This window comes from Acinetobacter sp. DSM 11652, from assembly GCF_900109815.1.
In the GTDB taxonomy this organism is placed as follows: Bacteria; Pseudomonadota; Gammaproteobacteria; order Pseudomonadales; family Moraxellaceae; genus Acinetobacter.
Genome location: NZ_FOBK01000011.1, coordinates 1 through 57671, shown reverse-complemented (window position 1 = coordinate 57671; position 57671 = coordinate 1). Strand labels below are relative to the sequence as shown.

Annotated in this window: 60 protein-coding genes, 2 tRNA genes and 1 pseudogene (1 of these 63 running past the window's edge); 41 read left to right on the top strand and 22 right to left on the bottom strand. The window is 38.4% G+C overall.

Annotation, left to right across the window (positions count from 1 at the left end; translation table 11 throughout):
* Positions 1-404, top strand: partial view of a glucose-6-phosphate isomerase gene (gene pgi, locus BMW42_RS11275; protein WP_092767932.1) — the 3' end only. Its footprint begins 1270 nt before the window's first position; the window shows 404 of its 1674 coding nt (coding positions 1271-1674); the start codon falls outside the window, past its left edge; it ends in the stop codon at positions 402-404.
* Positions 397-1416, top strand: a complete 1020-nt coding sequence (galE, locus tag BMW42_RS11270) for a UDP-glucose 4-epimerase GalE (protein WP_092767930.1) — start codon at positions 397-399, stop codon at positions 1414-1416. The genes pgi and galE overlap by 8 nt, the downstream gene beginning before the upstream one ends.
* Positions 1417-1456: 40 nt before the next feature.
* Here the strand turns inward: galE and BMW42_RS11265 are convergent, their stop codons facing one another.
* From BMW42_RS11265 to BMW42_RS11255, 3 genes are all read right to left on the bottom strand, one after another.
* Positions 1457-2827: a phosphomannomutase CpsG gene (locus tag BMW42_RS11265; RefSeq protein WP_092767928.1), complete on the bottom strand. Its 1371-nt coding sequence runs from the start codon at positions 2825-2827 to the stop codon at positions 1457-1459.
* Positions 2828-3100: 273 nt separating this feature from the next.
* Positions 3101-3176: transfer RNA gene (locus BMW42_RS11260), tRNA-Gly, on the bottom strand.
* A 47-nt stretch (positions 3177-3223) separates the two neighbouring features.
* Positions 3224-3296 (bottom strand) — tRNA-Gly (locus BMW42_RS11255).
* A 227-nt stretch (positions 3297-3523) separates the two neighbouring features.
* On the opposite strand from BMW42_RS11255, the gene BMW42_RS11250 reads away from it, so the two are divergent.
* The 5 genes from BMW42_RS11250 to BMW42_RS11230 all read left to right on the top strand — a co-directional run bounded on the left by BMW42_RS11250 (position 3524) and on the right by BMW42_RS11230 (position 6383).
* Positions 3524-3832: a BolA family protein gene (locus tag BMW42_RS11250; protein ID WP_035268950.1), complete on the top strand. Its 309-nt coding sequence runs from the start codon at positions 3524-3526 to the stop codon at positions 3830-3832.
* A gap of 26 nt (positions 3833-3858) precedes the next feature.
* Positions 3859-4251, top strand: a complete 393-nt coding sequence (locus BMW42_RS11245; RefSeq protein ID WP_092767926.1) for a SirB2 family protein — start codon at positions 3859-3861, stop codon at positions 4249-4251.
* Positions 4252-4330: 79 nt separating this feature from the next.
* Positions 4331-5167: a ParA family protein gene (locus tag BMW42_RS11240; RefSeq protein ID WP_092767924.1), complete on the top strand. Its 837-nt coding sequence runs from the start codon at positions 4331-4333 to the stop codon at positions 5165-5167.
* A gap of 35 nt (positions 5168-5202) precedes the next feature.
* Positions 5203-5592: a hypothetical protein gene (locus tag BMW42_RS11235; protein ID WP_416224328.1), complete on the top strand. Its 390-nt coding sequence runs from the start codon at positions 5203-5205 to the stop codon at positions 5590-5592.
* A 200-nt stretch (positions 5593-5792) separates the two neighbouring features.
* On the top strand, positions 5793-6383 hold the full coding sequence (locus BMW42_RS11230; RefSeq protein WP_092767920.1) for a LysE family translocator: 591 nt from the start codon (positions 5793-5795) through the stop codon (positions 6381-6383).
* A gap of 75 nt (positions 6384-6458) precedes the next feature.
* Here the strand turns inward: BMW42_RS11230 and BMW42_RS11225 are convergent, their stop codons facing one another.
* Complete coding sequence (locus BMW42_RS11225) at positions 6459-7106, bottom strand: DedA family protein (protein WP_035268957.1); 648 nt, start codon at positions 7104-7106, stop codon at positions 6459-6461.
* A gap of 197 nt (positions 7107-7303) precedes the next feature.
* Here BMW42_RS11225 and BMW42_RS11220 point away from each other — a divergent pair, with 197 nt between their 5' ends.
* Both BMW42_RS11220 and guaA read left to right on the top strand, forming a co-directional pair.
* Positions 7304-7720 (top strand): DoxX family protein, encoded by a 417-nt coding sequence (locus tag BMW42_RS11220; protein WP_092767918.1) that lies wholly within the window; start codon positions 7304-7306, stop codon positions 7718-7720.
* Between the two features lie 233 nt (positions 7721-7953).
* The gene (gene guaA / locus BMW42_RS11215; protein WP_092767916.1) at positions 7954-9522 is read left to right on the top strand and encodes a glutamine-hydrolyzing GMP synthase; all 1569 of its coding nucleotides are present in this window, start codon (positions 7954-7956) and stop codon (positions 9520-9522) included.
* A 46-nt stretch (positions 9523-9568) separates the two neighbouring features.
* Here the strand turns inward: guaA and BMW42_RS11210 are convergent, their stop codons facing one another.
* Entirely contained in the window at positions 9569-10522 is a 954-nt protein-coding gene (locus BMW42_RS11210; protein ID WP_092767914.1) for a DUF2971 domain-containing protein, read from the bottom strand.
* A 266-nt stretch (positions 10523-10788) separates the two neighbouring features.
* On the opposite strand from BMW42_RS11210, the gene BMW42_RS11205 reads away from it, so the two are divergent.
* From BMW42_RS11205 to BMW42_RS11190, 4 genes are all read left to right on the top strand, one after another.
* Complete coding sequence (locus BMW42_RS11205; RefSeq protein ID WP_092767912.1) at positions 10789-11739, top strand: pirin family protein; 951 nt, start codon at positions 10789-10791, stop codon at positions 11737-11739.
* 22 nt (positions 11740-11761) lie between these two features.
* The gene (locus BMW42_RS11200; RefSeq protein ID WP_035268969.1) at positions 11762-12160 is read left to right on the top strand and encodes an OsmC family protein; all 399 of its coding nucleotides are present in this window, start codon (positions 11762-11764) and stop codon (positions 12158-12160) included.
* Positions 12161-12295: 135 nt separating this feature from the next.
* Positions 12296-12937: a glutathione S-transferase family protein gene (locus tag BMW42_RS11195; RefSeq protein ID WP_092767910.1), complete on the top strand. Its 642-nt coding sequence runs from the start codon at positions 12296-12298 to the stop codon at positions 12935-12937.
* 1 nt (position 12938) lies between these two features.
* Positions 12939-13550 (top strand): alpha/beta fold hydrolase, encoded by a 612-nt coding sequence (locus tag BMW42_RS11190; protein WP_218947423.1) that lies wholly within the window; start codon positions 12939-12941, stop codon positions 13548-13550.
* A 46-nt stretch (positions 13551-13596) separates the two neighbouring features.
* Here BMW42_RS11190 and BMW42_RS11185 read toward each other — a convergent pair whose 3' ends face one another.
* The 3 genes from BMW42_RS11185 to BMW42_RS11175 form a co-directional block, all read right to left on the bottom strand.
* Positions 13597-14205: an SPOR domain-containing protein gene (locus BMW42_RS11185; RefSeq protein ID WP_035268975.1), complete on the bottom strand. Its 609-nt coding sequence runs from the start codon at positions 14203-14205 to the stop codon at positions 13597-13599.
* A 133-nt stretch (positions 14206-14338) separates the two neighbouring features.
* Complete coding sequence (gene argS / locus BMW42_RS11180; RefSeq protein ID WP_092767908.1) at positions 14339-16129, bottom strand: arginine--tRNA ligase; 1791 nt, start codon at positions 16127-16129, stop codon at positions 14339-14341.
* A 267-nt stretch (positions 16130-16396) separates the two neighbouring features.
* Complete coding sequence (locus tag BMW42_RS11175; protein ID WP_092767906.1) at positions 16397-16999, bottom strand: hypothetical protein; 603 nt, start codon at positions 16997-16999, stop codon at positions 16397-16399.
* Between the two features lie 297 nt (positions 17000-17296).
* Here BMW42_RS11175 and BMW42_RS11170 point away from each other — a divergent pair, with 297 nt between their 5' ends.
* The 5 genes from BMW42_RS11170 to BMW42_RS11150 all read left to right on the top strand — a co-directional run bounded on the left by BMW42_RS11170 (position 17297) and on the right by BMW42_RS11150 (position 26029).
* Positions 17297-18997, top strand: a complete 1701-nt coding sequence (locus tag BMW42_RS11170; RefSeq protein WP_092767904.1) for an NAD-dependent malic enzyme — start codon at positions 17297-17299, stop codon at positions 18995-18997.
* 157 nt (positions 18998-19154) lie between these two features.
* The gene (locus BMW42_RS11165; RefSeq protein WP_092767902.1) at positions 19155-22544 is read left to right on the top strand and encodes a type VI secretion system Vgr family protein; all 3390 of its coding nucleotides are present in this window, start codon (positions 19155-19157) and stop codon (positions 22542-22544) included.
* A gap of 9 nt (positions 22545-22553) precedes the next feature.
* Complete coding sequence (locus BMW42_RS11160; protein WP_171260719.1) at positions 22554-23066, top strand: hypothetical protein; 513 nt, start codon at positions 22554-22556, stop codon at positions 23064-23066.
* A 5-nt stretch (positions 23067-23071) separates the two neighbouring features.
* Positions 23072-25489, top strand: a complete 2418-nt coding sequence (locus tag BMW42_RS11155) for a hypothetical protein (protein WP_171260718.1) — start codon at positions 23072-23074, stop codon at positions 25487-25489.
* Between the two features lie 3 nt (positions 25490-25492).
* Complete coding sequence (locus BMW42_RS11150) at positions 25493-26029, top strand: hypothetical protein (protein ID WP_092767900.1); 537 nt, start codon at positions 25493-25495, stop codon at positions 26027-26029.
* Positions 26030-26140: 111 nt separating this feature from the next.
* Here BMW42_RS11150 and BMW42_RS11145 read toward each other — a convergent pair.
* A pseudogene (locus BMW42_RS11145) lies at positions 26141-26602 on the bottom strand (Dyp-type peroxidase); the annotation flags it as partial.
* A gap of 212 nt (positions 26603-26814) precedes the next feature.
* Here BMW42_RS11145 and BMW42_RS11140 point away from each other — a divergent pair.
* Positions 26815-27063, top strand: a complete 249-nt coding sequence (locus BMW42_RS11140; RefSeq protein ID WP_092767898.1) for a hypothetical protein — start codon at positions 26815-26817, stop codon at positions 27061-27063.
* A 178-nt stretch (positions 27064-27241) separates the two neighbouring features.
* Positions 27242-27703 carry a hypothetical protein gene (locus BMW42_RS11135; RefSeq protein WP_228143125.1) on the top strand — a complete coding sequence of 154 codons (462 nt, stop codon included), beginning with the start codon at positions 27242-27244 and terminating at the stop codon, positions 27701-27703.
* Positions 27704-27778: 75 nt separating this feature from the next.
* Here the strand turns inward: BMW42_RS11135 and BMW42_RS11130 are convergent, their stop codons facing one another.
* A complete protein-coding gene (locus BMW42_RS11130; protein WP_092767896.1) occupies positions 27779-28699 on the bottom strand; it encodes a Dyp-type peroxidase in 921 nt (306 codons plus the stop codon).
* Positions 28700-28859: 160 nt separating this feature from the next.
* Between BMW42_RS11130 and BMW42_RS11125 the strand changes: the two genes are divergently transcribed.
* Both BMW42_RS11125 and BMW42_RS11120 read left to right on the top strand, forming a co-directional pair.
* Positions 28860-29480 (top strand): LysE family transporter, encoded by a 621-nt coding sequence (locus BMW42_RS11125; RefSeq protein ID WP_092767894.1) that lies wholly within the window; start codon positions 28860-28862, stop codon positions 29478-29480.
* Positions 29481-29632: 152 nt separating this feature from the next.
* On the top strand, positions 29633-29995 hold the full coding sequence (locus BMW42_RS11120) for a hypothetical protein (RefSeq protein WP_092767892.1): 363 nt from the start codon (positions 29633-29635) through the stop codon (positions 29993-29995).
* Positions 29996-30017: 22 nt separating this feature from the next.
* Here BMW42_RS11120 and znuB read toward each other — a convergent pair whose 3' ends face one another.
* Genes znuB through BMW42_RS11105 form a run of 3 tightly spaced genes read right to left on the bottom strand, consistent with a single transcriptional unit; the run spans position 30018 to position 32074 of the window.
* The gene (gene znuB / locus BMW42_RS11115; protein ID WP_092767890.1) at positions 30018-30812 is read right to left on the bottom strand and encodes a zinc ABC transporter permease subunit ZnuB; all 795 of its coding nucleotides are present in this window, start codon (positions 30810-30812) and stop codon (positions 30018-30020) included.
* Between the two features lie 3 nt (positions 30813-30815).
* A complete protein-coding gene (gene znuC, locus BMW42_RS11110) occupies positions 30816-31604 on the bottom strand; it encodes a zinc ABC transporter ATP-binding protein ZnuC (protein ID WP_035268168.1) in 789 nt (262 codons plus the stop codon).
* Positions 31583-32074, bottom strand: coding sequence for a transcriptional repressor (locus BMW42_RS11105; protein WP_035268172.1), 492 nt, complete (start codon positions 32072-32074; stop codon positions 31583-31585). Before BMW42_RS11105 ends, znuC begins: the two co-directional genes overlap by 22 nt.
* A gap of 138 nt (positions 32075-32212) precedes the next feature.
* Here BMW42_RS11105 and BMW42_RS11100 point away from each other — a divergent pair, with 138 nt between their 5' ends.
* From BMW42_RS11100 to BMW42_RS11045, 12 genes are all read left to right on the top strand, one after another.
* The gene (locus BMW42_RS11100; RefSeq protein WP_092767888.1) at positions 32213-33055 is read left to right on the top strand and encodes a metal ABC transporter solute-binding protein, Zn/Mn family; all 843 of its coding nucleotides are present in this window, start codon (positions 32213-32215) and stop codon (positions 33053-33055) included.
* A 169-nt stretch (positions 33056-33224) separates the two neighbouring features.
* On the top strand, positions 33225-33617 hold the full coding sequence (locus tag BMW42_RS11095) for an ATP synthase subunit I (protein ID WP_035268179.1): 393 nt from the start codon (positions 33225-33227) through the stop codon (positions 33615-33617).
* Between the two features lie 111 nt (positions 33618-33728).
* Positions 33729-34604 (top strand): F0F1 ATP synthase subunit A, encoded by an 876-nt coding sequence (gene atpB, locus BMW42_RS11090; RefSeq protein WP_035268181.1) that lies wholly within the window; start codon positions 33729-33731, stop codon positions 34602-34604.
* 80 nt (positions 34605-34684) lie between these two features.
* Entirely contained in the window at positions 34685-34939 is a 255-nt protein-coding gene (atpE, locus tag BMW42_RS11085; protein ID WP_035268188.1) for a F0F1 ATP synthase subunit C, read from the top strand.
* Positions 34940-34977: 38 nt separating this feature from the next.
* Positions 34978-35448 (top strand): F0F1 ATP synthase subunit B, encoded by a 471-nt coding sequence (locus BMW42_RS11080; protein ID WP_035268191.1) that lies wholly within the window; start codon positions 34978-34980, stop codon positions 35446-35448.
* Between the two features lie 11 nt (positions 35449-35459).
* The gene (locus tag BMW42_RS11075) at positions 35460-35996 is read left to right on the top strand and encodes a F0F1 ATP synthase subunit delta (protein WP_092767886.1); all 537 of its coding nucleotides are present in this window, start codon (positions 35460-35462) and stop codon (positions 35994-35996) included.
* Positions 35997-36043: 47 nt separating this feature from the next.
* On the top strand, positions 36044-37588 hold the full coding sequence (atpA, locus tag BMW42_RS11070) for a F0F1 ATP synthase subunit alpha (protein ID WP_035268197.1): 1545 nt from the start codon (positions 36044-36046) through the stop codon (positions 37586-37588).
* A gap of 89 nt (positions 37589-37677) precedes the next feature.
* The gene (gene atpG / locus BMW42_RS11065) at positions 37678-38547 is read left to right on the top strand and encodes a F0F1 ATP synthase subunit gamma (RefSeq protein WP_035268202.1); all 870 of its coding nucleotides are present in this window, start codon (positions 37678-37680) and stop codon (positions 38545-38547) included.
* A 26-nt stretch (positions 38548-38573) separates the two neighbouring features.
* On the top strand, positions 38574-39968 hold the full coding sequence (gene atpD, locus BMW42_RS11060; RefSeq protein ID WP_035268203.1) for a F0F1 ATP synthase subunit beta: 1395 nt from the start codon (positions 38574-38576) through the stop codon (positions 39966-39968).
* 26 nt (positions 39969-39994) lie between these two features.
* Entirely contained in the window at positions 39995-40414 is a 420-nt protein-coding gene (locus tag BMW42_RS11055) for a F0F1 ATP synthase subunit epsilon (protein WP_035268205.1), read from the top strand.
* A gap of 85 nt (positions 40415-40499) precedes the next feature.
* On the top strand, positions 40500-41207 hold the full coding sequence (locus BMW42_RS11050) for a DUF4145 domain-containing protein (RefSeq protein ID WP_228143124.1): 708 nt from the start codon (positions 40500-40502) through the stop codon (positions 41205-41207).
* A gap of 138 nt (positions 41208-41345) precedes the next feature.
* Positions 41346-42206 (top strand): D-hexose-6-phosphate mutarotase, encoded by an 861-nt coding sequence (locus tag BMW42_RS11045; RefSeq protein WP_092767884.1) that lies wholly within the window; start codon positions 41346-41348, stop codon positions 42204-42206.
* A gap of 1 nt (position 42207) precedes the next feature.
* On the opposite strand, the gene BMW42_RS11040 is transcribed toward BMW42_RS11045, so the two are convergent.
* The gene (locus tag BMW42_RS11040) at positions 42208-42645 is read right to left on the bottom strand and encodes an AAA family ATPase (RefSeq protein WP_092767882.1); all 438 of its coding nucleotides are present in this window, start codon (positions 42643-42645) and stop codon (positions 42208-42210) included.
* A 93-nt stretch (positions 42646-42738) separates the two neighbouring features.
* On the opposite strand from BMW42_RS11040, the gene BMW42_RS11035 reads away from it, so the two are divergent.
* A complete protein-coding gene (locus tag BMW42_RS11035) occupies positions 42739-43188 on the top strand; it encodes a hypothetical protein (RefSeq protein ID WP_092767880.1) in 450 nt (149 codons plus the stop codon).
* A gap of 6 nt (positions 43189-43194) precedes the next feature.
* Here BMW42_RS11035 and BMW42_RS11030 read toward each other — a convergent pair whose 3' ends face one another.
* From BMW42_RS11030 to BMW42_RS11015, 4 genes are all read right to left on the bottom strand, one after another.
* A complete protein-coding gene (locus BMW42_RS11030) occupies positions 43195-44208 on the bottom strand; it encodes a pirin family protein (protein ID WP_092767878.1) in 1014 nt (337 codons plus the stop codon).
* A gap of 89 nt (positions 44209-44297) precedes the next feature.
* Positions 44298-44882: a hypothetical protein gene (locus BMW42_RS11025; RefSeq protein ID WP_092768019.1), complete on the bottom strand. Its 585-nt coding sequence runs from the start codon at positions 44880-44882 to the stop codon at positions 44298-44300.
* 194 nt (positions 44883-45076) lie between these two features.
* A complete protein-coding gene (locus tag BMW42_RS11020) occupies positions 45077-45619 on the bottom strand; it encodes a glutathione peroxidase (RefSeq protein WP_092767876.1) in 543 nt (180 codons plus the stop codon).
* Between the two features lie 116 nt (positions 45620-45735).
* On the bottom strand, positions 45736-46257 hold the full coding sequence (locus BMW42_RS11015) for a hypothetical protein (RefSeq protein WP_092767874.1): 522 nt from the start codon (positions 46255-46257) through the stop codon (positions 45736-45738).
* Positions 46258-46596: 339 nt separating this feature from the next.
* On the opposite strand from BMW42_RS11015, the gene BMW42_RS11010 reads away from it, so the two are divergent.
* A complete protein-coding gene (locus tag BMW42_RS11010) occupies positions 46597-47505 on the top strand; it encodes a DMT family transporter (RefSeq protein ID WP_092767872.1) in 909 nt (302 codons plus the stop codon).
* Between the two features lie 384 nt (positions 47506-47889).
* On the opposite strand, the gene BMW42_RS11005 is transcribed toward BMW42_RS11010, so the two are convergent.
* Genes BMW42_RS11005 through BMW42_RS10995 form a run of 3 tightly spaced genes read right to left on the bottom strand, consistent with a single transcriptional unit; the run spans position 47890 to position 50870 of the window.
* On the bottom strand, positions 47890-48459 hold the full coding sequence (locus tag BMW42_RS11005) for an L-threonylcarbamoyladenylate synthase (protein ID WP_035268223.1): 570 nt from the start codon (positions 48457-48459) through the stop codon (positions 47890-47892).
* A 48-nt stretch (positions 48460-48507) separates the two neighbouring features.
* A complete protein-coding gene (dprA, locus tag BMW42_RS11000; RefSeq protein ID WP_092767870.1) occupies positions 48508-49704 on the bottom strand; it encodes a DNA-processing protein DprA in 1197 nt (398 codons plus the stop codon).
* Between the two features lie 14 nt (positions 49705-49718).
* The gene (locus BMW42_RS10995) at positions 49719-50870 is read right to left on the bottom strand and encodes a LysM peptidoglycan-binding domain-containing protein (RefSeq protein WP_092767868.1); all 1152 of its coding nucleotides are present in this window, start codon (positions 50868-50870) and stop codon (positions 49719-49721) included.
* A gap of 122 nt (positions 50871-50992) precedes the next feature.
* On the opposite strand from BMW42_RS10995, the gene def reads away from it, so the two are divergent.
* From def to BMW42_RS10975, 4 genes are all read left to right on the top strand, one after another.
* On the top strand, positions 50993-51523 hold the full coding sequence (def, locus tag BMW42_RS10990; RefSeq protein ID WP_035268228.1) for a peptide deformylase: 531 nt from the start codon (positions 50993-50995) through the stop codon (positions 51521-51523).
* A gap of 86 nt (positions 51524-51609) precedes the next feature.
* Positions 51610-52065: a DUF2946 domain-containing protein gene (locus tag BMW42_RS10985; RefSeq protein ID WP_228133268.1), complete on the top strand. Its 456-nt coding sequence runs from the start codon at positions 51610-51612 to the stop codon at positions 52063-52065.
* Between the two features lie 70 nt (positions 52066-52135).
* Positions 52136-54181: a TonB-dependent copper receptor gene (locus BMW42_RS10980; protein ID WP_092767866.1), complete on the top strand. Its 2046-nt coding sequence runs from the start codon at positions 52136-52138 to the stop codon at positions 54179-54181.
* 168 nt (positions 54182-54349) lie between these two features.
* Positions 54350-55279: a metal-dependent hydrolase gene (locus BMW42_RS10975; RefSeq protein WP_092768017.1), complete on the top strand. Its 930-nt coding sequence runs from the start codon at positions 54350-54352 to the stop codon at positions 55277-55279.
* A gap of 42 nt (positions 55280-55321) precedes the next feature.
* On the opposite strand, the gene BMW42_RS10970 is transcribed toward BMW42_RS10975, so the two are convergent.
* On the bottom strand, positions 55322-56530 hold the full coding sequence (locus BMW42_RS10970; RefSeq protein ID WP_092767863.1) for an oxygenase MpaB family protein: 1209 nt from the start codon (positions 56528-56530) through the stop codon (positions 55322-55324).
* Positions 56531-56614: 84 nt separating this feature from the next.
* On the opposite strand from BMW42_RS10970, the gene BMW42_RS10965 reads away from it, so the two are divergent.
* Positions 56615-57217: a TetR/AcrR family transcriptional regulator gene (locus BMW42_RS10965; RefSeq protein ID WP_092768015.1), complete on the top strand. Its 603-nt coding sequence runs from the start codon at positions 56615-56617 to the stop codon at positions 57215-57217.
* Positions 57218-57671 lie beyond the last annotated feature (454 nt).

The window sequence follows — 57671 nt, the reverse complement described above, 5'->3', positions numbered from 1 at the left end:
TGGATAATGCCGAGGCGCTTAAGCAACAGCATTATCTCGCGTTATCCAATTGTTTAGCTCAGTCACGATTATTAGCCTTTGGCAATGATGCTTTAAATCCTCAAGAGCTTGAGGGATTGCCGCTCTATAAACAATATGAAGGTAATCAGCCCAGCACGACGATATTGATGGATGAGCTCAATCCTTATAGTTTGGGTATGTTGATTGCTTTGTATGAGCATAAAGTATTTGTGCAATCTGTCATTTGGAATATTAATCCTTTTGACCAATGGGGGGTTGAAAAGGGTAAAGAAATTGCCAATCAACTCTTGCCGATTCTAAATGGTGAACAAAGTGATTTGTCCAAGCTTGATGCGTCGACACAAGGTTTAATACAAATATTGATGGGAAAAGACAATGCCTAAAGTATTAGTGACGGGTGGTGCTGGTTATATTGGTTCGCATACCTGTGTTGAATTGCTCAATGCAGGGCACGAGGTTGTCGTATTGGATAACTTGTCCAATAGCTCACCAGAATCTTTAAATCGCGTTCAAGCTTTAACGTCTAAATCTTTAGATTTTGTCCAGGGTGATATTCTTGATCAAGCGATTTTGGATCAAATTTTCCAAGATCATCAGATTAATGCCGTGATTCATTTTGCTGGTTTAAAAGCGGTTGGGGAAAGTCAGCAAATCCCATTGAAGTATTTTGAGAATAATATTTCTGGTTCGATTAGTCTGTTTCAAGCGATGGAGCGTGCCCAAGTCTTTAATTTGGTGTTTAGTTCTTCTGCAACGGTTTATGGTGAGACAAATCCATCACCGTATCAGGAAAATATGCCGCTAAGTATGCCCAATAATAATTATGGCTATACCAAAATGGTGGTGGAGCAACTGTTAGTAAAGACAGCACGAGCCAATCCACTTTGGTCAATTGCTTTACTGCGTTATTTTAATCCTGTTGGCGCACATAAGAGTGGTCAAATTGGGGAAGATCCGCAAGGGATTCCGAATAATTTAATGCCTTTTGTTACACAGGTTGCAGTCGGGCGTCGTGACAAACTTTCGATTTTTGGTTCAGATTATCCGACTGCTGATGGTACATGTGAACGCGATTTTATTCATGTGGTCGATTTGGCCACAGCGCATGTGCTAGCGATAGAAAATCGATTAAATGCTCAAGGATGTCGAGCATGGAATATTGGTACAGGTGTGCCAGTTTCTGTTTTAGAAGTAGTTAAAACTTTTGAGGCAGTGAATGGGGTTAAAATTCCATACGAGTTTGTAGAGAAAAGAGCAGGGGATTTACCTTGCTTTTATGCAGATAGTTCACGAGCATTTAACGAGCTGGGCTGGTCTGCACAATATAAGCTTGAAGATATGTTGGCAGATAGCTGGAATTGGCAAAAACAAAATCCAAACGGTTATCGTGAATAAAAAATGGAGCGTTTGAATCGCTCCATTTTTTTATGCGGTTTTAAGCTTGAATGAGTTGAGTGAGCTCATCGACATAAGCTTGCATCGGCTTCGGATTTTTGTCTTTACGGCTTTCAATATTTAAACGGAGTAAAGGCTCTGTATTTGAAGCACGTACATTTAAACGCCAAGCACCAAAATCTAAACTGACGCCATCCGTTTCATCAATTTTGGGTTTTTGGTCAGCAAAATGATCAAAGATGTTTTGAATGGTTTCTTTTGTATCCGCAACTTTAAAGTTAATCTCGCCAGAACATGGGAATTTTTCAATCATTTCCTCAACTAGAGCAGAGAGTGGTTTTGCTGTTTCAGAGACAACTGAGATTGCTAATAACCATGGAATCATGCCACTGTCACAATAGGCAAAATCACGGAAGTAGTGGTGTGCTGACATTTCACCGCCATACACTGCATTGTGTTCACGCATTTTATCTTTAATGAAAGAATGGCCTGATTTCGATTGCACAGCTTCGCCTTGATATTGTTCAACGATATCGAAGGTATTCCACACCAAGCGCGGATCATGCACAATTTTTTCACCTTTTTGTTTCAGTAAAAAGGCTTGTGCCAAGAGACCGACGATGTAATACCCTTCAATAAATTGACCTTTTTCATCAAAAAGGAAACAACGATCAAAGTCACCATCCCAAGCGATGCCCATGTCAGCATGATGTTGAAGTACAGCATCGGAGGTGCTTGCACGGTTTTCAACTAAGATGGGGTTGGGAATACCATTTGGGAAGTTACCATCTGCTTCATGGTGAATTTTGATAAATTCAACTGGAATATTCAGGGTTTTAAATTTTTCTTCGATCGCATCGATCACATGACCTGCAGCACCATTCCCCGCATTGACCACGAGTTTTAGTGGTTTGATTTTAGCAGGGTCAATATAGGTCATCAAATGATCGATAAATTCAGGCAAGATATTATAATGCTGAGTCGTACCTTTGATTTCGACTGCTTTAAACTGATTTTTTTCAGCAAGAAGTTGGATATCTTTTAAACCCGAGTCTGCACCAATCGGACGAGCATTTTCACGCACCAATTTCATGCCGTTATAGTCCATTGGGTTATGGCTGGCTGTTATTTCGATCCCGCCTTGCACATCAAGATGGAATGCACCGAAATAAACTTCCTCAGTCCCCGTCATACCTAAATCTAAAACATCAACACCTGCATCATTCAGGCCATTGATGGTGGCTTGTTTCAGTGCTTCACTGGTTAAGCGAACATCACATCCAACCACTACTTTTTGAGGTTGATAAATTTCGCCATAAGCACGTCCAACACGGTACGCGATATCTTCATTGAGTTCTGTGCCCAATTTTCCGCGGATATCATAGGCTTTGAAACAGGTTAATTTTTCCATGTTAAGGTTCTAATCTATTGAGCAAATTGAATACGAAAATTATAGCGATTTTATGTAAGTACGGCATGAGTTGAGATGAAAAATTAGATTTAAATTCAGTAAATTAATTTACTTTATGATGCTTATTTTTGATTGTAAATAAAGCAGTGCTCATAAGTGGATGAATTTTTTTAGAAAAAGTGCAGTAAAAGTTTATTGATTATAAAAAATTGAATTTATAAAAAATTTTAATAATAAAAAAAGCCCTGATCAATATCAGGGCTTTTTTGAATCTGGAGCGGGAAAGGAGACTCGAACTCCCGACCCCAACCTTGGCAAGGTTATGCTCTACCAACTGAGCTATTCCCGCGGAGTCTATCAATTTTTTAAGTGAAAAAACTGAATGAAAAAATTTTGAGCGGGAAAGGAGACTCGAACTCCCGACCCCAACCTTGGCAAGGTTATGCTCTACCAACTGAGCTATTCCCGCATGCCGTGTATAATACAGCATGAAAAATCAGGGTCAACAACTTTATAAAAAAATATCGTGTGATTGAATAAAATTAAAGCATTTCAATGTATTTCGCTTAATTTTTGATAGGTCTTAAGCTCAACATCAAAGCGCATCTATCCAATGGCTGTGTGGTTTATTTACTTTTTATTCTAAAACTTCACGGTATACTGCTGGCAACCAATGAATGCGTGTGGAATGTAAGCATGACTTTAGAGCAACAATTAATTGAACGTTTACAACAATTGTCTCCTGTGCACTTGGACGTGGTGAATGAGTCATCAGGTCATGGTGGCTATTTCCCTGGTAAAGAATCGCATTTTAAAGTCACTGTTGTGAGTGAAGTGTTTCAAGGCTTACGTTTAGTTCAACGCCATCAAAAAGTATATGCACTGGCGGGTGACCTATTGAGTCCAGGAAAGATTCATGCTTTGGCGATTCATGCTTATGTGCCAACTGAATGGACTGGTCAAGCGCCAAATAGTCCTGAATGTGCACATGCACCGAAAGCTTAAATTTTAAAAGTAGGAGAGTGGCTGAAATGGATACACACTTAGTCATTAAAATCGTGCATATGTCGAGTTTGCTCTTGTTGATCATTGCTGTATTAGCACGTGCGACAACCTTATATGTTGGCGCCGAAAATCAACAACCCAATCCGAAAGGACGTAAGGCTTATGTTGCGCTTCAACATTTGGCATTTACTTTGGTTATTGGGACAGGCTTGATTTTATTGTTTTTGAATAATTTTCAAGTTCAACCTTGGTTCTATGCCAAAGTGGTCTTAGTGATCGTGATGTTATCTTCATTAATTAAAGCATATCGCCAAGATGCGTCTGTATTGTTAATTCAACGTCGTGCGGGGGTATTGATTAGTTGTGTCGCATTTATGGCCATTATCGGCATTGTGATGATTAAGCCAACTTTCGGTTAATTGTTAGACACAATCGCTTAGGCTCTCACCCCTCTAGGTTAAACTTGATTTATAGAATGAATTGAGCCTAGAGGGAATGATGCGTACACGTGTGGTGTTTAATCAAAAAGGTGGCGTTGGTAAATCCAGTATTACAGTAAACTTGGCTGCACTGAGTGCGCATCAGGGTTTTAAGACGCTTGTCATTGACCTCGATCCTCAGGCCAATTCTAGTCAGTATCTATTGGGGGATGATGCGACTTATAATGCCGATAAACCTGCACTAGAACCCAATATTGAAAATTTTTTCGAAGATGTATTGGCGAATCAGTCCAGCAAAGGTTTGATTGGTCAAGCCATTGGAAATTTACTCAAAAATAAAAATAAAGGCGTAGAAGCTTATATACATCAGTCACCATTCCCATCTCTCGATGTTTTGCCTGCAAGTCCCTCGCTTGGTGCTTTAGAGCATAGCCTCGAATCCAAACATAAAATTTATAAGCTGCGTGATGCGATTCAGCATCTAGCAGGGACTTATGATCGGATCTATATCGATACACCGCCTGCATTTAATTTTTTTACTTTGTCGGCATTAATTGCAGCAGACCGAGTGTTGATTCCATTCGATTGTGATATCTTTTCTAAGCGTGCCTTAAACACGTTGATCGAAAACATTATAGAAACCCAAGATGATCATAATGATCGATTGGAAATTGAAGGTATCATTGTTAACCAGTTTCAAGCGCAAGCAAAACTTCCTCGTGAAGTGGTACAGCAGCTCAGAGATGAACAACTACCTGTGCTCAATGCGATGTTGCCACCGTCGGTATTGATGAAAGAGTCTCATCATAAAAATATGCCGTTAATCTATTTAAATACAGATCATAAATTGACGCAGGCCTACCAATCATTGTTCAATGAAATCGAGAATAAATAAGATTTGAGAAGAGTATGAACTCACGCGCGATGAAAATGGTCATGCAACTTAGTGCAGTCGGTACGGTTGCTGTATTGATGACTGCTTGTGCGACAACGGTTAAACCGAGTTATGTTTCTCCGACGCAATATCAAGCATTGAACTGTGTACAACTTGGTGCTGAATTCAATCGTATTCAGCAGTACATCAATAATGGTGTACAACCGCCTAAACGTACAGGTGTTGGCGTTGGTCTAGGTGTTGGTGGTGGCTGGGGCCGTGGCGGTTGGGGCTTTGGTCCTTCAGTTTCTGTCAATATGGGACAGTCATCGAATACCAAAAATACTGAATTGTCGCGATTATATGGCGAGCAAGATGCGATCTCACAAGCGGCAACTTTCAAAAATTGTCCTTATGTCCCTAAACGTCAACAGCAAGCTCAGTAATTTAAAAGGGCTGTTCAATCTGAGCTTGAGCAGCTTTTTTTTTAGCAAAATGTTTCAATGTAAATTTATTAAAATCAATATTTTATAAAATTATTAACTGAAAATAGACGTGACATTCATCATTCCTTCACTTTAAAAACTTGTCTTTAAATTCGTTTTTCGTTTAAGGTGTGCCTCTTCTAAATCTCTGATTTTAATCTATGGTAGAAAGTTGGCTTTATATTTTTGCAGTGTTCGCGGTATTACTTATTCCCGGTCCAACCAATGCATTATTGGCTAGCGCAGCACATCACCATGGTGTATTAAAAGCATTCTATTTCGTACCTCTTGAATTACTGGGTTATATCTACGGCATTAGCATTTGGGCACTGTTGGTGCATTTAACCCTACCAATTTGGCCAATGCTGATTCATATCTTACATTTGGTGAGTGCAGTTTATGTGATTTGGATGGCTTTTCATTTATGGAAAGCTTCACATCTTAAGCAATTGAGCCAAAAAAACATTCGAATGAGTCGTAGTCATCTTTTTAAATCGACATTGAAAAATCCAAAATCTATTTTGTTTGCAGTTGGTATTTTTCCAGCATGGACTTGGGATTCTTTTCAAAACTATTTTTTAGTTTTGGGTGTATTCACCTTATGTTTAATTCCATGTGCTTTATTTTGGATGTATTTTGGTCGTAAAGTCTTGGCAGGGAATCAGACGGTGGTCAGCGCAGATCGCTTATACAAAGGTTCTGCCATGTTACTTATGCTCAGTATGTTACCTGTCATTATTGGATTTTTCTAAGCCATTCAATATTTTGTAGTGATAAAAAAAGCAGATTCTTGGTGGAGAATCTGCTTTTTTTGAAGCCTAAGATGATTACATCATTTCGGGATTTTTCTTTGGGAAAAACTTGTGGCGAATAAAGCCAATGATCCCCGGCAATACGCTCAGAATAATGATTCCGAAAATTAAATGGGTGAAATTATCTTTCACGATAGGCATATTACCGAACAAATAACCCAAGGTGATAAACGAAGAAATCCACAAGAAAGCACCAACGACATTATAAGTAATGAAGTATTTGTAGTTCATGCTTCCTGCACCAGCGACAAAGGGTGCAAATGTACGTGCGAATGGGACAAAACGCGCAAAAATAATGGTTTTACCACCGTGTTTTTCGAAGAATTTTTGCGTATAAACCAAATGTTTTTTATTGATAAATCGAGATTCAATTTCAAAAACGCGTGGTCCGATATATTTTCCAATATGATAATTTAAGGTATCACCCAATACTGCCGCAGTGAATAACAACACGCCCAAAAGCCACGGATCCATTGCACCTGTTGAGGCTGCTAACGCACCTGCTGCAAACAGTAAACTGTCCCCGGGTAGAAAAGGCATGACCACCAAGCCCGTTTCTACGAAAATAATCAGGAATAAAATTCCGTAAATCCAAATGCCATAATTGGTAATAAATTCAAGTAGATGGTCATCTACATGCAGAATAAAATCGATTAAATCCATGAGGGGTGAACTGAGCAAAAATGTGTTCAAATGCTAACAGCCATCGGCGCTGATGTCAGTAGTCAATTGATTTAAATTATAGGTGAATTATTGTTCTGATTATGCAACGCTGATTCTTTGTATTGATTATTTATCCTAAAAATAAAAGCTACTAATCTAGGGTCATTACCAAAAACAAAACATAGATAGGTCACCCAATGTTTAATCCAAATCAAGTGATTCAAAAAATTGTTGCTCAACCCACAGTGCATGCAACTTTAACCTTCGTCGCACGTGTCCTTTTAGCATATATCTTTATTGTGGCGGGATGGGGCAAACTCGCAGGTTATAGCGCGACAGTTGGATATATGGAAGCGATGGGTGTGCCAGGTGCATTATTGCCAATAACCATTTTGGTTGAACTGGGTGGAGGCTTAGCACTGTTGTTTGGAGTGCATGCACGATTATTCGCAGCAGCTTTAGCTGGTTTTAGTTTAGTTACCGCATTTCTTTTTCATGGTACACCTGAAGATTCGATACATTTCATGAAAAACTTTGCTATGGCTGGTGGTCTAATCTTTCTCGTATTGCATGGTGCAGGTCAATGGAGTGTTGATCAGCGTTTTGAAAAATAAATAACGAATACGTAATGCAGGTGAAATGAAAGAATTATTCGCCTGCTGCATCGTGATCTGAATGTAACTCCAAGGCTTGCATGATCAAAGCAATCAACTGAAATTGTTGAATAAAAAGACAATATTTAATAATAATGTATTGAAATATAGAGAGATTTGAATAGTGTGCGTAAGCTTAATAAAAATGATAGAATAGCGCGCTAATCCTTCGTTAGCCTTTCATAGTTGTTATCATGACTACCAATACTCAAATTACCGAAGATCGTATCCTGATTTTGGATTTCGGCTCTCAATATAGCCAATTGATCGCACGTCGTGTACGTGAATCAGGCGTATATTCTGAAATGTATGCTTTTGATATGTCGGAAGAGGACATCCGCGCATTTAATCCAAAAGGGATTATTCTTTCAGGTGGTCCTGAGAGTGTTCACGTTGAAGGCAGCCCACGTGCGCCAGAAGTTGTGTTTAACTTAGGCGTACCAGTATTGGGTATTTGTTACGGTTTACAAACGATGTCTGCTCAGTTGGGCGGTAAAGTTGAACCGGGTACAGTTCATGAGTTTGGCTATGCTGAAGTCGATATTAAAGTACGTGATGCTTTAATTGGCGATCTTGAAGATTCAGCAGACAAATTGAAAGTATGGATGAGTCATGGCGATAAAGTGACTCAAATTCCAGAAGGTTTCCAAATTACTGCAAGTACACCAAGTTGCCCAGTGGCAATGGTGTCTGACGAATCTCGTCGTTTCTACGGTATCCAGTTCCACCCTGAAGTAACACATACTGCTAAAGGTAAAGAGTTACTTGAGAACTTTGTACAAAAGATCTGTGGTTGCCGTAGCCTATGGAACTCTGAAAACATCATTGATTTACGTGTTGAACAATTACGTGAACAGATTGGTGATCAGAAGGTTCTTCTTGGTCTTTCAGGTGGTGTAGATTCATCTGTTGTGGCTGCATTGCTTCACAAAGCAATTGGCGATCAATTGACATGTGTATTCGTTGACAATGGTCTTCTTCGTTTAAATGAAGGGGATCAAGTGATGGAAATGTTTGCGAAAAACATGGGTATCCGTGTGATTCGTGCTGATGCTGAACAACGTTTCCTTGACGCTTTGGCAGGTGAAGTTGATCCTGAAGCAAAACGTAAAATCATTGGTCGTGAGTTTATCGAAGTATTTGCTGAAGAAGCACGTAAGCTTGATGGCGTGAACTTCCTTGCGCAAGGTACGATTTATCCTGATGTGATTGAATCTGCTGCAAGCAAACAAGGTAAAGCACATGTGATTAAATCACACCATAACGTGGGTGGTTTACCCGAAGATCTCGCTTTTGAATTGGTTGAGCCAATTCGTGATTTATTTAAAGATGAAGTACGTCGTTTGGGTACAACTTTAGGTTTACCATTTGAGATGCTTTATCGTCACCCATTCCCAGGACCAGGTCTTGGTGTTCGTATCTTGGGTGAAGTGAAGAAAGAGTATGCTGACATTCTTCGTTTAGCTGATGATATTTTCATGCAAGAACTTCGTGCAAGTGGTTGGTATGACAAAACTGCACAAGCATTCGCTGTATTCCAACCAGTGAAATCTGTGGGTGTAGTCGGTGATGGTCGTCGTTATGCATGGGTGATTGCACTTCGCGCGGTTGAAACAGTTGACTTTATGACGGCTCGTTTCGCACATCTTCCTTATGATCTTGTTGATAAAATTTCGACGCGTATTATGAACGAGATTGCAGAAGTTTCACGTGTTGTTTATGACGTATCGTCTAAACCACCTGCTACGATTGAATGGGAATAATTTCCTGACGGAAATTATTTAAAAAAGGACGCAATTGCGTCCTTTTTTATAAATCGCATAATTCTAACTGGTCAAAATTTTCTAATTCACCATATTTAACTTGATTAAATTTTAAGTGTGATAATTCAGGATTTTTTTTGACAACTTGGATTATGGTATCGATTTCTTTTTCAGTAATATCCCATCCGAAGGTTAATGATTTAAAACATGGAAAGGGAATTTTTTTAAGATAAATATTATTGGGCTTAATTACATCATGATCTAATAACTTAAAAATTATCCTATATTCATTTTCAATTGCCCATCGCTCATTTTTTGTCAAAAGTAAGCGTTCAAAAAAATCTTGCTGATCAATATTGAGAAAATAATAATTTGATATTTCATCAAAATTTTTAAGTTTATCTGGAATGGTAATACCATTGATTCGTATGACTCCTTCATAATATGAAATAGAAGCTCTTCTAGAATTTTTATATACAATTTTTTGAGGATTGTACTTCTTAAAAAAGGGATGATTGGAATCAAATGAAACAGCCAAACCTTTACCATGTTGACCGTAGCGTATCCACATTTCTTGGTTTATTAGTGAGTTAGTCAGAGAAAAAATGCCTATATAGCTATTTAGTTTTCCCAATAAATTTGTATTTATGTGCTTAATAAAATTTATAGCTTGGGAGCGATCATATTCCTCCATCGTATTAAAACTATCAAACTCGTCAAAACTCCTCAAGCTTGGAGATTCATCAATGCTGTATCTTTGACCTGAAGGTAATAAGTAGTGTTTTATTAGAAATTCATCTGTTACATTTGGTCCATCATAAAATATTGAACCCTGATATTTTTTATAAGCAACCTTGAGATCAGCGTCAGAAAAGATGTTGAAAAATGGTGTAAAAACACCTTCACCTGACGGATCATTTAAGTATTGAGGTTGCGTAATTCTGAAAAGTCCATTTTCTAAAAACTCTATTCTATCCGTTGGTAGATATTTAACAAACATGAAGTTACGCCTGTAAAGTTACTTCTAAATTTTATAAATTATTTAAAAATATTAAAGTTTTTATATTTATAACATATCGATAGCTCATTTTTATTCCAAATTAATAGAACCTGCTAATAATAAAGCATTCTATTTTTAATACATACAAAACTCTAATTGTCCTACCTATAGTATTCAGCGTATTAAGTCTAAGGTGGTTCAATTTGCATGACCTTGTTAATATCTATAACAAAGATAGCCATTTGCCAAACTTTTAGGATAACAACATGACCAATAATACTTATACCGAATTGTCTCATTCAGAAGACTGTGAAAAGCACGCCAACCAATTTATTCAGGAATTTCCACTGCGCCGTGCAGAAATCGGTCAAGGAACAGTGATCAAACGCGCTTTACCAAGTCGCCATAAGCGTATGATTGGCGCATGGTGCTTCTTAGATCATGCAGGTCCTGTAACATTTGAAGCTGGACAAGGTCTAGATGTTGGTCCACATCCACACATTGGTCTACAAACCTTTACTTGGATGATTGAAGGGACTATGTTGCATAGCGACAGCTTAGGGACAACAGATCAGCTCATTCAGCCCAAGCAAGTTAACCTCATGACAGCAGGTCGAGGTATTTCACATACTGAAGTCGCGCCAGCGAATGAAACAAAAATGCATGCTGCCCAACTTTGGATTGCATTGCCTGATGACAAACTTACCATCGATCCAGCTTTTAATCACTATCCTGAATTACCCGTGGTTAATCAGTCAGGTATCGAATTTACGGTATTGGTCGGTGAGTATCTAAATACAGTATCACCAGTCAAAGTACATACTGAGCTTTTAGGTGTTGATTTATTTGCGCAAGCAGCCACAAAAGCACGTTTACCTTTAAATCCAAAGTTTGAATATGGATTTATGGCGCTTGAAGGTACAGCAACTATTAATGGTCATCATTTAGATGAAGACAATATGGTGATTTTAGAGCCAGGGCTAGAATATGTGGAAGTAGAAATCCATGACAATAGTCGTGTACTGCTTTTGGGCGGTGAGCCATTTGAGTCACCAATTTTATTATGGTGGAATTTCGTTGGACGTACGCAAGAAGAAATCAAAATTGCACGTGATCAATGGATAGCAGAAGATCCACGTTTTGGGTCAATTCCATCATACCAAGGCGAGCGTTTGAAAGCTCCGATATTGCCTGATAGCATGCGTCCATCTAAATAATAAGACAAAGAAGGAAAATAAAATGGCAACGATCGCAAATGCAAAGGTCACCACACTACCTGAAAAATGGGGTGGTGAAATTCAATCTGGTCAGCACACATTTCTCACCGATAAACCTGAATCATTCCAAGGTTTAGATCGTGGGCCTGCACCGTATGATTTTATTTGTTCAGGATTAATTTCCTGCACAATGATTACATTACGGATGTATGCTGAGCATAAAGGACTGGATTTAGGCGAATTTAGTGTCGAGGCAGATTTTAAAGCCAATAAGGAAGGGCAGGAATGGATTGAGCGTCGTTTAAGTTTTAAAACTAACTTGGATGAAGCGCTACAAGAAAAAGTTTTAAATGTGTGCCAAAAAACACCAGTTACTAAAACAATGCTCAGAAGTGTCGAAATTAAAACAACAATTATTTAAATATAGACAACTTAATAGGCATCAACATTCTGTATTTTTGTAATTTACAGCTAAAAAGAAGACATTTTGTGTAAAGCAGGATGTCTTTTTTTATTCAAAATGGCTATATAGAGAGAAATAAAATTAGGTGGTCTTATGCTGACATTACATCATTTAGAAAAATCACGTTCTTCAAGAATTATTTGGGCGCTAGAAGAGTTGGGTGCTGAATACCAAATTCAACATTATAAAAGATTGCCAACTTACGCCGCTCCACCAGAATTGAAGAAGGTTCATCCTTTGGGGAAATCACCAGTGATTACTGATGATAATTTAGTGATCGCAGAATCGGCGGTGATTTTAGACTATCTGGCAGATCGCTATGATACTCAGCATCAATTTAAACCCCAGTCACAGCCGGACTTAACACAATATCAGTATTGGATGCATTACGCTGAAGGCTCATTAATGCCACTTTTAGTGATGACCTTAGTTCTCTCGTTTGTACCTCCTAAAGTACCTTTTGTGATTCGACCAATTGCCAATAAAATTATTGATGGGGTGACTGATGGATTTATACAACCGCGTCTCGCTGAACATATTGAATTTTTAGAACAGCATTTGGCGCAACATGAATTTTTTATATCTCAGTTTTCATTTGCAGATATCCAAATGAGTTTTCCCTTAATCGCGATGGATGAGCGCTTAAATGGAAAATATCCGAACATTCATGCGTATGTAAAACGCATAAAACAAAGACCTGCTTATCAGCGAGCGGTCATCAAGGGTGGTGATTAAGATGGCAGATCAGGCAGTGAAATTAATCTTCCTGCCCGGAGCATCTGGCAGTACTGCATTTTGGAAACCTGTTCAATCACATTTTGAATCTGAGTACGACACGCACATCATTGCTTATCCCAGTTTTGGTGAATATCCTGATCATCCACATGTAAATTCAATGTCAGATTTACAAGATTATGTATTTGATCATCTTCAGCGCCCAAGTATTCTGATCGCTCAATCTATGGGTGGGGTCATTGCTGTTCAAGCGGCGTTGAGGTATCCAAAATTGATTCAAGGTTTGGTGTTGGTCGCTACGTCAGGTGGCGTTGATTTAACACCATTTCATGTTAAAGATTGGCGTGCAGAATATCAAAATGAATATGAAGTGCCGCACTGGTTTATTGATGATGAAACCAAATTAGATGAACGGCTTGCTGAAATTGAATGTCCTGTACTATTAATCTGGGGCGGAGATGATGACATTAGTCCTGTCGCAGTAGGTGAGTATTTAAATCACGCTTTTAAGTATTCAGAGCTGAATGTGATCCCGAACGGACAACATGATTTAGCTAAAGTTTATGCGTCAGAGTGTATTTCTTTTATCCAACGCTACTTAGCAAAATTTTAGGTTTGCTCTAGACTAAAAAAGGATGCTAATCGCATCCTTTTTTTGATTATCGTTTTACAACGATTGAATCAATACCGCTGTGTTGTAGGGTTTGCTGAGCGATGACAGCAGCTTCTTGAGAGTCATAAGGTCCAGAGACAACCCGATACCAGGTTTGACCGCCTTCCGTGGTTTTAATGACATCTGCAGATAAGCCGTTGAGAATAATTTCAGCACGACGTGCATCAGCACTATCTGGATCTGGATAACTTCTGACTTGTAAAAGGTAGCTACTCGCTACGGGTTGAGGTTCTGCATTTTCAATCAGTTCACCCTCTGTCGTTGTAGCATCAGCAACCACAGGTGCTTCCACGATGACAGGTGCGGTGTTCACTTGCTGATTTTCAGGTACAGCTTGATCGGGGATTGGAGTCACTTGTTGTTGAGGCAATAAATCGTAGAAGCGATAATCTTTATTCGTATCTTCTTGATAATGTTCAGATTGAATATCATTGCTTTTTGGTTGGACTGGCGCCCACGGTTTCCATAGCATTAAGGCTACGGCAAAACTCAGTACAATTAAAATCAGAACAAGCATACCTAACCATTTTGGTATTAATGGTTGTTTAGGTTTGTTAGGTCTTTCTGATACACCACGCTGCGTTTTTCCAAACACTTGGAAACCTCTCTTATTTTAAGATCATGCAATGGAAAATTGGATTACCATCACATGGAGTTTTTATCTCATTTTTTTCAATAATAAAAGTCATCGAAGGTGAATCTTTTAAAAAAGATTCACCTTCGATGACTTACATGCTTTCAGGTGCAGAAACGCCTAAAAGCTCTAAACCATTTTTCAAGACTTGACGAACATTTACCGATAACAACAAACGTGCTTGGGTCAGATCAGCATCATCACCGAGTACTTTATTTTCGTTGTACCAACCATGGAACAATGCTGCAAGTTCTTTTAAGTAGTTACCTACTTGATGCGGTTCATGGCTGTTTGCAGCACGTGCAATAATTTCAGGGTATGCTGCAAGTTTTGCTAAGATTTCAGTTTCAGCTTCTAATTCAAGCTTTGCGGCAAAACCACGCGCAGTGGTCGCATCGAAGTTGATGTTCAAGCTGCTTGCTTTTTCTAGCATACGACAAATACGTGCATGAGCATATTGAATGTAATACACCGCATTGTCTTTACTTTGAGAAACCGCGAGATCTAGATCAAAGTCGATGTGCTGTTCAGACTTACGCATGACATAGTAGAAGCGAGCAGCGTCGTTGCCGACTTCTTTACGTAGATCACGCAATGTGACAAATTGACCTGAACGAGATGACATTTGAACCATCTCACCACCGCGCCATAGGCTGACGAATTGTACTAATAACACAGTCAGTTTTTTTGAGTCATATCCCATCGCATCAATCGCCGCTTTTACACGTGCGATATAACCGTGGTGGTCTGAACCCCAAATATCAATAATGTCAGTATAACCACGCTGAAGTTTATTCAGATGGTAAGCAATGTCAGAAGCGAAGTAAGTGGTTTGGCCATTACGACGTTTTACAACACGGTCTTTTTCATCACCAAATTCTGTTGATTTGAACCAAATGTTGCCATCTTTCTCATAGAGGAAGCCGCGTTGATCAAGTGTTTGTAATGCTTCTTCAATTTTTTCAGTCAATGATGCTTCACTGAACCATTGGTTGAAAGTCACACCAAATTCACCAAGATCATCTTTGATATCATCAAGAATTGCTTTTAACGCAGCTTGATGAAAAACGCGATAACCGTCACCTATTAACGTCTGCGAGTTAAAAATTAGACCATCAATGTGTTTTTCTTTATCGCCAGAAATTACAACCTTGTTACCTTCGGCATCAAGTTCTTCAGCATACTGCACATCTTCTGGCACATCTTTATAAACATCAGCTACAGGGCGAACATATACATCGCCGTCTTGATCAATAATGCTTTGTGCGATTTCTTTGACATAGTCGCCTTGGTAAGCATTTTTAGGGAATACTAATGTTTGACCAGTTAACTCAAGGTAACGTAGATAAGTAGACGTCGCTAAAATATCCATTTGACGACCAGCGTCATTCACATAGTATTCACGATCCACTGTAGCACCAGTTGCTTCAAGTAAATTCGCAACCGTCATGCCATATGCTGCGCCACGACCGTGACCCACATGTAAGCTTGATGTCGGGTTCGCAGAGACAAACTCAACTTGGATTTTTTTCGTAGCATTTACTTGTGTACGACCAAAATCATTAGCTTGTGCCTGAATAGCATCAAGAACAGCAAAACGTTGGTCTGCATTCAAGAAAAAGTTGATAAAACCAGGACCAGCGATTTCCGCTTTACTGATATCCGCAACTTCTGGCAGTGCAGCAAGAATTTTTTCTGCTAAATCACGAGGCTTCATACCTGCAGCTTTAGACGCGATCATTGCGATATTCGAAGCGAAGTCACCATGGCTTCGGTCTTTGGTTCGCGTTAAGTTTCCGCTGTTGTTAAAGTCAGATGGGAGGACCCCTTCAGCTTGAAGAGATTGCACTGCATGATCGAGAGCTGCTTGTATTGCCGTATTCATAATTTATCGAAAAATTAATGTCGCAGAAAAACGACAAATATAGCAAATTTAGCGCTCATTAGCGAAGCAGATTTGCGTTGAATAAAACTTATCCGACATAAAAATAATAAAATCAGTTTTTTTAATCACTATGCGCTATTTGCAGAATTAACGATGATGAATTTAATCTTTTACATCTAATGCATATCGATGATTGAATTGAGCCTGATTTCTTTATCTCATTTAATGTGAATTTAAATAGAAATCAGGCAATTTTATGACTCGAAACTAAGCCATACACGTGACAGGCTTATTTAATAATTCTGCTTTACCATTTTGGAAAGTGTATAACTTAGATGCATGGAAGATTTTAATGGTTTTCGCCTTTTGAGCAGCAGATTGAAATGTCCCTAATTTTTTTTGATTCGCCAAACTAAAAGGATTTCCGTAATTCTTATTGTCGAGTAGTACTTGGATCGTTCCAACTTCAGGCTGAAGACTATTTAAAATTTCCGAACCTTCCACATTTTGTATGCTGAGACTTGGTTTTTGGACACTATTCTTACAATTTAAACGCAGGAACAGCATGTGACCATCAACAGCTTTGTTTTGTAAGTCATAAATTCCTTGAAGGTCATTTTCGATATATACCCACTGACCAATCGGCATATTTTGTTTAAATTTCTCAATTTGCTCGAGTGTGGTTTTACTAATATCGACAATGCCTTTTTTATCAATTTCAGGGGTTTTATCAGCGCGTGCTAAGCCCACCATTGAAAGTGCTTTATCACCGACCTTTGAGGTCGTGTCAGTGATGGTTTGGCAACCCGTTACATTTAGCAGTGAAATAATAGTTAATGGCAAAATGGCAATTTTAGCTGTAATTTTCATGTGGATCTAATAATGAAGTAAAAATACGATTGAATCCGATATTAGCTGAATCGTTCAGATTAGTTTGCAAAAAAAAGTTAATAAACATGAATAATACATTTGAAATGTGACAGTTTTATCTATTTTTCAATCAATAGAATGATGGGTTGAAGTTATAAAATTTAAAAATACTGCCAATATTATTATCAATTTTATAAATATACATTTGTCTTCATTTCGGCTTAAGCTATTTCTTAAATAAATGGTAAAAATGAAATGAAAAGGGTCTGAATTTAGGCCTGATCCATGAGATTAGAGATGACAACTGAACACACTGAAGTAAAACACCCTCTTTATACCCCTTATGCTGGCTTTACTTTGCTTGAACTACCTCTTCTTAATAAAGGCTCTGCGTTCACTGAGGAGGAGCGAGCAAGTTTTAATCTAAACGGTTTGCTGCCTCATGTGATTGAAACGATTGAAGAGCAACACCAACGTTCATATCAACAATTTACGTCATTTCATGACGACATTAATAAGCATATTTATCTGAGAAATATACAAGACACCAATGAGACTTTGTTTTATCACCTCATAGAAAATCATTTATCAGAAATGATGCCGATTATTTATACCCCAACGGTAGGTGAGGCTTGTCAACGATTTTCTGATATTTACCGCCGTCATCGTGGTGTATTTATTTCATATCCTGATCGTGACAACATTGACGATATTTTACAAAATGTGAATAAGAACAACGTCAAAGTCATTGTAATCACAGATGGTGAACGCATTCTTGGGTTAGGTGACCAAGGGATTGGTGGGATGGGAATTCCAATCGGAAAATTATCTCTTTATACCGCATGTGGTGGTATTAGCCCAGCGTATACATTACCCATTACATTGGATGTAGGAACCAATAATGCACAGTTGCTAAATGATCCAATTTATTTAGGTTGGAATCAGCCTCGTATTAGTGGCGATGAATACTATGACTTTGTGGATGACGTACTTCGTGCGATTAAACGTCGTTGGCCAAAAGCTTTGATTCAATTTGAAGATTTTGCTCAAAAAAATGCAATGCCATTGCTGGAAAAATATCGTAATCAATATTGTTGTTTTAATGATGATATTCAAGGCACTGCTGCTGTTGCAGTCGGTAGCTTAATCGCAGCAAGTCGAGCTGCAGGAAAACAATTACGTGACCAGAAAGTGGCATTCTTGGGTGCTGGTTCAGCGGGCTGTGGTATCGCTGAGCAAATCATTGCGCAAATGGTGGCTGAAGGTTTGAGTGATGCTGAGGCAAGATCACGAATTTATATGGTCGATCGTTTTGGGTTATTGACCGATAATCAACCAAACCTTTTAGATTTTCAGCGTAAACTGGTTCAAAGTTCAGAAAATGTATCCGCGTGGGCTGATGCGGAAGGCATCATTTCATTGCTAGATGTTGTAAAAAATGCACACCCGACTGTATTGATCGGTGTTTCTGGACAACCGGGTCTATTCACTGAAGAAATTATTCGAACTATGGCATCCAATTGCGAGCATCCTATTGTATTGCCATTGTCGAATCCAACGTCGCGTGTAGAAGCCGTACCAGCAGATATTATTCAGTGGACGGACGGTCGTGCTTTGATTGCGACAGGTAGTCCATTTATGCCAGTTAATTATCAAGATAAGCTACACAATATTTCTCAGTGTAATAACTCTTATATTTTCCCAGGGATTGGCTTAGGCGTGATTGCTGTGCAGGCAACGCGTGTCACAGACAATATGCTGATGGCATCAAGTATGGCGTTAGCAGATTGCTCTCCAAAATTGCAAAACCCTGACGACGACTTACTTCCTGATCTCAATGATTTGCAGAAAGTCTCCCGAATCATCGCGTTTAAGGTTGCCAAAGCGGCAATTGAGGATGGTGTTGCCTTGCCATTAAGTGATGAGCTGATCGAAAAAAGTATTGAAGATAATTTCTGGAAGCCTGAATATCGCCGTTATAAGCGAATTCCATTTTAAAAAAACTTGAATTTTCAATATAAATTCATTGGAAATAAATAGGAATCAATGCGTTGGTTCCTATTTTTTTGTTTAGAATAATTACAATATTTAAAAGCAAGATTGAGCGGAATACGCTACAATTTTCAAAAATCATAATAATAGCTTTAATCATTCTATGCTCAATAATATCAATTCAATTATAGAAGGCTTGGGTCTTAGCCCGCAAAAGCGCGCCTTACATATTAAATTTTCTAATCCAATATTAGATAGCCAGGTTTTCATTCAACGAATTCAGGGTCAACACTTTATTAATCAAGGCTTAAAAGCTGAAGTATTATGCTTATCGACGAATGCGCATTTACAACTTAAGCAATTCATTGGTTGTTTAGTGGCTGTCGATCAAGTTACGGATCTTGGAAAATTAGCTCGGACTACTGGGATCGTGACAGGGGTGAGCCAAGGTCAAAGTGATGGAGCGTTGACCTTATATAAGTTGACTGTTGAAGATGCAACTTCACTTTGGCACAAACGCCGTAACAGTCGCGTATTTATGAACAAATCCGTGGTTGATATCACTGAGATTATTTTTAAAGAGTGGCAGACGAAAAGCGTGTTATTTAGTACCGCTTTGAGTCTGTCAACGGCGGGTTTAAAAGCATCATATGATATACGTCCATTTGTGATGCAAGCCAACGAATCAGACTATGATTTTCTAACACGCTTATGGCGGAGTGAAGGCATTAATTGGTTGATTGATGAGACAGATCAAACTGTGCCATTCTCAGCGAAAGAAATTCAATCACAAAAATTAAGGCTAATAGATGAAAATAGTCAGTACGAGCCTTTAGATCGACGCACGCTCAGATTCCATCGCAGTCATGCAACAGAACGTTTTGATACGATTACCAGCTTTATTGCTCAACGCTCAATACAATCTACAGCAATTCAGGTACAACGTTGGCAGGGCGATATACTTGCGCAAGATCAAGATGATTATCAACTCAGTGCTCATCAACATAGTGACCAGTTGGATAATGAAACCTTAAGTCTAGAACAAGCATGGACTGTGAGTCCTGCTTGGATTGCTGATTTAAAAGGTGAAGATCAAGCCACTCTATCAAACAATTCACAACTGCAAAAACTGAATACACAACTCAATCAATACCAAGATTTGCAGGCTAAATACTTTACTGCAGTGAGTAGCGTTCGAGATGCCAATGTTGGGTATTGGTTTGAATTTATGGGGCATCCAGAAATAGATCAACATCAAGGGGTAGATCGCCAATTTATTATTTTAGGAAAACATTTTTTTAATCAAAATAATTTACCTAAAGATTTAAATAATCAAATTGAAACATTAATTGATTTGAGTCGTTGGAAAAAGACAAAAACAGATGAGCGTTTATCTACAGAACTGAGTTTAGTGCGCCGAGCTATACCTATTGTTCCAGAATATGATCCATTGAAACATCGTCCAGTTGCTTATCCTCAACGGGCAAAAGTGGTTGGTCCTGAAGGTGAAACGATCTATGTGGATCAATGGGGACGTATTAAGGTTCGCTTCGTATTTACACGTAATGATGATCATCAACATGATGGTGGTGCAGGGTCGAATGATAATGATACAGACTCTGCATGGGTTGATGTTTTAACTTCTTGGGCTGGGGAGGGGTACGGATCAAGATTCCATCCACGTATAGGTGAAATTGTAGTCATTGATTTCTTTGATGGAAATGTTGATCGACCTTTCGTTGTTGGGCGTTTACATGAAGCAGAACGTCATCAAACCATGTTTGATGTTAAGGGGCAGTTACCGGACACCAAAAAACTGAGTGGGATTCGTTCGTCTGAAGTTGGTGGTTCTGGATTTAACCAACTCCGATTTGATGATACGACAGGACAAATTAGTACTCAGTTGCAAAGTAGTCATGCGGCAACTCAATTGAATCTGGGTAATTTGAGTCATCCTAAGGATAAGGAAAAAAGTGATGGACGTGGAGAAGGATTTGAGCTGAGAACTGATGCGTATGGCGCTGTTCGTGCAGGGAAAGGAATGCTCATTACGACTTATGCACAAGAAAAAGCAATTGCTGATCATCTTGAAGCTACACAGGCTCAATCTCTGTTGAGTCAGAGTGAGCAGAGTATGAAAGTGCTCAGTGAAATTGCAGTAAAACAACAATCGGATGCATTAAATGTAATTAGTAGATTACCTAAATTTATTCAATCATTAGAAATCAAAAGTAGTGCTCAAGCTTTGCAATCAACAGTGAATTTATTTAAAGAGGGAATAGCGAAGGATCCATTAAATGCACTGAAAGATTGTGGTGGTTTTATTAAGGATATTGGTACTTTAGGTGGTAATACTGCTGGAATTGTGGATGAGTTTAATAGTTACTTTGAGCATGCTCAAGAAGCGGTTGATAATCTCAAGGAATTTATTGATAACGTACAAGAATATGGTTCTGAAGCGATAAAGAGGAAATTTGAAAGTATTAAAAATGGGATTAAAGATAACCCATTTCAAGCACTTCAAGATGTGAGTAAAGCAATTTCAAGCGTTGACTTGAATATGGAAGATCAGCTTGTGTTATGCACTGGTTTTGGTGGTGCAAACAAAAAAGATGATATTAATCCAATAAAAGCCTTAAGCACACTGACAGGTTTTATGGAGGGATATACTCAAGGATTAGAAAATAGTTCTGATCAAAAAAAACAAGAGCAAGGGCGTTTATTTAGACAGGCACTCATGCTTTTGGCTTCACCCAATGGGATTGCATTAACAACGCCTGAGGACATTATTCTTCAAGCATCACAAGATATTGCGGAGAGTGCACAGGGTTCAATTAATTTAAGTGCGCAAAAAAATATTGTAGGGCACGCTCAAGACAAGATCAGTTTGTTTGCTGCACAGAAAGGATTTCGAGCGTTCGCAGCTAAAGGTAAAGTTGAATTACAAGCGCAAGATGATGCGATTGAAGCAATTGCACGTAAGGTGATTAAGCTTATTTCAACCGAAGATAAAATTGAAATTACCAGCCCTAAAGAAATTGTACTGACCGCAGGTGGCTCGCAACTCAAGATTAATGCTAGTGGAGTATTTAGCACGACGGGTGGAAAATTTGAGAGTAAGGCAGGGCAACATTTGTTTACGGGTGGGGCAACTGTAAATGCGCAATTACCTAAGATGCCTGAGAGTGGGATATTTAGTAGAAGATTTGATTTTAGTGAACTAATTTCAAAAGAACTTTTAAAGAATGGCTATAAATATAAAGTCGTTAATCATGATAAAAAGACAGAATATATAGGTTTTCTTGATGAAAATGCTCGCACAGAGAGAATCTTTAGTGAGAACCCTGATAATGTTGAAATAGTACTATTGGGTAAATCTGAGGATGAATCAGATAAGTTGCTTCTAATTGAGGAAGAATTTACTCAAGATAAAAGTGATAGTTCAGATGAAGCATGTTGTGGAGGGCATGATGAAGATGATCATGACTATCATGATGAAGAATTTAACGATGAAAGTGATTTAGAAGCTGATTTCAACAGTTTTGGACTTTAAGGTGGATTTATGAAAAAACTAAAAAAAATAATGACTATGTTCGTGTGCTTAAGTAGCCCAACACTATATGCTGAAAGTTCGAAAGAGTGTATGAATTATTGGAATCAACCAATAAAAAAGATCACGGTATTAGAAGAAGTTGAATGTGATCATATCTGGGATTTTGGTAAAAGTAAAAAAAGTTTGAATCGCTTCAAAGTGGTAAATAATTTAAATCTTAAAACAACTAATACACAATGGATGTCAACAGGGCAGTGTCAAAAAGTATCATACAATAAAAAACAGTTTAATATTTACAATTCAGAGTACAAAGAATATGGGCACAATATTTGGCTAATTTACGATGACAAAAATGCTTTTGCATATTTTAGAAAAGTGAATAGTAAAGATCAATCAGTGGAGGTGAGTTGTGCTCAAGAGGGGGCGGACACAAATTTGAAATTTATACTCAATACTTATTTAAAAAATAATACATCTGTAAGTATGCAAAAATATAAAGCAAATGATTGGTATAAAGAGTAATAAGAATGAAAAAAACAATAACTTTTAAAGATGGGACAACTAGAACGTTTGAAACAAATTTGGAGGGTTTTATTCAAGCTGTAAGTTTTAAAGAATCTTCATCAGATTTGTCTTTGCCATTAAGCAATCCAGTCAATATAAGGTGTGCAAGAAAAGTAAACGAGGCAGGTTATTTGGGCCTATTTCAATGGGGAGAGTCTGCTCTGTATGAGCTGGGGTATTATTTAGGGGATAAAGGAATTTCCTATGATGATATTAAAGATGCAAGAAGAGGATCTGCTTTACACAATAGTTGGAAGAGTCAATTTGACTCTAATAATTGGTCGGGTAAGTGGTCAGGTAAAAGAAATATAAATTCCAAATCTGATTTTTTAAATAATCCTAAGGTTCAGTATGAGGTTATCAAAGAATGGATTGGTTATTTATGTAAACAAATAAGAAATAATAATTTAAATGAGCATTTTGGTAGAACGATTCAAGGCGTTGAAGTCAATGAGTCTGGAGCAATTGCTGGGATGCATTTGGTTGGTATAGGAGGTTTGGGTGCTTTTTTAGGGTTTTCAAAATTTTCTGGTGAAAAACAAACGGATGGTAATGGAACACATATTAAGAAATATATTCAAGACTTTGGTGGCTTTGATCTGGAGCAGTGCTGTAATCGGAAAATATATATAAATTTGAAGGATAAAAATGATAATGTATTACCAGATAAGGAAGTTACAATTGTCTCAACATATTCTGGAAAAAGTTTTTCTGGTGAGACCAAAGTTAAAATAAAAAGCGATGAAAATGGATATCTTCCTGTCATTGTTAGGCATCCATCAACTGAAATTAAAATTGTGGCTGATGGCAAAGAGTCAAATCCTATTGTTCAGAAAGCTGACCAAAAACAACGTGCAATTTTAAAGGATTTTGAAGTTTCAAAATTTCCAGCAACCTTAGAGCAAAATAGTACTCCTCAGCCTAAACCTCAACCAAATAAAACACCTCAACAAGTAAGAAATGAGAAAAATCAATCTGAAGCTAAGCAAGAAGGAGCTGCTGAAAATAACAAAGATATTAGTTTCAATATTCAAATTGTAGAGGGTGATACAGGGAAACCAATCTCTAATATGAATTTTTTTCTTACATATAAAGCAAATAAGAAAAAACATACAGCGAATGATCAAGGTATTAAGCAAGCTATTATTGCTGAAGTTGGACAAGACATAGAAGTTTCAGTTTCAGGTGAAGTAGGAAATCAAAAAATACATCACTTTAAAGTCGAACAAACTTTGTCTAATCAGACAGTTAAAATTAAGTTACCAGTTCAAGCTTTCAAAATAATTGTAAAAAAAGACAATAGATTGGTGCCGAATTTGCCAATAACATTATTTTATAGAGGGCGGGAGATTCCTAAAAAAACTAATGCATTAGGTGAAGTTTCTGTAAAAATGCTAGTTGGCTTTGTATATGGATTTGGTACTAGTAGTAAGTCTTTTATTAAAGTAAGGGCGATATATGGTAATACATCGCGAATATTTCGAATAAATGAAGGTTTTGAAAAACTTTCTAAACAAAATACTACAACTCAAACTAAACCGAATAATCAACAAACAAATTCAGGATCACAACCAAATAATACAACAACTCAAACTAAACAAGCTGAAGTAAAGCAGGAAACACCGAAAGCAATACAACAAAATACGCATACAGAAAACGGTGGTAAGCCTTTAACTAAAGTTAGTAATCAGTCCCCACCTACAAGTGATACAACGCGTTATCACATTTATCATGATGGGAAGATTAAAAGAGAGAACAAATCAGCTACAGGTTTCGCAGAATATATTTATTATGATTCTACAAGTAAGTCTCATAATTTAGGTAAATCAAAATATGTTGTAGCAAAAAGATGGTCTTCTAAGGGCGTCTTAGGCAGTGGGAATGTTTATTTAATCGATGTAAGACATTTTCAGAAATATCGCTCAGGTGTAGTCGGTTATAAAATGTTAATGAATTCTGGACAGCAACGATATTATTTAGGTGGTATAGAGTTAGCAGCATTTTTAGGAGCACTATGCAAATCCGGGTATGATGACATTTCCTTTAATGGTTTTAGCAGAGTCAATGGTGATCCTGGTGAAAGTAAATCTCATATTAATGGTGAAGCAGGAGATTTGAGATATTTAAGAACTGATAAGAAGGCTTTATCGGTTATTTTACAAGATGCTAATTATGACCATGAAAGAACTTTAAATTTGATTAATAACTTTATAAAATTTGGCTGGGGTAAATCAAAAAAAATGCTAAGTGAGTATTTCACAAACTCTAAGGCTGGAGTCAAAAGTAATTATATTTTCCCAAATTGCAATCATTTAGCTAAACCAAGGCACAATAATCACCTTCATTTACAAGGGCTGTCTCCAAATCTAGAGGATATTTAATTTATGAAAAAATTATATTATATTTTTTTTATTTTATTATGTTGTGGTTGTTCAAATAGTCAAAGTAATTCATCTGACTTACATAGTATTAAGAGTAAAGAAAATGAATTAAACGGTATTAAAATAGGAGATAATTTAGACGCGTTGAAGAGTAGATTTAAGGGGGATATAATTATTCAAAAATATAGTGATATTACAGACTTAAAAGAATGTCAAAACAGAAAAAATATTTTAGTTAATAATACTCTTACTAGTGTTGATGTTGATAATAATGAAATTGTCACCTCTATTCATACTCGAGATGTTAAAGCGGTTGATGCTAATAATATAAGTATTGGTAAGGGTGAAATTAATGTTGCGAAATTAAATAATAATATCAAACCAAAAAAAGTTTTTAGTGGGGATGAATCACTAGACCTATTTTTATATAAAATCCCTATGAAAGAAAGTAAAGGATATTTTATATATAATATCAATAATAATAAAATTGAGTCTATCTCAATTGAAAGCTTTGATCACATTTCCTGTAATTTGGAATGATTTGAAGTTGAGTCAAAATTTTCAAATCTAGTTTTAAATTTTAGAAATTAAAAATGAAATACTTTTTTAAAGTTAAATCTTAATAAAGCCGACTCTCGTCGGCTTTATTGATTAAACTTCTAACAATTCTTCAATCGGAGCAAAGTAGTATGCTCCATCTAAAGGCGCAACAAAGTGCAATAAACGATCATGAATACCATCGCCACTAGTTCCAAACATACGTGTCAGCATGCGATCAATACGGGTTAAATCTTTCGTATAAGCGATAAAATATAAACCTTGATCGCCGCGGCCATCCCCATATGGCAAAGAGTGGCGAAGAATTTCAAGCTCCTCACCTTCATCATCTTCAACCACGGTGCGAGCCACATGTGCATTGTCAGGTTTAACATCGTCATCAAGCTCAATGGTTTCGAGTTTGGTGCGCCCAATCACTTGCTCTTGTGCATCAACTTTAAGTTTTTTCCATTTATCTAAATCATGACGATAACGTTGAGCAAAAACGAATGAGCCATCAGTGAAAATTCCTGCATCTTTGACTAATAAAGCTGTTTTAGTATGATCATCTGGAAATTATTTATACAGTCGATACTGAAAATAAAACTGTAACAATTTTAGCGGCTATAGGCTTTGTTGGTAGTGCTGAAGAAAGATTCAATACAGAAAATGGTGGTTGTGTAGAAGGGGTGCAGTAGAACAGCTGTTTATACGATTTCGGGTAAAGCTTTGGCATCTCATGCTGGACGGGTGGGATATTTTAGACCCAATATAAGTGTAAAGAGAATATGAAAAAAAGTACAGTAGTTATTTCTATCATGGTATTAGCAGCTTGTACTGCTAATGCTGATAAAAAAGACTTAAATAATGTTCAGTTAGATAGTCTATTGACTTGTTATGGTGAGAATACTGAATATACAAATTTGGATGGTTATTATTATTTGCCAGATTATGGCTGTATATATAATGGTAAGACTAATAAGCTTGGGAATGCATTTGTTTTTTTGATTCCAAGTGTTGATCAAAAAAAGATCTAAATTACAAGAGTATAAAAGCAGTTAAGGAAAAATTATTTTTTTAATTCCAAAAGATAATTTAGTTAAGACAAATAATTCCGATTCCAATTATATACCTAAAGCAAACTATAAATTTAAAGTTTTTTTAAACTCTGGGAAAGGTTGGGTTGAGAATAGTCAAGTTTCTAAATTAGATCAAATGAATGATTTTGTTGAAAATAGGGTTTTATCTTATAGCGGTGCTTTTTTAAAAAGAAAAATGGATGTTAATAAAGATGGGGTTGGTGACTATATTGAGGTTTTAGGCGGAAAGTATTCGTTGAAATCAATTGTTATTAGGGATGGTCTTAATAATAAAACATTATGGAAAAATAATATTTTATTTGATGATGGTTTTAATAATTGTCAATATAGTGAGTTTAAGAATATAGCAATCAGTGAAAATAATTTTACATTAGAGTATAATACTTGTGCAGATAACTCTATGTTAGGTCATAGATATACAACATTTAGAGTCGACTCTAAAAATGAACCAGTTGTAATTCAAGATAATTATTTAGTTAATGAATTAAATGGAAAGGACAATAAAAAGCCTAAAAAAATAAACTGCATGTCTAATTCAAAGGTTTTTTTCTCTACTTATAGAGGGCGATGTGGTTAGGGGAATTGTTAACATATATTTGTATGTAACTACTACCTCCCCTATAAAAGCCGACTCTCGTCGGCTTTCTATTGTTTAATCTTCCAATACCTTTTCTAGCAACTCTTCACTTGGGGCAAAATAATAAGCTCCATCTAAAGGCGCAACAAAGTGCAATAAACGATCATGAATACCATCGCCACTAGTTCCAAACATACGTGTCAGCATGCGATCAATACGGGTTAAATCTTTCGTATAAGCGATAAAATATAAACCTTGATCGCCGCGGCCATCCCCATATGGCAAAGAGTGGCGAAGAATTTCAAGCTCCTCACCTTCATCATCTTCAACAACGGTTCGAGCCACATGTGCATTGTCAGGTTTAACATCGTCATCAAGCTCAATGCTTTCGAGTTTGGTGCGCCCAATCACTTGCTCTTGTGCATCAACTTTAAGTTTTTTCCATTTATCTAGATCATGACGATAACGTTGAGCAAAAACGAATGAGCCATCAGTGAAAATTCCTGCATCTTCACCTAGTAAAGCTGTTTCAGCACGATCATCTGGAAATTGAGGGTTTTCGGTGCCATCAATAAAACCAGTTAAATCTCGACCATCAAAATTTCGGAAGCACACGCGCTCATCTAAAACCTCAACCAAATCCTGAATTCCTTCAAAAAAAGCTTGGCTTAAGGCAAAGCAAATATCAGTACGCTGTGCTGCGATATGGATTAAAACATCAGCAGGGACCACAGGCATGGTGAAAGAGCCTTGAATTGGTTCAAGCTGTTTAAAACCTTCTGGTTGGTGAGGGTAAAGTTGTGACCAAAGTTCTGGTCCAAAAGCCACCGCAGTTTTAATTTGAGCATGAGGATGTTGAGTAATTAAGCGATCACGAGTCGTAAAGAGATCTTCAAGTTTTTCTTTTAGTTGATCTATTGATAAATCTTTTAAACGCAAAGTGATAAAGCGAGCATGATCTGAGGGTAATGGTAAGATTACGGATTGGGAAGTCATTCATGGCTCCTGAAATTATAATATCCTAATTTTGCTGATCACATTGTGCCTGATCATCATAGTGCTGAACAGACAGGCGTTTAAAAAAACATTTAAATTTTAAATCTTAAAAAAGTCGAATTGTCATATAATCTCATCAAAATAAATCTCCCAAATTGTTATGTCTTATCAAATGTGGTTTGCCTACATGCTTGCATGTTGGGTTATTAGTATTTCGCCTGGTGCAGGTGCTATTGCATCTATGTCTAGTGGTTTGAATTATGGATTCAAACGAGGTTATTGGAATGCAATTGGTCTGCAGCTTGCACTTTTGGTTCAAATTGGAGTTGTCGCTGCGGGAGCAGGCGTACTATTTGCTACGACACCTTTGGCATTTTTGATCGTCAAATGGTTTGGGGTTGGGTATTTATTATATTTGGCATATTTACAGTGGAAAGCCCCAGTGCAGTCCATCGAAATTCAGACTGATTTAAAGCAAAAGTCAGTGATGAAGCTAGTAATCAGCGGTTTCTTTGTCAATATGAGTAATCCAAAAGCAATTGTATTCTTATTGGCAGTATTGCCACAGTTTCTGGATCTTTCAAAGCCTCAATGGCCACAATACCTCATCATGGCTTGTACAATGATTGCTATCGATCTTATCGTTATGGCTGGATATACAGGTCTTGCAGCGAAGGTATTGCGTTTACTTAAATCACCTCGTCAGCAAAAAGTGATGAATCGTACCTTTGCAGGTTTATTTGCAGGTGCGGCTTTTTTATTGAGTTTAGTGCATCAATAAGACAAAATAAAATAACGATTGAGGGTTATTTTATTGAAAATTATAATCTTAATTTTGACTATTCTGTTGGGTTCGGCTTAATTGTAACTCCCTATATTTGGGCGTATTTTTATTTACAGCATGAAAGTGTGTGGGAATGGATCAAGTTTGTGATGTGGGGCGCGGGTGTTGGCAGATGCGCCACATTTGGACTTACATTGATTTTAGTTTTGGTCACCACCCTTATAAAAAAAATGATTGTGGATGATACTTCGCAATATAAGATTGTTTTCAAACAAATGGTTTATTTGATGTGGATCAAAGTGGTCTTATTTATGACGGCTGCAATCGGTTTACTATTCGAATGGTTGCCTTTCTATATTGTCGAATCTTGGTTTATGCCCGAGACTTTTTTTGGCTTTTGGCATGTGTTATGGATAAAAGGCCTCATTAATGTATTGGTTATGGTGGTTTTTTTATTCTCTTGTTATATCTTTCTCTGTCTTCATAAATATTTTACAAAGAAGCAAGATTAATGAATAGCCCAAATAAATCAGGCTATTTTTTAAATTTTTGAATGATAAAAATCACAGCAAATACGATTGCCATGGTTAATACAATGCTTAAACCTGTCGCAATATTTAAACCTGCACTCGACCATAAGCCCACAGTCACACCAACTTGAGCCACAATAAAAGACCATAGCACCATGTGTTTAGGTGAATGTGCTAAAAGTCTTGCGGTTAATGCAGGTATAACCAATAAAGCACCCATGAGTAATGAACCTACTGCACGTAACGCTAGTACTGTAAATAAGGCAAGAAGCAGCATAAAAATAAGGCGCTGCCATTTCGCATTCACACCTTCACTTACCGCAATATCAGGATCAATCGCAATTTGAATTTGAGATTGCCAACTTTTATAGAGCACAGAGAGTGCAATGACAATCACCACTGCAAATGTCGGTAAGTCGGACCAAGATATTGTTAAAAGATCGCCAAATAAATAACTCAGCAACTCAGGTCTTAGCGCAGGGAGGTGTTGGATGACCAATAGTCCTGAGCAAAGCAGCGTTGCTGAACATAACGCAAGTAATGCATCGTTGGGCAGGCGAGGATCATGCAATACCCAAAGGACTGCGACCAAGAGTAACGCGGTAAACGTAACCCCCATCCATAAGGGGAGGGTGAGTAAGCCAGCAATCGCCACACCCATGAGAGTTCCATGCGCCATTGTGTCTGCAAAGAATGACATACGGCGCCATAACATAAGACAACCGAGCGGTGCAGTTAGAAACACTAATAATGTTCCCATAATCCATGCGGGTAATAGAAGTTGTAACCATTCCATCATGATCTAAGCTTCCGGTTCTGGATGAATATGGGGACGAGGATCGTGTTGACATGGCGTTGCTGTATCACCATGTGCACAATGATCGTGATGATGTTGGTAGAACACTCGATTAGTGCCGAAAATAGCTTGATACTCAGGGTCTTGTTGAATATTTTCAGGCAAACCGCTACAACATATATGTTTATTGAGGCATACCACACGCTGTGTACCTTGCATCACCCACTGCAAATCATGAGAGACGATTAAGATCGAGCAACCGTAGCGCTCAGGTAGACTTCGAACATAATCATAAAGTTCAGCTTCAGATTGAATATCTAAACCTTGCATCGGTTCATCGAGTACCAATAAGTTGGGTTGACGCAGTAGAGCGCGTGCTAAAAGTACACGCTGGCGTTCCCCACCAGACAGCTGTTGGACTTTCGAATCTTGTAATTTTATGATCCCAGTATCTCGAATAATTTCTTGTTTAATCGCAAGATCACACTTTTCTAAATCAAGTAAATCTTTCACTCGAAGTGGCAAGCTGTGGGATGGGTTGAACTTTTGAGGGACGTAAGCAAGCTTTAAGGCTTTATGATGTTTAATTTGACCAGAATTGGCCTTCACAATTCCGAGAATCACTTTGATAAGCGTAGATTTACCCGCCCCATTGGGACCAATGAGGGTAATAATTTCTTTGTCATGAATCTGAAAGTCAACATTCTTTAAAATGTCTCTTTCATCAATTCGCACATTAATTTGCTGCAGTTCAATTAATGGCAATGCAGAACTTACTGAGAGCACTGCTGACATAATCCTGAAATCTCAATAATGCTATGCTGAGCCTGAAAATGATCAGAGGAAGCCAATTGATCAAGTTGTTGAATCAAACCAAGAGCTGAAGCCTCTTTCACTGTATTGCATTTAGAGCAAATGAGAAAAGCGGCTTGATGTCCAGCACGAGGATGGCAACATGGAATATAGGCATTGATTGAAGTTAAACGATGAATAAAACCTTTTTCGAGCAAAAAATCGAGGGTGCGGTAAACAGTTGGAGGTGCTGCTGGACGTTCAGCATTACCTTTTAATTTCGCCAACAAGTCATAAGCGCCCATAGGCCCTGAGGCCGTTAAAATTAACTCTAAAACTTCTTTGCGAAGCGGAGTCAATTTAGCGCCTGAAGCAGCGCAGCTTGCTTCAGCTTCTAATAAACGAGCTTCAACATTCGGGTGATCATGCACACCGTGTAAAGTATCATGATGTTCGTGTGAACATGCGCTCATGGACTGACCTCAAGACTTCGAAAAGGGAAGGGGATATCTCATAAATAGTATCATGAGACCTTGCAACTTACGAACAGCATAGGCATTTTTAACTGTTTGTTATATTATAACGTCAAAATTCGAGTGGTAATTAATTTCATGTTGCGTCTGCTAGCACTATGCTTTACAGCATTATTCACAACCTTGGCTTGGGCACAAGCACCCTTGGTGGTTTCGACACACCCAGTGTATTTGATTGCAAAAGAAATCACTCAAGGTATTGAAGAACCAAAATTGTTGCTAGAAAATCAAACAGGGCATGATGTTCATCTGACCCCTGCGCACCGCAAATTAATTCAAGATGCAGGATTGGTTATTTGGCTTGGTAAAGCGCATGAAGCTCCATTAGAGAGTATTTTGGCGAAAAACTCTAAAGCAGTTGCCTTATTGAATACAGGAATATTGCAAACATTGCCGCTTAGAAATAGTCGAGGGGACGTAGTAAAAGGAACTGTCGATACTCATGTATGGTTAGAACCAAATAATGCAGTTCGCATTGGCTTTTTTATAGCGGCATTACGCTCACAACAACAACCTGAGTTTAAAGACAAGTATTGGAGTAATGCTAAACTTTTTGCACATGAGATGCTGAAAACCTCACAAAGTGTAAAACTCAATCATGGTGTTCAGCCGTATTGGTCATTACATGATGCATACCAATACTTGGAGCGTGCGCTGTTGCTAAAATTCGCTGGTGCGATGACAGAAGACCCACATATGGCACCTACAATTGCTCAAATCAAATATTTAAAAGACAATCGCCCACAGCAAAAGATGTGTCTTTTGGCTGAAACTGTAGCTAATAAGAATCAATATAAGTCTCTAGGTCATGTGAATTTTCTCGCAGTTGATGAGAGTTTTGCTAAACACCAGAATTTTATAACAGCATGGCAGACTCTAGCGATACAAGTACGTGCATGTGTAGAAAAAGCACAAAAGTGATGTAAAAACAGCCGATAATTGTATAAGTGCTCAGCAATAAACGATCTAAAAATACCAGACTTAGGTCGGGAAAAGATTGCATGTTCAGGGGTGTAACTCTATAATGCCTGCGATTAAAAATAATCATCAGCTAAACTTGTCAAGCATTATTGCTGTGAGTGGATAATAAATGAGCCGAACTAGTCGCTTGATTGACCGACGATTAGCGAAAGCTTTAGTCATCTTGCAAGCATGTATGATACCTGTTTCAGCCTTGATAGCGTGGGTCTTGAAAGACTCGACTGCGGCTTTGAGTGCAGCATTAGGTGCATTCGTATGTTGGCTAGCCAGTTGTTATTTTTCATGGCAGTCGTTCAGAGCTGCAGGTGCAAGAGCTTCGAAACAGGTTCTATCGAATATGTATCGGGGGTTGCTCGGTAAGTTTGGAATTGTGATTGTTGGCTTCATTTTGATTTTAATCAATGTGAAACCGTTGTCAGCGGTCGCATTGTTTTGTGGTTTCATACTCGTTCAGACCATGTCGTGGGTCGCACCTTTTTGGGCGTCGCGTCTATCAAAATGAGTTGAATTGCAACGAAAAATTGAAAAGTTTTTTAGATGTTTAACGAGATATCAAGCAGCACGCGATATTCGTTAACTCTAATTTGTATTTGACATTAACCAGGTGTGATTTATGGCTGCTGAAGAACATACCCTTACCTCGTCTGAGTATATTCAGCATCACTTAACGAACATGACCTATGGTAAAGCACCAGATGGTACGTGGAAGTTAGCTGAGACTGCTGAAGAAGCGAAAGAGATGGGGTTCACTGCTATTCACTTGGATTCTATGGGTTGGTCAATCGGCCTTGGCGTCATTTTCTGTTTGTTGTTCTGGTTAGTAGCGAAAGCTGCAAACTCTGGTGTTCCAACCAAGTTCCAGGCTGCAATTGAAATGATCGTTGAGTTTGTTGACTCAAGTGTTCGTGATACCTTTCATGGTAAATCACGTTTAATCGCGCCTCTAGCTCTTACCATCTTCGTGTGGATTTTCCTCATGAACTTGATGGACCTTATCCCTGTTGACTGGATTCCTTATACAGCTCAACACATAATTGGTGGGCTATTCGGTATCGACCCGCATCATGTTTACTTCAAGATCGTTCCATCTACTGACCCTAACGTAACCCTTGGTATGGCGTTATCAGTATTTGCGTTAACTATTTTCTATAGTATCCGTGAAAAAGGTCTTGTCGGTTTCGGTGCAGAATTTGCGCTTAACCCATTCAATCCAAGTAACCCATTTTTAAAAGCATTATTAATTCCAGTAAATATTCTTCTTGAATTAGTAACTTTTATCGCGCGTCCAATTTCATTGGCTCTCCGTTTGTTCGGTAACATGTATGCGGGTGAATTGATCTTCATTTTGATCGCATTATTACCGTTCTGGATTCAATGGGCGTTGTCTGTGCCTTGGGCAATTTTCCATATTCTTGTTATCACGTTACAAGCATTCATCTTCATGATGTTAACGATCGTGTATATGAGTATGGCTAGCGAGAAGCATTAATTAATATTTGCTCGACTACACTATGTAGTTGGGCTAAAGTTTTTTTGTTTGATTTAAACTCAACCTCTGAGGATTTTTTCATGGATTTAGTAGTTGGCTTATCTGCTGTTGCAGCTGCTCTTTTAATCGCGTTCGGTGCTTTAGGTACTGCGATCGGTTTTGGTCTTTTAGGTGGTCGCTTCCTTGAAGCTGTTGCTCGTCAACCAGAATTGGCTCCACAACTTCAAACTCGTATGTTCTTAATCGCGGGTCTTCTTGATGCTGTGCCTATGATCGGTGTTGGTATTGGTTTGTTCATTATCTTTGCAAATCCGTTCATCGGCCTAGTAGGTTAATTAGCTAAATTCCGAAATCAACTATTTGAGGAATAGCAATGAATATTAACTATACTCTGTTTGGTCAAGCGATTGCGTTTGCGATCTTTGTCGCATTCTGTATGAAATTCGTTTGGCCTCCACTAATCAATGCGATTAGTGAGCGTCAGCGTAAAATTGCTGATGGCTTAAATGCAGCTGAAAAGGCGAAAGCTGATCTTGCAGATGCGCAAGCTCAAGTTAAAGCTGAATTAGATGCAGCGAAAGCACAAGCGGCTCAATTGATCGAACAAGCGAACCGTCGTGCGGCTCAATTGGTTGAAGAAGCTCGTACTCAAGCATCTGCTGAAGGTGAGCGTATTCGTCAACAAGCGAAAGAAGCTGTTGACACAGAGATCAATGCTGCTCGTGAAGAATTACGTCAACAAGTTGCAGCTCTTGCTGTTGCTGGTGCAGAGAAAATTCTGAACCAACAAGTTGATGAAGCAGCTCACAATGCCATGCTTACTCAGCTGGCTGCTAAACTTTAAGCGAGGCGATTATGGCTGAACTCTTGACGTTAGCACGCCCGTACGCTAAAGCAGCATTTGCTTTCGCTTCTGAGCAAGGTGCAACTGACAATTGGTCAAATGTGTTACAAGTGCTTAGTGCTGCGGTGCAAGATGAAGCATTTTCCGCTTACTTGAGTCGCCCTGAGCTTACTCCTGTGGAGCAAGTAAGTTTATTTGCTAAGGTTTTAGGTGCAGATCAAACTGCTGAAGTGTCTAACTTTTTGACACTTTTGGCTGAAAATGATCGTTTAACTTTGTTACCTGAGATTGAAGCAGAGTACGAACTTCTTAAATCACAAAATAACAATGTGGTAGATGTCGTGATTGAATCTGCATTACCACTTTCTGCTGAACAAGAGCAATTACTTGCATCTGCGTTAGAGAAACGTTTCAACGCAGCTGTAAATGTTTCAGTAGAAGTTAACCCAGTGTTAATCGCGGGTGTTGTTATTCGTGCAGGCGACCAAGTGATAGATGATTCTGCGCTTAATAAGCTTGAAAAAATGCGGACTCGTCTTCTTGCATAATTGCGTAAAAAGAAGACTGAACTTAATAAAGATTGAGGTATAGCGCAATGCAACAACTGAATCCATCCGAGATCAGTGCGCTCATTAAACAGCGTATCGGCGATCTGGACACCAGCGCGACCGCTAAGAACGAAGGAACCATTGTTATGGTTTCCGACGGTATTGTGCGTATTCACGGCCTTGCTGATGCAATGTACGGTGAAATGATCGAATTCGACGGCGGCTTATACGGTATGGCACTGAACCTAGAACAGGATTCAGTGGGCGTCGTTGTTTTAGGTAACTACTTAAGCCTTCAAGAAGGTCAAAAAGCTCGTTGCACAGGTCGTGTATTAGAAGTTCCGGTTGGTCCAGAACTTTTAGGCCGTGTAGTAGATGCTTTGGGTAACCCAATTGATGGTAAAGGCCCAATTGATGCAAAATTATCTGATGCAGTTGAAAAAGTTGCACCAGGCGTAATTTGGCGTCAATCGGTAGATGAGCCTGTACAAACTGGTTATAAATCAGTTGATACAATGATTCCAGTTGGTCGTGGCCAACGTGAATTAATCATCGGTGACCGTCAAACTGGTAAAACAGCAATGGCGATCGATGCGATCATCGCACAGAAGAATTCTGGCATTAAATGTATTTACGTTGCAGTTGGTCAAAAACAATCAACTATCGCAAACGTTGTACGTAAGTTAGAAGAAACTGGCGCTATGGCGTATACGACTGTTGTAGCAGCAGCGGCAGCGGATCCAGCAGCAATGCTTTTCCTTGCTCCGTACTCTGGCTGTACAATGGGCGAATACTTCCGTGACCGCGGTGAAGATGCGTTAATCATTTATGATGACTTATCTAAACAAGCAGTTGCGTATCGTCAAATTTCATTGCTTTTACGCCGTCCACCAGGTCGTGAAGCGTATCCAGGTGACGTATTCTATCTTCATAGTCGTCTACTTGAACGTGCTTCTCGTGTATCTGCTGACTATGTTGAGAAATTCACTAACGGTGAAGTTAAAGGCCAAACTGGTTCATTAACTGCATTACCGATTATTGAAACTCAAGCGGGTGACGTATCTGCATTCGTACCAACGAACGTAATTTCGATTACTGATGGTCAGATCTTCTTAGAAACATCATTATTCAACGCAGGTATTCGTCCTGCTGTGAACGCGGGTATCTCTGTATCTCGTGTTGGTGGTTCTGCTCAAACTAAGATCATCAAAAAATTGTCTGGTGGTATCCGTACTGCTTTAGCACAATATCGTGAATTGGCTGCGTTTGCTCAGTTCGCTTCTGACCTTGATGAAGCAACTCGTAAGCAACTTGAGCATGGTCAACGTGTAACTGAATTAATGAAGCAAAAACAATATGCTCCATATTCAATTGCTGACCAAGCTGTGTCTGTATATGCATCTAACGAAGGCTACATGGCTGACGTAGAAGTGAAGAAAATTGTAGACTTTGATGCTGCATTAATTTCTTACTTCCGTTCTGAACATGCTGCGTTAATGCAACAGATCGATGAAACTGGTGATTGGAACAAAGACATCGAAGCAGCATTCAAAGCTGGTATTGAAAGCTTTAAAGCGACTCAAACTTACTAATTTTCAAACTGTTGAAATTTAGTGTCGGTTTGGTTCACGGAATCAACCTTCGAGGGCTCGAAAGGGCCTTCGAATACTAGGTTAAGCGTATGGCAAATTTAAAAGAAATTCGCGCCAAAGTAGCTAGTATCAAAAGCACGCAGAAAATTACTCGCGCGATGCAGATGGTAGCAGCTTCTAAGATGCGTCGTGCGCAAGAGCGCATGGCTCAGGGCCGTCCGTATGCCGAAAATATGCACCGTGTAATTGCTCATTTAGTACAAGCGAACCCTGAATATAAACATCGTTATATGGTTGAACGCCCAGTTAAGCGCGTTGGCTATATCATCGTGTCATCAGATCGCGGTCTTGCTGGTGGTTTGAACATTAACTTGTTCAAGAAAGTGGTAAAACACGTTCAACAGCAACAAGAGCAGTCAATTGAAGTTCAATTTGCTTTGATTGGTCAAAAAGCGGTTTCGTTTTTTAAAAACTACGGCGGTAAAGTACTTGGTGCAACCACTCAAGTGGGTGACACTCCAAGTCTTGAACAGTTGTCTGGTTCTGTACAAGTCATGTTGGATGCATACGATAAAGGCGAATTAGATCGCATTTATTTGGTGTCTAACGGCTTTGTGAATGCCATGACTCAAAATCAAAAAATCGAACAACTTGTTCCTTTAGCAGCTGCTGAAGATGACAAGACTCTTAACCGCCAATACGGTTGGGATTATATCTATGAACCAGAAGCTGAAGAGCTTTTAAATGGTTTATTGGTTCGTTATATCGAGTCTGTGGTATACCAAGGTGTGATCGAAAACATCGCGTGTGAGCAATCTGCTCGTATGGTTGCAATGAAAGCTGCAACGGATAACGCGGGTGAATTGATCAAGAACCTACAACTTATTTATAACAAGCTGCGTCAAGCCGCGATTACTCAGGAAATTTCTGAGATCGTTGGTGGTGCCGCTGCCGTTTAACATTATTTTGAATTGAGGAGACAGCAATGAGTAGCGGTCGTATCATTCAGATCATCGGCGCGGTTATCGACGTCGAGTTTGAACGCAACAGTGTTCCTAAGATCTATGACGCTCTTCAGGTTGATGGCACTGAAACTACATTAGAAGTTCAGCAACAACTTGGTGACGGCGTTGTACGTACAATTGCGATGGGATCTACAGAAGGTCTTAAGCGTGGTTTGAACGTAACTAACACTAACGCTCCGATCTCTGTACCAGTTGGTCCAGCGACGCTTGGTCGTATCATGGACGTTCTTGGTCGCCCGATCGACGAAGCTGGTCCTGTTGCAACTGAAGAGCGTTTACCGATTCACCGTCAAGCGCCTTCTTATGCAGAACAAGCTGCTTCTACTGACCTTTTAGAAACTGGTATTAAAGTCATCGACTTACTTTGCCCGTTCGCGAAAGGTGGTAAAGTTGGTCTGTTCGGTGGTGCCGGTGTTGGTAAAACTGTAAACATGATGGAGTTGATCAACAACATTGCTAAAGCGCACTCAGGTTTATCTGTATTCGCTGGTGTTGGTGAGCGTACTCGTGAAGGTAACGACTTCTATCACGAGATGAAAGACTCTAACGTTCTTGACAAAGTAGCGATGGTTTACGGTCAGATGAACGAGCCACCAGGTAACCGTTTACGCGTAGCGTTAACTGGTCTTACTATGGCTGAGTACTTCCGTGATCAAAAAGACGAAAACGGTAAAGGCCGTGACGTATTATTGTTCGTAGACAACATCTACCGTTATACACTAGCAGGTACTGAAGTATCAGCACTTCTAGGTCGTATGCCATCTGCAGTAGGTTACCAACCGACACTTGCAGAAGAGATGGGTGTTCTTCAAGAACGTATTACTTCTACTAAGTCTGGTTCGATTACATCTATCCAAGCTGTATACGTACCTGCCGATGACTTAACGGATCCATCTCCAGCGACTACGTTCGCTCACTTGGATGCGACAGTTGTATTGAGCCGTGACATCGCTTCACAAGGTATTTACCCTGCGATCGATCCACTTGACTCTACTTCACGTCAATTAGATCCATTAGTTGTTGGTACTGAGCATTACGAAATCGCTCGTTCAGTTCAAAACGTTCTTCAACGTTATAAAGAATTGAAAGACATTATCGCAATTCTTGGTATGGACGAATTGTCAGAAGAAGACAAACTTACTGTATACCGTGCACGTAAGATTCAACGTTTCTTCTCTCAACCGTTCCACGTAGCAGAAGTGTTTACTGGTGCTCCTGGTAAACTTGTACCGCTTAAAGAAACTATTCGTGGCTTTAAAGGTCTTCTAGCTGGTGAATACGATCACATCCCAGAACAAGCGTTCTATATGGTTGGTGGTATTGACGAAGTTATTGCTAAAGCCGAGAAACTTTAATTAGCTACCTAATTTAGGAGGTTCTCATGGCGACTATGCAATGTGACGTTGTAAGTGTTAAAGAGTCTTTGTACTCAGGCACTGTAACTATGCTAATTGCTAAAGGTGCTGGTGGTGAGTTAGGTATTATGCCTGGCCATGCTCCACTAGTAACTTTACTTCAACCGGGCGCGATTCGCGTTCAGTTGGAGAATGGTACAGAAGAATTAATCTATGTATCTGGTGGTGTTCTTGAAGTTCAACCGCACGTTGTTACGGTTCTTGCAGATACTGCAGTCCGTGCAGAAAACTTAGATGAAGCTGCAATCGTTGAAGCACGTAAAAATGCTGAAACTTTGTTAGCAAATCAAAAGAGCGATTTGGACGCTGCTGCTGCTTTGGCTGCGCTTGCAGAAACAGCTGCACAGTTGGAAACCATCCGCAAAATCAAAAACCGCGCTCAATAAGAGACGGTTTGAGATTGAAAAACCACCCGAAAGGGTGGTTTTTTTATGCTATAAATATCTGTATCTAAAAGTAAATTATGAAAATATGAATATTATTTCTATAAGTATTCCTCAAAGCTTAGAGGGAAAAATTACGCAAACTAATAATATTGAGATTTGTTTATGCATTGGATGTAAAACTTATTTAAAGCATGAGGTATTAGTAGATATCTATCATACACACGATGAGTACGATGGTATTCTTACTATGTACTATAATCATCGCATTCTTCGTTGTATCAACTGTGACTTAATTTCATATCAAGATAAAACAGTTAACTCAGAATATGTTGATCAAATTGGTGAAGAAGATGATGGTACTCCAATTTGGGAAGAGAATGAGCTAATCCAAGTATATCCATTACGTGATAATGAAACCGCATTTTCTAAAGAGTTTGAGAAAATTTTGCCTGAAGAAATTTATTCGACTTATGAAGAAGTTATTACAGCTTTAAATAATAAGATGCCTCTATTGACTGGTTTAGGCTTAAGAACTCTTTTAGAACAAATAGTAAAGTATTTTGGTAAATTTGATGATTTGGGCATCATTCTTACTCAATTCGAAGAAGATGGTTATATCTCTACAAAACAAAGAGCACTCTTAGATGATATTCGTTATTTAGGTAATGATGCAGCTCATAGGGCAGACCCTAAATCAAGAAAAGATTTAATTTTGCATCTAAAGGTTTTAGAGAATCTCATTCAACAATTATTTGTTTATTATAAATTAGAGGAAGAATCACAAAAAAAGTGATTCAGGGTGTTAGGTTGAGACCATCTCCAAAACACCCAATACCAGTAGTGCGAGAAACTACACGAAAAAGAAAGTCTAAAAAAACACTTTAAAATTTTAATTTAGTGTTTTAATTAGATTTAATTTAAGACTAGGGATATGGAAGTGCAAAAATATTTAGTGAAATTGGAAAATAGTGAGTTAGAAGCCATTCAAATTTCAAACTTATTTTGCGAAGCACTCATTTCACTTCACGGTGCACAAGTCCTTAAATTCCACAGCAAAAAATGCAATAAAGACCTACTTTGGTTATCTGACCTTGCCAAATTTGAAACAGGCAAAGCCATACGTGGTGGCATTCCACTCTGCTTCCCTTGGTTCGGTGGACATCCAACAGACGCGAACTTGCCTGCACATGGCTTTGCTCGAAATAGCCTATGGCAACTGAAAGACATCACTGAAGATACAGCAGGGCATCATGTCTTAATTGAGTTGACCGACACAGCAGCGACACGCCAACTCTGGAACTATGCGTTTAAATTACAGATGCTGATTCATTGCGGTGAAGAACTCAAACTCGAATTTAAACTGCAAAATTTAGATCAACATGCCTTTGAGTTTACTTTTGCATGGCATAGCTATTTCCCTGTAGTAACACAACATGCATCAGTTCTGGGTCTACAAGACACACACTATATTGACCAATTAGATGAAAACAAAGTCAAAACTCAAACCTCGCAAGGGATTGAATTTACAGCAGAAACAGACAGAGTTTATCCAAAAACCTCAGGTAAATTTATCATTCAGCAAAATGGTGAAAATCATATTCAGATTCAAAGCACAGCAAAAAGTGCAGTTGTTTGGAATCCTTGGATTAAAAAAGCTGAAAGACTTGCTGATGTAGCCAATGATGCATGGCAAGAATTTATTTGTGTAGAAACAGGGCAGATTGCCTCGGAAAAAGTGAGTTTAGACGCAGGTGAAACCGTGCAATATCAGTTGAGTATTGCTACTGCATAGCTTACAGAGGCACAACTGAAAACTCGCCATTGCCTATAATGTTGATTTTACAAACCTGATCAAAGCCTTCATCTAGTGTCGGGACTTCCAGCTTCTTATAAGTGGCTCGAACCCCCACTTCAGGAATATTGGCTTTGCCTTCACGGTGGCTATTTCGTTCTAAAGTACTGTTTAAGTCAGTTTCAAAATAATAAGAAATTACTTCAAAACCTGCTGTTTTGGCACGTTGAATATAACGAGCACGGTCTGCTTTGGTTGGGTTGGTATTGTCGATCACCGTTTTGGTTTTAGAGGCTAGACATGCTTCAAAGATCATGTTTTCCCGATGGCGAGTTTTTAGCATGTCTAAGTTAATTCTTAAATGTGAATGCGCCAAATGTAAAAGATAGTAGCTTGATTTGCCTGAAGCTTGAACTCCAGTGAAGATGATCAGTTGCATGGTTCAATTACATTAAAAGTATAAAGCTGAATTAAATCACGGCTTAGACTTTGCTACAATTTAGGTATAAGTCTAATAAATCCAAATAAAATAATGTATCGTCAAAGTCTAATTATCGCGCTAAGCATATTCACCTTCAGTCAGCTCACCGCATGTCAAAATTATTATTTAAGTCAGCCCAATGAACCTACTGAAGCGGCCTTGGTTGCCAACTCGTATAAAAATGGTTTAAGTGCTGCAATCGAGTTGGATTATCTCAGCGTATTTCAAAATCTGAGACAAGCATATCGTCGATGTATCGGTTTCACACGTGATGATGATCTAGTCTTTACTGAAAATAAGCTTGAAGAGCATATTGAAATGGCAACCCTATTTGCTCGAACAGAACGTGGTGAATATGTTCATAAGGCAACTGTAGAAAAGTTATCACCTACATTGACAAGATTTACCTTGTATTTGCCTCAACGTTATCCTTTTCCCAATGCACGTTTTGAACAGGATATTAAACGAGCATTGGGCAAAGATGAATACTGTAATATTTAAACCTTGTTAAGCCCCATCTGAACTCATTTGTGCAGGATATTCCTTGCGTTTACCACCTTCATAGCTGGCAAAACGGGGTGTTTCACGTGAAAACGTTGGAGCATCACTTGGCCAAGGCCAGTCACCAAAATGGGTCTCACGATATCGTTTGAATGCAACATCAAGTTCTTCTTTGCTGTTCAATACAAAAGGCCCTCGCATTGCAACTGGTGCACCAATAGGTTCACCTTCTAACCATAAGATTCTCGCTTCTTGATCACCTGCTTCAATTTGAATTTCGGTGTCAGCTTTAAGCTCTACAAGATGTTTGAATTGAATGGTTGAATCAGCAATATTTAAAGTTGAACCCTGATAGAAGTAAGCAAATCGAGTGGAGGTCGCGGTGGTAGCTGGAATTTCAAGATGTGCGCCAGCTTCTAAAGTAATTAAGTATATATTCACTTTATTTTCTGCTGCAGTTGCCCAAGAATGTGGTGGGCGACTTAATGCATTTTGATTTTGATATTGTCCTGAAATAACTCGTACATCAATGCTGCGAGACTGGTGATCAGTCGCTTTCACATGTGGAATTTGTTCACGCCAAAACATTTTATAATCAGCAGGTTGTTTTTTTTGTTCTGGAGATGAGTTAAACCAAATTTGAAATAATTCAAAAGGATTCTCTCGATCCTGATGAATTAACGGGAACATTTCACAGTGTTCAACACCATTTCCCGTACTTAGCCATTGCACATCGCCTGCAGCATATCGTCCACCATTACCCAAGGAATCAAAATGATCGACATAACCTTGTTCCACTAAAGTAATGGTTTCAAAACCCGTGTGTGGATGTTCGGGAAAGCCGGGAACAACACTACCATAATACATATTGAATTCTTGATTGATTGCAGGATGAACTGGTCCCATTTCAGCATTCCCGGCAGGGTAGTGATCAATATGATGAGCAGTAAAGATGAAAGGATCTTTTAAATCTAAACGAAAAGTAATAGGAGTTATATTATAGATGGGTGAGGTAGACATGCCGACTCCATGATATTTGAATTATTTAAGATCCAAATTAAAGAGAAATCCCTCACTCCACCATCTCTATTTTGTGAGAATAATGTATATCAATCCTCGGCTTGATTATTTTCTGTAGATGATCCGGACTGAGTCAAAAGCATACTGGCTAATTTCACCATTTCACCTTGGATATTACCCATTTGCTTTTCTAAGGCTGCAAAATCGATGTTGTTTAAATTCACTTGGCCGTTTAGTAATGGTGAAGCTAATACATTTTGATTTGCCGTTAAAATATTAGAACGAATCTGGGCAATTTCTTGGCTTTTTAGGTCAAGTCCTGTCAATGCCTCATTAAATCCTAGTAATTGAGATTTCAAACTTTGCACTGACTGATCTAACTTTTGTGGATCTTTATTATTTACAGCTTCTTCTAAATCAGATTGTAGCTGTTGAATTTGCTCAATATATCCACCTGCTTTCAGCTGTACATCTGCCACATCACGTACAATGTAAAACATATTGCCTGACTTTAAGTCAGCTGGATCAGTGACTTGGACAGGAGAAGATTCTTCAATATTAGCTGCTGTTGATTCCTTTTCTTGATCGGGTTGTGATTGCGGCTGACAACCTAACATCACGAGACCGAAGCCAAATAATGCAAAAGGGGTAACAATGCTTTGAAATACTTTCATTAATAAAACCAAATCGTTAATCACTTCATTTCAAGATACGATACAAATATGAGTTAAATCTGAATATTTGCAAAGCAATAACAAAAATTTTGATGTGAAAGAGTAACTTATGATTTTGACAGATTAATGAAGATATTTATTGAATTGAATAATAAATAATCAAGTGACAGGATCGTCACTTGATCTTGATGAGATTATTTCGCCAGTTCAGCATTAATTGCATCAACAATACGCGTATCATCTGCGGTGATGTCTGGTGCAAAACGAGCAACAACTTCCCCTGTTTTTGAAACTAAGAATTTCTCAAAATTCCATAATACTTCAGGGGGATTATTAGGCGTTAAACCGTAATCAACCAGATCTTTCCACCACGGCCCCTCACCAAGACGCTCTGGAATGGCATTTGTTAAAGTTTCATATAGCGGATGTTTGTCTTCTCCAACCACTGGAACTTTCGCAAAAAGAGGGAAGTCCACTTGATAATTCACTGAACAAAATTGTTCAATCTCTTCATTGCTTCCTGGTTCTTGTTCAAGAAAGTCATTGGAAGGAAAGCCAAGAATTTCGAATCCTTGTTGTTTTTTTTCACTATAGAGTTTTTGCAGACCTTCGTACTGTGGCGTAAGGCCGCATTTAGACGCTACATTCACGATCAATAATACTTTGCCTTCGTATTGTGATAAATCAACAGGCTGCCCCTGAATTGTATTTACTGGAATGTTATAAACTGAAGCCATTTCAATGTCCTAATCATAAAGTACTTAAAATATGTAGATTGAAAATACCATGGCATATAGATCTCACCAAGATGTCTACAGTGAAAAAAAACAGGCCTGACGGCCTGCTTTATGAGTTAAGATTTTGTCCCGACTTGGTTTTTAAGATTCTGCATGTCCTGTAACAAGCTTTGTTGTAACTCAACAGCTTTCTTTTGTAGTTCAGTGATTTCATTCATATCAGGCTTTTCTTTAACACCTGCTTCTGCGAGGTCCAATCCAAGCTCATTCGATTCTTTCATTTTATCTCGAAGAGATGCACCTTCAGTACTTTTGAGCGCAAGTTTGTCTAGATCATCATTAAATTGATCCACATAGTTATCCATCTTCTCAACCACTGCGTCTAATTCAGCTTTATTATTGTTTTGCGCAGCTTGTGTCACTTCGTTTTGAAATGCCAAAGCCTCTTGAGCTTTTGTATTTGAAATTTGATCCAGTAAATCTAAGTCATGTTGAATATCTGCATTTACATTGGTACTTAATGTATTGCTTTGAACCGTTTCAGCGGCAGTAGGTGAGGATTGATCGTTAGACTTTTTATCACAAGCGGTTAGAAAAACAGCTGTAGTGCATAGTGATGCAATGAGGAGTTTTTTCATAATTTATCCTTTTTATATGCTCGGTTCAATGCACTCACATTCACGATGAAGCACATTGAAAAATATTCAGTTAACCCGTTGATGGGAAAATTCAAGCATTTACGATCTCATAGCTCACACACAGCTTCTAGTGTTGTTTTGTAGAGGAATCCCTGTAAAAAAGTGAAAAGTGTTTTAAAATAGAACAGCACTCTACTTAATTTTTAAGTAAAAATCTCAGACTTAGATGGCTGTTCTGCAGTCACTAACAATGAAGGGGAGTGTGTTTCATGGAATGAAAAAGTCTAAAAATTGATGAAAACTTGATCTTAACGATTAAATAAAAATTAGGATGAAAATATGACATTTGAAAAAAAGCATTTGCTCTGGGCTTTATCATTGCCAGTCATTGCTGTATTGATTTGGTCGTTGAATATAGCCATTACACGATATGTTGCAGAGTATATTTCACCTGTCAGTATTAGTTTTTATCGTTGGATTATTGCTTTTTTGATTTTAACACCCTTTATTCTACCTAAAGTCATCAAACAGCGTACTTTGGTACGACAAAATATAGTGAAATTAGCAGTGCTGAGTGCATTTGGTATGGTGCTTTATCAGGGGTTAGCTTACACCGCAGCACATTACACGACTGCAACCAATATGGGCATAATTAATGCCTTTATTCCAATTTTCACCATTTTTGTTTCATTGATGATTTTAAAAGAGTTTCCAACTCGATTTGCAGTGGTGGGTAGTATTTTATCATTTATCGGGCTGATTTATGTTATCGGTCAGGGGCGTCTAGATACACTGATGCATCTGGGTGGGCATTGGGGCGACATGATTATGATCGTCGCGGTATTCTTCTATGCTTTTTATGGTGTATTTCTCAAAAAGTGGCAACTCGAGCTCCCTTTAATGATTAGTCTTTATATTCAGATTGGTTTTGCAGTGTTGTACCACTTACCATTCGTTGCCGTATTGGGTCTCGATGCAATTGATCTGAATAACGGCTTAAGTGTGTTATATGCGGGAATTTTCCCTTCGATTATTGCGCCGTTAGTATGGATGTTGGCTGTTCAACATTTAGGCCCAAATCGAACTAGCATCTTTATGAACTTAATGCCAATCTTTACCGCCATTATTGCTTACGTTTGGTTAAAAGAAGCATGGACGATTTATCACAGTTTAGGCGGAATCGTGATTTTGATAGGTATTGCTTTAGCACAGAAAAAAACTTCATTCATAAAGGCTAAGAGTGTTTAAAAAACAGACAATCGATTTATTTTTTTATTATACTTAAAATCTATAAAAGCTTATTGATCTAAATTAACTATCATTAGGCTTTTTAAAAAGTAAAATTAATAATTAAAAATAGGTACTTAATTATATCAATTGAACTAATAATTAATCTTTATAAGAAAAACGATGATTTTAAACTCTAAGTCTTAGTAATTGTGTAATATTTTTTTTGTAGCATAATATGCGTACTGCAGAGAAAGCGATAATACACTCTTTTTCTGTACAGATGAATTTCTGAACCCTCTGGATGTGATTAGCACATCCTTTTATATGCTCAGTCAATATCTTTATGACTGAGCTTTTTTTTGTCTTAAATAATAAGTTTTAAGTCTCAGCATATCATGCTGTTTAAGCACGAATGACATCACCAGTTTCTGCATCTAATATTCGGCTAGGTTCTTGGCTCAGGCCTAAATCTCCATTTAAATAATTTAATTCAGCACCAAAGTACTGATTGACTTCTTGCAATGAGCGAGCGGGGTCTAAACCAGCAGGATTTGCACTGGTTGAAACAATGAACCCATCAAATGCGTTACACAGTGCGATGCAAAGAGGATGGTTGGTGACTCGGATAGCAACCTTAGGATGTTTGCCTCGAATCCAAAGTGGTATTTGCTCATCAGCTGGGAGAAGCCATGTTGTGGCGCGATCTTGATAAGATGTTTGTGACCAACTTTCAATCACCGCATCGCGGCGGTCTTGAGGCAGCTTTGATAATAAATGTTCAACCTGACTGACTTGACCAGCCAGTAAGATCACCCCTTTTTCGATAGGGCGTTGTTTTAATCTTAAAATTTCTTTAAAAGCATTTTCATTAAAAGGGTCGCAACCTAAGCCCCATACTGCTTCTGTAGGATAAGCCAAAACTTGACCTTGTTTTAGACATTGAGCAGCCTCAGCAACTGAGGTTGTTAACATAAGCGTTCACCATTCTCTTGATTGAAAAGACTATTGTGAACCTTAATTTTAATTACGGCAACGTAGGTATAACCCAGATTGTTGAATACAGCGTCCTAAAAGTTCTAACTCCATCAAGTGACTGGTGAGTGTCGCGGTGTCTAAATCAAGGGTTGCAGCAATTTGATCGAGATCGCGTCCAACCCAATCTAATTGTTGAAATACAGCTAACAGATGTATAGGAATCGAATGCTCATCATCCTCATGCTTACTTAACTTTGGACGGTCTACTGAAGGAGCTATTTCGTCATTTTGGACTTCATTAGGATTGTTTTTTCGTGACAGTGATGCTTGTTGATGTTGCCATTGAGTCGGTAGGGCTAAATCTTCAATGATCTGCTCAGGATGATCAACTAAGATGGCACCTTCACGAATCAACTGATGGCAACCTTGATGAAATTCACTATAAATATGACCTGGAATTGCAAAGGTCGTTTTACCTTGATTTGCAGCAGCTTGGGCCGTAATTAATGAACCACTGCCCAATTGAGCTTCCGCTACCAATATTCCTAAACTTAAGCCACTTACGATTCTATTTCTGCGTGGAAAATTATGCTGAAGCGGTTTTGTACCGGGTAAAAACTCAGAAATGATGGTCCCGTTCTGCTTCAAGATTTGATCATGTAATGGGCGATTTTGTGATGGGTAAATTAAATCTAATCCTGTACCGATAACGGCGATTGTTCTGCCATGTTGCAAAGCACCCTGATGGGCTGCTTCATCAATCCCTTGTGCTAATCCACTCGTGATATAAAAACCTTGATCACTCAGATAATACGCAAAATCATATGCGACTTGTTTGCCATGTGGACTTGGTTTACGGCTTCCAACAATGGCAATTTGTGCTTCAGACAAGTGCTGTGCTTTACCTTTCCCAAATAAAATTGGGGGGCGGTCATGATAGGGCATCAATTGCTGAGGATAGTCTGGATCTTGCTCAGTGAGCATAAAATCAGAATGTTGATGAATTTGATACAGAATTCGCTCAAATTCTTGTTGCTGTTGATCAGAGAAAAATTGAGATGCACGCTCGATATGGTTTTTATGTAAGTTGAGCTGATGCCATTGATTTAGATGATTTTTCTGTACAGCATCTTGAGCTGAACCAAAATGCTGAACAAGTTTTTGATAAGCACTGAGTGAATGTTGAACGAGGTACCAGAGTTTAATATAAGCCAACTGATGGTCGTTAATCTCGTTCAACATATCCGCACCTAATTTTAATTTTCAACGATTGGTGATGGTTCTAATACAGCACCTACTTTAATTGGAAGTGCGCTGTCTAGCACGTAAGCGTAACTTAATTGATCGAAAGTTTTAAAAATCATTAAATTGCCCACACGCTGATTAGGCAGTTGAATATTTTCTTTGGTCTTCGGGTCTTTAACCACTTCGCCTTGTTGGAAAATACTTAACACGTGACCATTTTTTGCACCGTGAACGTTTCCTCGGTTAATGGTGACAACACTATGTTGAGCTGCTGTACCAATAGAACCCATAACACGAATCACTTGACCGCCTGGCTGAATATCCGTTGTTGCCGTTGGATAGAAGAGGCTTGGTAATTCATTTTGAAATTTAGGTAAAACGTAATCACCGCGACGAACTTCGGCATTAAAACTTTGTTTAAGCTCTAAAGTTGAAATTTCATTTTCGTTGGCAACAGCGACTGCAGTAGCTACCTCAATCAGTTCAAGTGCACCTGTGTATTTTTTCCCTTTTTCATCTAAGAAAACATACGGTTCAGCTTCACGATAAACACCGTAGCTTTGTCCAGGGTTAATCCCTTGACCACGTGCATAAACTGTTTGACCTTCCCCAGCAACGATACGACGATCTGCCGAACCGAGAATATAAGGTGTGCTTTGCAAAGCATCAGGCGCAACGATGATACTTCTTTCTAGCCAAGGTTGAATATCATCCAAGGGAATAATTGGAATGGTATTCCCTAAGCTTTCTACACGTACTTGAGGTTTTAGATTGATAGCACCAAGATGACGACGAATAACGCCTTCACAACCGTCACCTTCATCTTTACCAATCAGTGGACGCCCATCTAATGTACAGAGTAGTAAGCGATCACCCGGGTAGATCCAGTGTGGATTTTTGACATGTTTATTGGATGCCCAAATTTCTTTCCAACGCCAAGGTGAGCGCAAAAATTTACCTGAAATGTCCCACAAAGTGTCGCCTTTTTTGACCACATAAACGTGAGGAGCACCAGCCTTAATCGATGGTGGGCTTACATTTGGACTGGCTTGTGTTATTTGCGCGGTAAACAAGCCCGCACTTATGCAAATTGCAAGTGAAAGGCAATGTTTCTTTAACCCCAGAGCATGTGAAAAAGCCATGCCATTGAAAACCTTTTTCATTATCATAATTCCTAAAATTATGTATCTATTTGCGCTATAATACGCATATTACACGTATTATTTGATGAAGCATTAACTTCATTTAATTTTTAAGATCAATGGCATAGCCGGTGAGGAGCAGCATGGCCTTATTACCAATTTTAAGTTTTCCTGATCCCCGTTTGCGTACTATTGCCAAACCTGTAGAGGAAGTGACGGATGAAATTCGTCAACTTGCTGCAGACATGTTTGAAACCATGTATGAAGCACCAGGTATTGGTCTAGCTGCAACCCAAGTTGATCATCATATTCAGCTTATCGTCATGGACTTGTCTGAAGATAAAAATCAGCCGATGGTTTTTATTAATCCTAAAGTCACCCCATTAACTGAAGATACCCAACCTTATGAAGAGGGTTGTCTATCAGTTCCACAAATATACGATAAAGTTGAGCGTCCGTCACGCGTCAAAATTGACGCAATTAACTTAGAAGGGCAAGCTTTTGAATTAGAAGCTGATGGTCTTTTGGCAGTATGTATCCAGCACGAAATGGATCATCTGAACGGAAAATTATTTGTTGATTATTTATCTCCTTTAAAACGCCAAAGAGCGCGTGAAAAGGTAGAAAAAGTCGTTCGTCAGCGTCAAAAAGAAAAAGTTGCTGTAAAGCGTTAATTCTCTAAGAATTTTAAATATGTTGATAAAGCCCAATTTCGATTGGGCTTTGTTATAATTGCTCAAATTTTATTTGGAATGACAATTTGTTCCGCAATGGGTTGCTGCTGAGTTTCGCAGCAGTATTATTACAGATCGCTGTTTTTCTTCAGCCTTTGCTTCCAGCGCAATATCAAATTGCGCCGGTCTGCGAAACGATCACCCGTGCCTTATTCGAACAGCCTAATCATTCTGGTCTTACCACGCTCGTTCATCACGCTCATCATGTTTCCACTTCACATGCGTTACATGAACATCATGAGTTTAAGCGCTATGTTGAATCCTCGCATAGTGGGCACGATCATCATGACCCAAACCATCAATGCCAATACTGTACTGTATTTGGTAATTTGATTTTGCCACCTGAGCTGAATGTTAAAGAAGTTTTTGTACGTTTAAATATACGTTTGATCGCATTCCAAAAAGCGTTCAAACATATTTATTTCGACTTACAGCGTTTATTCCTTTTACCTCAAGGTCGGGCACCGCCACTCTTTTCTTAAATATTGTCTTTATTTTTAGGGTCTTGAATGACTCTAGCATTGTCATATTTAAATTTTGAGTGAATATATCATGGCTCAGCCAAAATTCTATTTACAGCCACTAGCGGCTGCGATTTCCATTGCCTTTATTGCGCAAACTTCATTTGCTGAAGTCCAATCTACAGCTTCAAATCCAACACCTGATACACACATGACGAACTTAGCGCCAATTGTTGCTACAGCTCTACAAGGTAATGATGCTAATGGCTTGATTGTACGTGCAAACCCGAAGCAACCCATTCAGCCTATTCCTGCGTCGGATGGTGCAGATTACTTACAAAGTATTGTAGGGTTTAGCAGCGTAAATAGTAGTGCAGGTACGAACGGTGATGTGACCTTTCGTGGAATGTTTGGATCACGAATCAAAATTCTAACAGATGGAACTGAAAATTTAGGCGCATGCCCGAGTCGTATGGATTCACCGACTTCGTATATCTCACCTGAGAGCTATGATCGAATCTCGGTGATTAAAGGTCCCCAAACTGTCCAGTACGCCAACACAGGTTCAGCAGCAACAGTGATTTTCGAGCGACGCCCAGAACAATTGAATGATGAAAAAAATTATCGAGGTCAGGCAAGTGTATTAATGGGCTCTTTTGGGCGTTTAGACCAAAATATTGAGGCAGCGGTAGGAGATGAACAAAAATATATTCGAATCAATAGCAACCGATCAGTCTCAAATAGTTATCAAGATGGTAATGGGGCGACCGTACCATCAGATTGGAAACGATGGAATGCAGATTTAGCATTGGGCTGGACACCTAATGCAGATACATGGATCGAGTTAACTGGCGGTAAGGCTGATGGTGAGGCTGTATATGCTGGGCGAGATATGGATGGTTCTAAATTTGCCCGCGAGAGCTTGGGATTAAGATTTGAGAAAAAGAATCTCTCAGAGGTAGTTAAAAAAGTTGAGGCGCAAGTCAATTACAACTTTAATGATCATGTGATGGATAATTTTAGTTTGCGTGATGTTGATGGCGCGGATCGCGCTATGAATGTGACACGTCGTACTTTGAATGCACGTTTAGCCACAACGATGGAGTGGGATAAAGCAATATTCATTACGGGTGTTGATACTCAGAATAATCAACATGCTGGTGGAATGTATCATTCAAGCATGCCAATGATGAATACTCCACTGACAGAGGATATGAAGTTTCAATCTTATGGCGGGTTCACTGAATTATCATATCCATTGAATGATCATAATAAGTTGGTCACAGGTGTTCGGGTTGATCAAGTTAGGATTAAAAACTTAAAAATGGTTCAAGAACGTCAGGAAACATTACCAAGTGGTTTTATACGGTTTGAAAATCAGCATCCAGAGCATGATGCTAAAACCTATATTGGTCTAGGCTATGTAGAGCGCGTACCAGATTATTGGGAGTTGTTTAAGACAGATTATCAAGGCAATGCTGTTGCTACCTTCAAGGATTTAGAAACAGAAAAAACTTTACAGTTGGATGTTGGATACCAACATAATCACGGGGCATTCAGTTCATGGGCATCAGCTTATGCGGGTTTGATTAATGATTTCATATTATTGAATTATGACCCAGCAAAAATGACTGGTCATGGTAAAAATGCTGCTGATTCTAGAAATGTCGATGCGACAATCGCAGGGGCAGAAGCTGGAATAGGTTATCAATTTACCGATGCTGTTCAGGCAGATCTTAGTGCGATGTATGCTTGGGGAAAAAACACAACTGATCATCAACCTTTACCTCAAATATCTCCGCTGGAAGCACGTGTAAATTTAAGATATGTCCAAGAGCGCTTTAACTTAGGTTTATTGTGGCGTGTGGTAGTTGGGCAGGATCGTGTCAGTATTAATCAAGGTAATATTGTAGGTAAGGATTTTAAAACGAGTTCAGGTTTCTCGACGCTGTCTTTAAATGGCACTTATCAAATTCATCAAGGTGTCGATTTGAGTATTGGAATTGATAATGTTCTGGATAAAGTTTATACGGAACACTTAAATAAAGCAGGTAGTGCTGGATTTGGTTTTGCACAGAATGAGCAATTTAATAATATAGGACGTAATTATTGGGCGCGTGTGAGTATGAAGTTCTAGTCATATTCAGTTTATTTGACGTATTAAGCCTAACACCCATTTAGATCGCCGTCTGAATGGGTGTTTTCTTTAAAATTGTCAGACATAAAATATGAATGTCCTTAAATGATATTGTGATGAGATTATCATTATTTTAAAAATAATAAAAAAGATGTAATGGATAATAAAATGACAACAATGAGTCAAGTTCATCAACTACATGGTCGTAAAGTAAAATTTGATTTCAATCATATTCCAAAGCATTGGATTGAAAATGACCCTGTTTCCACCCATATGTTGAATACAGCACATATGATTTTACCTGCGGGTGAGTTTTGGTTTTGCCGTGTATTTAATAAAGCTTTACCGTTCGTCAAAGACGAACAATTAAAAGCTGACGTGAAAGGTTTTATTCAGCAAGAAGCGATTCATGGTCGTACTCATCAACATGCACAAGTTTATTTTGATCAACATGGATTAGATGTAAAGCCGTTCATTCAACGCATGCATTATCTTTTTGAAATCCTTTTGGGAGAAAATCCAGTAGGTATCAAAATGATGAAAAAAGTGGTTGGTGAAAAACGTTGGTTAATCTTCCGACTGGGTGTGATTGCAGCCATTGAGCACTATACTGGTGTGGCAGGGCAGTGGAGCTTGGACAATACTTCATTGGATAAAGCTGATCCAATCATGGCTGATCTATTCCGTTGGCATCTTGCTGAAGAAGTTGAACATCGTACGGTTGCGTATGATTTGTTTAAACATATGTTTGAATCAGAGTTTAATTTCCAAATTTCAAAAAATGCTTTGATGACCTTTATCTTCCCTATTATGGCAGCGGTTTGGGTTGAAGGCGGCAAAACAATTTTGAAACAAGATAAAGATGCAGGTAAGTTTAGACATATGGGTACTTTAAGACTCATTATGCAAATGGAAAAAATTAGTCGTAAGACCGATCATATTCCTACCTTCAGTCATTTAACTTTAGCTACTATCCGTTGGTTTAGTCCAAAGTTTCATCCTGTGCAAGAAGGTAATACTCAACAAGCTTTGGATTATCTAGCACGCTCTCCATCAGCACTTCGAGCTGAGCAAGAGGCAACATTAAAAATGGCTTAAAAATATACATGCAAAAAACCGAGCCTTAGCTCGGTTTTTTATTTATTGATGCATACTTGCCAGCTGTTTTCCTGCATTTTGATATAAATCGAGAGCTTGTTCTTGTTGTGATCGCCCTTTACGCTGTAAATAAAGATCAAGCTTTGGTATTTTTTTTGCGCCAGCATAAATCACAGTATTTTTAGTCAGTAGATACAGTGGATACCACGGCAGTATTCGAGGCTTAAGCCCTAAATTTTTCATTTTTTTACGGCCCATAAAGATTTGGGTAACATCTAAGTGATTCTGGTAGGCTTTCTTCTGCATGAAACGTTTAAAATGTTTATATTCGCGTTCAAATGGTTCTTTGGATAGGCTTACTGCAAGCTGACGACTACTTTCATCCACTTGAGGATGAGCATAATTCATCCATTGCAATAATTTCCAGCCTTCAGACTCTTTATCAATCAGCCAGTGTTCGTCAACACCCATTAACCAGCCCGTATATTTCCAAAAATGCATAATCGCATCGACTTCACTTTTAGTTGGAAAAATACCGATTGCTCGAATACCTAAAAGCATTACACCGCTGAAAGCAATATTTGTCATTGCCTGATCATATTGGTTAATCGGCATTCCCCAGATATCCCAGTCCCAATCTTTAGATTTTTTTAGATGGTAGCGAACTAAAGAATGGATGAAACGCACAAAAATTGTTGAAGTAAAGCCATCATTAAAGCGTTGAAATCCATTCGGCTTAGTAACATCTAGCCACCATTTATGCGTTTCTGCTAAGCGCTTGCCTGCATATTTGCTTAGAGCACCTGTTAAAATTAAAGGTTGATTAAAGCCAGGGTATTGATATCCAGTCATTAGCGCGAGATCACGCATAATAAAAGTTACATTCGAGCCTAAACGATGTGTGAATTGAATTGCACGATCAATTTTTTCTTGATCGAACCAAACAGGCTGTTGTTCCACGAGATCAAAGAATGCTTTGATTTCAGGGACTGGTTTGGGAAGAGCATCTAAGCCTTGATATAAGGCTGTTTCAAAAAGCTTTCGATTTTCGCGTGGATTGCTCATCACCCAATCCATTAAGCGATCCATCGGCAGATCACCCGTATGTAAACTTTCATTTAACTCTAAATATTCAGCATAAGTTGGAATGAAGTTTTGATCGGTCATTTTGTGTAGAAGCTTAGACAATAGATCGCTACGCTTCATTCGCTCATATGAAGCCATACGTTTTGGAATGCTAAAATTTGACATGGTGTAATTAATCTGGTTATTGTTTGATCAAAGATTAATATGAATATTTATTCGCATTCAATTCGCATTATTAGAATGGCAGCTATGAGAAAAAGACCACAACAACAAAGAGCAAAGCTGGTAGTCGATAGTATTTTGGAAGCGACTCTGATATGCATTTCTGAAATGGGCCTAGATCAAATCACTACGCCAAAAATATCTGAAAAATCAGGGGTGAGCGTAGGCTCTATCTATCAATATTTCGAAAATAAAGATCAGATAATTTTAGAATTGTTACGCCGTAAGAGTGAAAACTTAGGTTTGTCACTTAAAGCGCTGGCGATGAATCAAGAAGAAATGGATTTAAAAACCTTAGTCGATGTTAGTCTTCAATTCGGATTTGATGTAATGAGAGAAGATAATGGTTTCTTCTTTGAAGTCCTGAAACATTGGCATGGCTACAACAATTCCGAAGCAGCAAAGGTTTTAGAAAAACATTTTTTTGAAGTTGGTTTATATGTATTTAATCGTTTCTATCGTCATTGGGACTTCGAAACACTTAAGCATAAATCTTTTGTAATTATTAATAGTACCTTGTTCACAATGATGAGGTTTGTAAGCAACAATGATTTTCTTATTTCAGAACAACAGCTTAAAAGAGAACTAAGTGCAATGATTTTGTCTTATTTAGACAGTGATAAGAGTTAAAAGCTCATACAAATAAAAATTATATATAAAAAACATATAGTTAATGTTTATTTGGTTTATTAACTATACAAACAAATAGAAAAGATTGAAAAAGTAGTTGCGTAAGAAAATAAATAGCCTATAATGCACATCCATCGGCGGTGATGTTGATTAAAACTTGTTGAAAAACAAGGATTTAGCTGAATAGGTTGGATCTAAGTTTTGAGAATAAGTTAGAAAATAAATTAACATTTCTAGTTGACTTTCTGAAAAGAAAGGGTAATATAGCCGACCTAGCTTGATGCTGACGAAGCATTAAGAAGATCATTAAGAGATTATGAAGAACAACTTGTGTGGATTTTTACTGGTTGATTGATCGATATATATTATCATTGATTGATGGTAGAAATTTCTCGAAGTTTATTTGAGCAAATTTTTTGTCAGTAATTGATGAGCCAAGATTGGTACACTATAT

Excerpts from the sequence above, each read along its gene's own strand:
- BMW42_RS11050 (WP_228143124.1), top strand. The coding sequence starts at position 40,500 with ATGAATATTATTTCTATAAGTATTCCTCAAAGCTTAGAGGGAAAAATT.
- znuC (WP_035268168.1), bottom strand. The coding sequence starts at position 31,604 with ATGTCAGCAGTGCTCTCAGTAAGTTCTGCATTGCCATTAATTGAACTG.
- BMW42_RS11045 (WP_092767884.1), top strand. The coding sequence starts at position 41,346 with ATGGAAGTGCAAAAATATTTAGTGAAATTGGAAAATAGTGAGTTAGAA.
- atpA (WP_035268197.1), top strand. The coding sequence starts at position 36,044 with ATGCAACAACTGAATCCATCCGAGATCAGTGCGCTCATTAAACAGCGT.
- atpD (WP_035268203.1), top strand. The coding sequence starts at position 38,574 with ATGAGTAGCGGTCGTATCATTCAGATCATCGGCGCGGTTATCGACGTC.
- BMW42_RS11015 (WP_092767874.1), bottom strand. The coding sequence starts at position 46,257 with ATGAAAAAACTCCTCATTGCATCACTATGCACTACAGCTGTTTTTCTA.
- BMW42_RS11200 (WP_035268969.1), top strand. The coding sequence starts at position 11,762 with ATGGCAACGATCGCAAATGCAAAGGTCACCACACTACCTGAAAAATGG.
- BMW42_RS11220 (WP_092767918.1), top strand. The coding sequence starts at position 7,304 with ATGTTTAATCCAAATCAAGTGATTCAAAAAATTGTTGCTCAACCCACA.
- dprA (WP_092767870.1), bottom strand. The coding sequence starts at position 49,704 with ATGTTGAACGAGATTAACGACCATCAGTTGGCTTATATTAAACTCTGG.
- argS (WP_092767908.1), bottom strand. The coding sequence starts at position 16,129 with ATGAATACGGCAATACAAGCAGCTCTCGATCATGCAGTGCAATCTCTT.
- BMW42_RS11140 (WP_092767898.1), top strand. The coding sequence starts at position 26,815 with ATGAAAAAAAGTACAGTAGTTATTTCTATCATGGTATTAGCAGCTTGT.
- def (WP_035268228.1), top strand. The coding sequence starts at position 50,993 with ATGGCCTTATTACCAATTTTAAGTTTTCCTGATCCCCGTTTGCGTACT.
- BMW42_RS10975 (WP_092768017.1), top strand. The coding sequence starts at position 54,350 with ATGACAACAATGAGTCAAGTTCATCAACTACATGGTCGTAAAGTAAAA.
- BMW42_RS10995 (WP_092767868.1), bottom strand. The coding sequence starts at position 50,870 with ATGAAAAAGGTTTTCAATGGCATGGCTTTTTCACATGCTCTGGGGTTA.
- BMW42_RS11100 (WP_092767888.1), top strand. The coding sequence starts at position 32,213 with ATGTTGCGTCTGCTAGCACTATGCTTTACAGCATTATTCACAACCTTG.
- BMW42_RS11170 (WP_092767904.1), top strand. The coding sequence starts at position 17,297 with ATGACAACTGAACACACTGAAGTAAAACACCCTCTTTATACCCCTTAT.
- BMW42_RS11210 (WP_092767914.1), bottom strand. The coding sequence starts at position 10,522 with ATGTTTGTTAAATATCTACCAACGGATAGAATAGAGTTTTTAGAAAAT.
- BMW42_RS11120 (WP_092767892.1), top strand. The coding sequence starts at position 29,633 with ATGTGGGGCGCGGGTGTTGGCAGATGCGCCACATTTGGACTTACATTG.
- BMW42_RS11095 (WP_035268179.1), top strand. The coding sequence starts at position 33,225 with ATGAGCCGAACTAGTCGCTTGATTGACCGACGATTAGCGAAAGCTTTA.
- BMW42_RS11040 (WP_092767882.1), bottom strand. The coding sequence starts at position 42,645 with ATGCAACTGATCATCTTCACTGGAGTTCAAGCTTCAGGCAAATCAAGC.
- galE (WP_092767930.1), top strand. The coding sequence starts at position 397 with ATGCCTAAAGTATTAGTGACGGGTGGTGCTGGTTATATTGGTTCGCAT.
- BMW42_RS11025 (WP_092768019.1), bottom strand. The coding sequence starts at position 44,882 with ATGAAAGTATTTCAAAGCATTGTTACCCCTTTTGCATTATTTGGCTTC.
- BMW42_RS11225 (WP_035268957.1), bottom strand. The coding sequence starts at position 7,106 with ATGGATTTAATCGATTTTATTCTGCATGTAGATGACCATCTACTTGAA.
- BMW42_RS11030 (WP_092767878.1), bottom strand. The coding sequence starts at position 44,208 with ATGTCTACCTCACCCATCTATAATATAACTCCTATTACTTTTCGTTTA.
- guaA (WP_092767916.1), top strand. The coding sequence starts at position 7,954 with ATGACTACCAATACTCAAATTACCGAAGATCGTATCCTGATTTTGGAT.
- BMW42_RS11195 (WP_092767910.1), top strand. The coding sequence starts at position 12,296 with ATGCTGACATTACATCATTTAGAAAAATCACGTTCTTCAAGAATTATT.
- BMW42_RS11240 (WP_092767924.1), top strand. The coding sequence starts at position 4,331 with ATGCGTACACGTGTGGTGTTTAATCAAAAAGGTGGCGTTGGTAAATCC.
- atpB (WP_035268181.1), top strand. The coding sequence starts at position 33,729 with ATGGCTGCTGAAGAACATACCCTTACCTCGTCTGAGTATATTCAGCAT.
- BMW42_RS11155 (WP_171260718.1), top strand. The coding sequence starts at position 23,072 with ATGAAAAAAACAATAACTTTTAAAGATGGGACAACTAGAACGTTTGAA.
- BMW42_RS11235 (WP_416224328.1), top strand. The coding sequence starts at position 5,203 with ATGGTCATGCAACTTAGTGCAGTCGGTACGGTTGCTGTATTGATGACT.
- BMW42_RS11265 (WP_092767928.1), bottom strand. The coding sequence starts at position 2,827 with ATGGAAAAATTAACCTGTTTCAAAGCCTATGATATCCGCGGAAAATTG.
- BMW42_RS11020 (WP_092767876.1), bottom strand. The coding sequence starts at position 45,619 with ATGGCTTCAGTTTATAACATTCCAGTAAATACAATTCAGGGGCAGCCT.
- BMW42_RS10965 (WP_092768015.1), top strand. The coding sequence starts at position 56,615 with ATGAGAAAAAGACCACAACAACAAAGAGCAAAGCTGGTAGTCGATAGT.
- BMW42_RS11035 (WP_092767880.1), top strand. The coding sequence starts at position 42,739 with ATGTATCGTCAAAGTCTAATTATCGCGCTAAGCATATTCACCTTCAGT.
- BMW42_RS11005 (WP_035268223.1), bottom strand. The coding sequence starts at position 48,459 with ATGTTAACAACCTCAGTTGCTGAGGCTGCTCAATGTCTAAAACAAGGT.
- BMW42_RS11175 (WP_092767906.1), bottom strand. The coding sequence starts at position 16,999 with ATGAAAATTACAGCTAAAATTGCCATTTTGCCATTAACTATTATTTCA.
- atpE (WP_035268188.1), top strand. The coding sequence starts at position 34,685 with ATGGATTTAGTAGTTGGCTTATCTGCTGTTGCAGCTGCTCTTTTAATC.
- BMW42_RS11125 (WP_092767894.1), top strand. The coding sequence starts at position 28,860 with ATGTCTTATCAAATGTGGTTTGCCTACATGCTTGCATGTTGGGTTATT.
- BMW42_RS11055 (WP_035268205.1), top strand. The coding sequence starts at position 39,995 with ATGGCGACTATGCAATGTGACGTTGTAAGTGTTAAAGAGTCTTTGTAC.
- BMW42_RS11190 (WP_218947423.1), top strand. The coding sequence starts at position 12,939 with ATGGCAGATCAGGCAGTGAAATTAATCTTCCTGCCCGGAGCATCTGGC.
- BMW42_RS11250 (WP_035268950.1), top strand. The coding sequence starts at position 3,524 with ATGACTTTAGAGCAACAATTAATTGAACGTTTACAACAATTGTCTCCT.
- znuB (WP_092767890.1), bottom strand. The coding sequence starts at position 30,812 with ATGATGGAATGGTTACAACTTCTATTACCCGCATGGATTATGGGAACA.
- BMW42_RS11130 (WP_092767896.1), bottom strand. The coding sequence starts at position 28,699 with ATGACTTCCCAATCCGTAATCTTACCATTACCCTCAGATCATGCTCGC.
- BMW42_RS11165 (WP_092767902.1), top strand. The coding sequence starts at position 19,155 with ATGCTCAATAATATCAATTCAATTATAGAAGGCTTGGGTCTTAGCCCG.
- atpG (WP_035268202.1), top strand. The coding sequence starts at position 37,678 with ATGGCAAATTTAAAAGAAATTCGCGCCAAAGTAGCTAGTATCAAAAGC.
- BMW42_RS11160 (WP_171260719.1), top strand. The coding sequence starts at position 22,554 with ATGAAAAAACTAAAAAAAATAATGACTATGTTCGTGTGCTTAAGTAGC.
- BMW42_RS11135 (WP_228143125.1), top strand. The coding sequence starts at position 27,242 with ATGAATGATTTTGTTGAAAATAGGGTTTTATCTTATAGCGGTGCTTTT.
- BMW42_RS11245 (WP_092767926.1), top strand. The coding sequence starts at position 3,859 with ATGGATACACACTTAGTCATTAAAATCGTGCATATGTCGAGTTTGCTC.
- BMW42_RS11205 (WP_092767912.1), top strand. The coding sequence starts at position 10,789 with ATGACCAATAATACTTATACCGAATTGTCTCATTCAGAAGACTGTGAA.
- BMW42_RS10980 (WP_092767866.1), top strand. The coding sequence starts at position 52,136 with ATGGCTCAGCCAAAATTCTATTTACAGCCACTAGCGGCTGCGATTTCC.
- BMW42_RS11075 (WP_092767886.1), top strand. The coding sequence starts at position 35,460 with ATGGCTGAACTCTTGACGTTAGCACGCCCGTACGCTAAAGCAGCATTT.
- BMW42_RS11010 (WP_092767872.1), top strand. The coding sequence starts at position 46,597 with ATGACATTTGAAAAAAAGCATTTGCTCTGGGCTTTATCATTGCCAGTC.
- BMW42_RS11080 (WP_035268191.1), top strand. The coding sequence starts at position 34,978 with ATGAATATTAACTATACTCTGTTTGGTCAAGCGATTGCGTTTGCGATC.
- BMW42_RS11105 (WP_035268172.1), bottom strand. The coding sequence starts at position 32,074 with ATGAGCGCATGTTCACACGAACATCATGATACTTTACACGGTGTGCAT.
- BMW42_RS10970 (WP_092767863.1), bottom strand. The coding sequence starts at position 56,530 with ATGTCAAATTTTAGCATTCCAAAACGTATGGCTTCATATGAGCGAATG.
- BMW42_RS11230 (WP_092767920.1), top strand. The coding sequence starts at position 5,793 with ATGGTAGAAAGTTGGCTTTATATTTTTGCAGTGTTCGCGGTATTACTT.
- BMW42_RS11150 (WP_092767900.1), top strand. The coding sequence starts at position 25,493 with ATGAAAAAATTATATTATATTTTTTTTATTTTATTATGTTGTGGTTGT.